This window comes from Peribacillus sp. NPDC097675 (assembly GCF_050277655.1).
Lineage (GTDB): Bacteria > Bacillota > Bacilli > Bacillales > DSM-1321 > Peribacillus.
Genome location: NZ_JBNNSK010000008.1, coordinates 167765 through 223544 on the forward strand (window position 1 = coordinate 167765; position 55780 = coordinate 223544).

Below are 55780 nucleotides of genomic sequence, written 5' to 3' on the forward strand. Positions count from 1 at the left end.
TCTTTGAGTTTTTTGATTTTATAACCAAGGGAAAGTACTGCACATACAGCATAAATCCCCCGATATACAGCAGGTGATTCTTCTGAAATTAGCCAATAGGTACAAAAGGCAATTAATAAAATATAAATTACAAGATCAAGAATTTTAGATTTCATCGTTTATTCTCCAATACTTTCATGGGTTGAATGCTACGACTATTAATACTATGGCACCCAAAAATACAGCCACAGTTAAAAAGGACCATCCTAATAAATTTACCGGATTATGAAGTCCCATAACTTCTTGCCACTTAGCTTTATAAGACCTATCATTTAACTGATATCTTTTAAGCTGGGCGTATAAATAAATATTCAGTACGATTGAAATTATTATTATAATGATTAAAAATGAAGTGAAAGTTATATCCATATTAAATTAACACCCTTCAACTCTTTAAATTTAAGTAAGAATTATCATGATATTATTTTAACTTTAACATAAATAACCAAAATAATGGAATTTTCTTCAATTAATTTTAATAGTCTATAAATCCATTAAACATGGGGGACAAATCTTATGGGAAACAGAGCTCAGGTTACTTATGATAGGGAAGTGGAGATGGGGTATATTTACTTTTGTGAACCATCTTTATACAAGGTTACTTCCACGGAAGAACTTCCGGTAAACGATGATATCATGTTAGATTTTGGAGAAGGGATTCCGATTGTTGGAATAGAGTTGGGAGGGGATACAGCAAGAAAAGTTGAAACGCTTGCTGATAAAGGGCACATCTTCAAAAAGGAAGTTACTGGTGATGGAAAGACATATTATACTTTCAGACTGAGTGATGAAAGACCAAGAAAGTCTATTTTTCATCCTGAAGTTGATTCCATAGTGTTTCATTTTTCGGATACTACCTGTGAAGATTTCATAGGGATTGATATTTTTGATTCGGATTCATACTCCGAGCTGGATTTGACCGATCAGATATAAACTTATTAAAAAAAGACTGCTAGTTTCCACTAGCAGCCTTACATTTAACAGCAACCACCTGCACCACTATTACATACTCCGGTTTCAGGGAGGCTTAGTTCAACACGCTTTGCACTTTCTTCATCACCAGCTAAAAAGGCTACAATCGAGCGAACTTGTTCATAGCCGGTTGCCATTAAGAAGGTTGGCGCCCGACCATAGCTTTTCGCACCTACGACGTAAAAGCCTTGCTCTGGTTGACGTAAAGTGGTTTCACCATGTGCCTCCACGGTTCCACAGCTATGCTCATTTGGATCGATGAGAGAAGCGAGTGCCGTTACACTTTCGGTTGTGGGATCAGTCGCTAATCGAAGCTCTCCATTTATCGTATAATCCGGACGACTGCCTGTATTGACGACTAGGCGGTCAAAACCTTCTAAAACGATATTTTCGCCGCGTTGTGTACCCATGATGGAAATGCTCTCCGTTCCTTTTAAAGAGGAAATGAAGAACGGGGTGACGACGTTAATTTTTCCTTCATCCACAAGCTGACGAATACGCGATCCCAATGCTCCACGTGCCATCAGTTCATCATTTTGTTCTCCACCATACGCCATTTCAACGTTCTCTTTGCGCATAATCCAGGTAATGTCTGTATCAGGAGATTGTTTCTTCAATTCGGCCAGGTTTAGCAATGAATTAATGGCTGAATGCCCACCACCAATAACAGCGACCTTTTTATTTGAATAAAGCGAAGCGTTTACCGCTACATTCGGAATATGATAATCGATTCGTTCGGCCAATGCTTTTTCAGAAGGAAGCCAGACACCGTTTCCTTGGGCGGGATTTGGATGTCCCCATGTACCTGTTGCATCCAGCACTGCTCGGGCTTGGAATGTCTTCAGTTGACCCTGTACTTCCGTATAAATGACAAACGGCTGATCGTTACGAGCCTTTGATTTCATCTTGTCATGATTCTGGCGGGCAAGGGCAATCACAGGATGATTGGTATAAATGAATGGCTTGATTTGTTCCAATTCCGCCAAAGGTTTTAGATATAAGTCGATTAATTCGTTGCCTGTTGGGATTTCTTCGCCATTTGGTTCCTGCCAGTCCGTTTGTTGGAGTAACGTTTTGGCTGCGGCGTCGATGTTATATTGCCAAGGGGAGAATAGTCTCACATGTCCCCATGACCGAACGCTTGCCGCTACTTCATTGCCTGCTTCCAACAAGACAAAGGGCTGTTTTCTTGCAGCCAGTTGAGCAGCGGCGGCTAACCCAACAGGACCTGCCCCGATAATGGCTACCGGTAAAGTTGATTCCGGCGTGCAACACCCTGTTGATGGCTCACAACATGCCTGCTGATTTAAGATTTTAAATGTTTTCATGATAAAAGCACTCCTTAAATAAGAATTTACTTATATAGTGATGAAAAAAAGAGGTAGCACGAGTCTACTTATTTATTTCATCATTCAATTGATATGTTTTGTAAAATGTATCAGCAATTCGTTGGGGTAAAACCTAGTAACACTAAACCCATTTCACCATTTTCTTCTTCCGCATGAATCGTCACACCTTCTACTTGTGCTTTCACTTGTGGATCGATGGCTACCTGAATTCCTTCAATCAAGGCGATCTCGTCTGTTGCTTGTGCGTCATCCAATCCGACCCCAAGATTCACTCCACAACAACCGGCAATCCCGTAAAATCGAAGTGTTTTTACTTCTGAACCTTTAATGGTTTCTGCTAAATAATTTTTTCCTTCAACGGACATTTTCATTAGACCTGCTCCTTTGCAAATTGTTCAATGCGTGCACCAATCGCATCGCGTACTTGTTGGAATACTTGCCATTTTTCCTCATCTGTTCCTGTTGCCTTTGCAGGATCCGGGAAACCCCAGTGTTCCCTCAGCCATTTGGCTACGGCACGAGTTACCCGTGCACAAAAAATATAGCGTGTTCGTCATGATGAATCTCCCTATAACTTGATTGTCTTAAAGTATTTCTTTTGCCAATGTAAAGCCACACTTACAAGCCCAATCAAGACCGGAACTTCGACAAGCGGCCCAATGACGGCAGCGAATGCTGCATCGGAATGAAGGCCGAACACGGCAATCGCCACTGCAATGGCCAGCTCAAAGTTATTACTGGCTGCTGTAAAAGAGAGGGCAGCTGTTACCGGATAACCTGCACCTGCCTTGCGTGAAGCGAAGAAAGATACAACAAACATGATGATGAAGTAGATGAATAACGGAATGGCAATCCGCAGTGCATCTAAAGGCAGTTCTACAATTTGATCGCCTTTCAGTGCAAACATCATCACGATCGTAAACAATAGTGCAAGAAGGGTGAAGGGTGAAATCTTCGATAAAAACTTTTCTTCGTATACTTTCTCTCTCACCGTTTTGAGCCCGATAAAACGTGTTAACATGCCTGCCGCAAATGGAATTCCTAAGTAAATGAGAACACTCTTGGTGATCTCCCAAACGGATATCGCCACATTGAATGTATCCAAACCGAACCAATTTGGCATCACATTTAGAAACAGCCAGGCGAATACCGGATACATGAGAATTTGAAAGATTGAGTTAAACGCCACTAGGCCAGCCACATATTCCCTGTAGCCTTTTGCAAGGTCATTCCACACAATGACCATGGCGATACAACGAGCCAGCCCAATCATGATGAGTCCGGCCATATATTCCGGGTAGTCATGCAGAAAGATAATCGCTAAGAAGAACATTAAAAACGGCCCAAGTAGCCAGTTTTGAAAAAGTGAGAGAGCTAAGACTTTTACGTCTTTAAACACTCGCCACATTTCTTCATATTTCACTTTCGCCAATGGGGGATACAACATAATGATGAGCCCAATGGCAATGGGGATACTTGTCGTACCCAGACTTGCAACATCCAGTAGCTCCTTGAAATTCGGAAGAAGTAAACTAATGGCAATCCCAACCGCCATCGCCACAAAAATCCATACCGTTAAATAACGATCCAAAAAGGAAAGCTGTTTGGTTAAAGGCTGTTTACTCATGACGAAACATCACATTCAGATTCGCACTGACATGTATCTTGCTTCTCTATTTGAGCCAGTACCGTCTGCATAAGGGGCGTTTGGTCCTCCACCAGCCGATAATGTTTCCATGTCCCAACTTTGCGGGCCACAATAATTCCAGCTTCCTCTAATTTCTTTAACTGTTGACTGACGGCAGGCTGCGATAAACCAAGCACATCGACTAAATCACATACACATACCTCTCCGCCTTTCAAACAAGAAAGGAGGGTAAGGCGATTCCTATCGGCTACTGCTTTCAATTGCTTCTCAAGTAAAAGAAAATCCATTTCATCACCTCTGAATATTAATATATAAGAATATACTTATATTATGACTTTTTAGGTCAAATTGCAAACGTAAAAAAAGATACAAATAATGTATCTTCAAATGGTTCTCTCCTTATTATTATTAAATATCATGCAGGAATTTTAACATTTCTTGTAATGGTTTTATCCACTAAAGCAAGAACAAAGCATGGAAAAGGAGATGATGGAATTGGAGCCTACCGGTCACGATATGCTAGACGTAGCTCACATTCTATTTGTTACAGTTAGTCCGTTACACGTAAAGAAGGGCAAGGAATCCTATTGGCGATGAAGCTTCAACAATTTCATTGTCGTCTCTTCTATTTTGTTTTCATTCTTGATTATCTGAATGACTTCCCCTTGTTTCATAAATAGAATAATATTGCCCGTCTCGGCTGCTACATCCATCATATGGGTAGAAAAAACAATGATCGTACCATTTTTTTTAATTTGATTAAGGATTTCAATGAACTGATTTACCCAGTAGGGATCCAATCCATTTGTCGGCTCATCCAGTAGCAAAACATTCGGTTTGGCTAAAATGGATTGCCCGAATAATAATCGCTGCCTCATGCCCTTAGACAAACTTTTTACTAGTTCACGTTTCTTATCAACAAGGCCTATCAAATCGATTACTTCATTGATCCTATCGCTTTTCACCTTTCGTAAAGATCCATAAAAACTAAGGAACTCTTCAACCGTCATCATTTCCTGGGCTTGAAAATCATCAGGCATGAACCCGATTTGTCTTAAATAGTTCTCGCGTTCATAGTTCATTACTCTTCCATTAATAGAAGTTGTCCCACTTGATGGATAAAGAATGCCCGCAATTATTTGCAATAATGTACTTTTGCCTGCCCCATTTCCACCGCATAAGACGACACAAGTTCCCGCACTTACTTCAAAGGAACATGGATATAATGCCGTCTTTTTCTTATAAACCTTCGAGACACCGTCCACTTTTAATCCTGTCATCGCCTTTTCCTCCATTCCAGCATGAGCATCGAAAATAATAACGTCAGTGACAAAAATCCAATGACATATAAAATATAGGAAATAATTCCGAAAGGGGAGTCTAAGAAAGTCATAAGTGAATCATATGCTTGACCAAAAACTGCCCCTGCATCAAGTGACAGAACAAAGGACACCCGAATGATTTCAGCGGGATTGACAAATAAGAAAAATTTCATCATGGGGGCAATCCAACGATAAGGGAGCACACCTAAGATACCAATCAATGCAGTCGGCCAAATCATGATTAGAAAAAACCAGATAATGACGGAAATTGATAATGCCTGCCACCTTGTCGATACGATACACCCTACGGTTATGCCAAGGATGAGAAAGAAAAAAATAAGAGTAATAGAGAAAAAGTAAATAGACAAAAGCCAATCGCCGGAGAAAATGCTCCCGCTCAATAGCCCTATTGCCAAGCTAATTCCATAACTGAACGTGAAAACGATCGCTTGAGCCGAGAATTGACCACCTATTTTCCCCACTATGTACGACAATGTAAATAACGGATAGGTATTCAACAACCGCCATTGTCCATTTTCCATCTCATTGGCGATTGCAAAGGAACCAATGATTAACATGAAAAGTGGAATGATATATAATGCGACATTGACGATAGTGCCAGTCGTATTGGTATAACCAGTTAAGGAGGGGGAGCTGCTTTGTAATAAAAATAAGAGAGACAATACAGCGACCCACAAGCCCAAAAAGGAATAATACGATCGCTGTCGTACTGTCATGCGCAGTTCAGAAAACCAAATATTCCACATCTTCATTCCTCTTTTCGAACATTCTTCGACCATCCGTTTACAAATTACCTCAAAATAGAACGATCAGATCCCGATAAAGTAAAAGGGGCCGCCCAAAAACGGAACGGGCCCCTATTCTCCTGATGAAAATCATCACATATGACTATCTTCATCACCGTCAGAATGGGAATGTTTTTTCATTTTTTGCTTCTTCATCATTTCATGGTTTTGCTCCCAACCATAGTCAGCTAAATCGTTTGCAGACATTAGCTGACTGTCTTCATTTGCAGTGGCAAACTCTTCAGCGGTAGCTTTATCTTTAAACGATACTACATTATAGGCCATTGGTGTTTTAACCGATGGATTGTATACATACGTTGCATCTTTTCCTAAAATCCATTCTTTATCGTTGTAATCACGGACAAATTGAGCATCAATTTGTTTGTTTTCATTAGCATGAATCCAATCATACATACAGCCTATATCATCAAAGACCATGGATTTACCATTTTCTAAAATAATTTGGGTAGCGTGTTGATCATTAACAACAGCCATATTACATGTTTCACAAGTGTCTGTCGCTTCATTAATGGCAACAGGTTTTACCTCATCATTTCCACATGCTGTAATACTCATCATGATTCCTGCCAATGCCAGGTAACTAAATAGTTTTTTCTTCATCGTCTTTTCCTCCCAAATATAAATAAACTACAACTGGCTACAATCATCACTGCACTCATACACCATAAAATCAAACGAGATGATTGTTCTTTTTCTACTTTCATGGTCATGTCCATAAGAGGGGCTGAATCTATTAACAACTGTTCATATGGACTTTTCAACATATTTTGTAACATGATAATTCCTGGTGCTTGAAAGAACAGTTGATATTCGGGAACATCCGCAGTTAAGGTAAGAAAATATGGGTCGGCAGTATAGACAATATCGCTCTCGCCGTCTCCATTTACATCAACTTTGCTAGCGGCGTCCCAATAATTACCGTTCAATTGATTGTTTGAGCTTTCTATTGCCTGGGCATCGTTGACGTTTCCAACGAATGTATTATTTACTGCGTTGTTTCCATTCGATTTTAAAAACTGTACTCCAGTAAAATTGTCCATGATCTTATTGAATTCCAATCGGTTGTTCTCAGCTTTTTCGATAAAAATGCCTACTCGATTGGAAATGAACTCATTTCCGGTCACCTCAGTTTCAGAAGCCAAGTATAGTAACAGTCCTTGAGCATTCACACTATTATTATTAGAAGAAAATTGATTATTATGAACGACTGTGCGTTTTGATTCCATTAACTCTGTGCCTGTTGTATTTAGATTAGATACATTTTCGTCAAGTATATTATCATCCGAGAACATGAGATGCATACCATAACGGGATTTTTTGATGTTATTCCCATATAAGGTATTCTCGTTGCTTTGCTCTAAATAAATTCCGTCAGAAACATTAGTTATCTTAAGGTTCTTAAGCTTATTTCGGTTAGATTTCCATAAATCGATTCCATTCCCTCGATTTATGCCAATAATCTCGCTGCCTTGGATTGTCACGTCATTTGCTTTGTCAAGCCTCATGCCGAAATGTTTAGTCTCAATATGAAGTCTGTCCAGAGTATGATGAGAGCCAGTAACATAAATGGCTGTGTCATCTTTTTCATTCCCACAGTGTTCCACCTTGATGTTTTTTAGAGTAACACCTTTGTTAAGAATGGTAACTACCGGTTCATCCTCACAAGACCGAAGAAGGACTTTACCCGTTCCTTCTAGGATTATTGGCTTGGAGATTACCACTGTTCCCTCATACTCACCCTCCTCTATTTTAATCGTGGCACCGTTTGGAGCTTCATCAATTTTAGATTGTAAAGTGCTTGCTGCTTCAGATACAGCTGGAAAGAAGAATGATAAGAGGAGAAACAAGCTATAATACATTATTTTCACTTCTATAGTCTCCTCACTCTCGAATTGATTCACCACTTTAGTCTGCCTATTACATGCAAAATAAATTATTTTTAAATGGGGGAAGGATCAGCGCAGGGCCCTTCCAACATTCGAACTGTCCTTCCCATTATTATTGACAGAATGAAAATATTAAATAATAACTCTAAAGAGTGATTTTAAAAATTTTATGTAGAAATAAAGTGAAAACTTGAAGTATAAACAAATAAAATGGCTCATTTTAATTATTCCAACTGTTACAATCACGTTTTGAAAATACATTCGACACGAAAGAACAACAGCTCATCAAATCAAGATTGCACCAAAAGTAGGTGAGGGAACCGATGTCATTTCTATGAAAGTTACTGAAGTGCTTTCAAAGGAACAGTCCAAACCCAAATAAAAAACGATTGAGGTAGATTAATTGAAAAAGCCGACCTTTATTGGTCGGCAAACGGAGACCGCAAATTGGCGGTCTTTTTTATGTAGAAGTCCTTAGCATAATCATACATGTATAATCAATTTTTTTATGTCGTAGCAATTCCCATCATTATGTTGTAGAAGGTCATTTCGTGAAATATTTGGAAGGGTAAATACCCAGAAAAAGGATTATTGGTGGGATATAATATCAACCAACTTGATACGGAGAAGTGAATACAGATGGACAACCTTACATTGGAATCTTTCTTTACTTATTTATTGTTGTTGATTTCGCTCATTTGTAGCTACTATGTCATTCGGAAGGTAACAACAGCTCTACGTTACCGTATGATCGTTTTAGTCATAGGAATTGTTTCTTTAACACTCCTAACTTGGGGATTAGTAGATAATAAAATAATGGATTATCAAGATGCGAATATAGGACTCGGTTTGATCTTTTACCTAACATGGACAGTAATAGTGGTTGCGTTTCTGGTCTCAATTATCATCTCTTTCTATATCAGTCGGAAAGGAAAGGGGAAATAAGGTAAAGTACAGCCCATCGCTTTTTGTTAATGAGTCGATACCACCATAAAAAGGCCGCCAATTGGCGGCCTTTTTGAATAGGATACTTGTATAATCATGCATTCAAAGTCTGGTAGAAACTATTATCCAAGGGACTTTCAAAAGAACCGTTGTTCATGTTTTTAACAAGGCCAAAACATTATGAAAATGAATTTCGCTCAACTGTTCGACGACATCTTCGACTACCAGGTTCTCGGAATCTGTAATCCACATACAAATCACACCTACTAATCCTGAGATGATGTATTCCAAGCCGATTTTTATTTTTTGATTGGGATAATGATCGCCGATACCAGAAAGCATAATACTTTTTAATGCTTCTTTTAAATACATCGAAAAATTAGGGTGACCATTTTGACTAAGCATCGCTTTGAAGAAAACAATGTCGGCTTCGATCACTTTGAATGTTTCACTTAGGATTGAAATAAACATATCCCTATTCATTTCTTGGATATCGTTCACTTCCAAGTTCATACAAACATTCAATTTTTCCATGCTTTCCTTACATAATTTGTCCATTAAATCGGGTTTATCCACGTAGTGTAAGTAAAACGTATTTCGATTGATTATGGCTTCTTCAGCAATGTCCTGTATGGTAATTCGTTCGTACCCTTTTGTTTGAATTAATGATAGGAACGCTTCTTTAATAGCCTTCCTTGTTTTACGAATACGAAGGTCTACCTTATCTTTGCCCATGTGAAAACAGCTCCCTTCAATAAAGATAATGGTCAATTATCACCATTGTGACTATTATCTATCAGATTGATGAATATTGACCATTGAGTACATTAATTCTACGTTATAAGATGATAAGAATCAATTGAATTAAAGTATCCACAATAAGGAGAGAAATCAATGAAAACATTAGCGATTATTGGAGCAGGTAAAGGGTTAGGTTTATCATTAGCAAAACGTTTCGGTAAGGAAGGCTTTCAAGTTGCATTGGTAGCTCGTAACGCAGTGAAACTTCAAGAAATGGTTGATGAATTAACAGCTATGGATATTGAATCTTCTTATTTCACAGCTGATATTTACAGTAAAGAGCAAATCGAAACAGCTATTGCCGCAATTAAGGAAAAGTACGGTCAAATTGATGTGGTAGAAGTGAGTCCCGTACCAGGTAACTATCCTCCGACCTCAGTGTTAGAATTAACGATTGAAAATGCAAGAGATGCATTCGAAGGCTATGCAGCAAGCTCAATCAATATCGTAAATGCTGTGTTACCAGATATGATGGCTAGAAAAAATGGCGCATTATTATTCACAACAGGCTTCTCAGCGCTACACCCAATGGCTATGATGGGAAACATCGGTGTGGGGATTGCAGGGCTACGTAACTATGTAGCAAACTTGCACACAGAATTACAAGACAAGGGGATTTTCGTAGGTCACCGTTCATTAGCCTTGTTCATTTCCGAACCAGGTACGGGCAAAGTTAATGACCCAGATGTGATTGCTGATATGTGGTATGAAGCGTATACAGAGAAAACAGTTTGGGAACAAGAATATCCAAAGGGCATTACGGCAGAAGCTCTTTTATCATTCCACGCAGAAAATAACTAATAATGGAACTAAAAGATTCTTTTTTAAGATAATCAAGCATTCAAATTCAAGTGAAAAAATCCTTGTTTAACTATCCGGGTAGGTTAGTTGAACAAGGATTTTCTTGTTCGTAACCGAATATTAATATATATGGGAAAGATTGAAAGGGGAAACCAATATGATAATCAGAAAGGCAACGTTGGCTGATGCTGAAGGTATAGCAAAAGTACACGTTGATAGTTGGAAAACTACATATGCGAACATCATTCCAGTAGAATACTTAAATCAATTAAGTTATGAAGGACGAGAGCAGTTATGGAAAGAGAACATGACTAATAGCGATGTATTCGTAGCAGAAAACGAGGAAGGGAAAATTGTCGGTTTTTCATCTGGTGGTAAAGAAAGATCGAGTAAATACCCTGATTACACTGGTGAATTATATGCTATTTATATTTTAAAAGAGTATCAAGGAAATGGGTTAGGAAAATTGTTAGTTAAACCAATCATTAAAGAACTACAACACAAAAACCTTTTTTCAATGATAGTTTTAGTGCTGGAAGATAATAGTTCTCGTCTTTTTTATGAGTCTCTTGATGGTAAAAAAATAGACACCATTGAGGTTAACATTTCTGGGAAGAAACTCAATGAACTTGTTTATGGGTGGAAAAATATTAGGATAATACTGTAAACTAAAAAAAGAAATTTAGATTTTTGGATAAACAAAAGGAGGCATAAGACAGTGGATAAATTACGTAATATCTCTTCAAAGTAAAATATTGAGGAGGAAAATTAAATGACGATAAACTTTAATAATAGTAAAAACATAAATAGAGAACAATTAGAAAGACTATACAATGATGTACAGTGGTATGCATATACACAAGATTTAGATGTTCTACAAAAAGCACTATTACAGTCCTTAGAAGTTATATCTGCATGGAACGGAGAAGAATTAGTTGGGCTCATTCGTATTGTTGGTGATGGATTAACAATTATTTATATTCAAGATATACTTGTATTAAATGATTATCAAAATCAAGGAATTGCTACTCTACTTATGCAACAAACTCTTGAAAAGTATAGGGATGTTCGTCAAATCGTCCTTTTAACTGAAGAAGCACCAGATGTAAGACATTTTTATGAAAAGAATCGTTTTGAATCTTGTGATAAGGGTTCTTTAGTAGCTTTTGCTAAGTTAAGTTAGAGGAATTCATTAAAAGATTTCCTATATATTTTGCCATCGCATATAAGTCAGATACTTAAACAAACTGGTAATTCAATTCAATAAAATATTGGTTAGTCAGGTTCGATTAATAAAAAAATTCACTCTCATAATAGAGTGAATTTTTTTTATTAATCTATTTCTCATCTGTTGCATTCAGCTGATGTAACAGGCGTAGTATTGTTTCGTTTATTTCATTGAGTTCCTGTTTACTTATACCAGTAGCATCGAATAGGGATTGGGGAACACAAGATGCTTTTTTCTGTAGGGCTTTGCCTGCTTGAGTAATACGGATGTTCACGATACGTTCATCTATCGTGTCACGGTTACGCTCGATAAGACCTGCTGCTTCCATTCGTTTGAGTAGAGGTGTCAGTGTGCCTGTATCTAGATTAAGTACTTTCCCTAGATCTTTAATGGTTCTTTGTGGTTTTTCCCACAATGTAACTAAGACTAGATACTGAGGATAAGTGAGCTGAAGTTCATCTAGGTAAGGGCGATAAAGGCGTAAAATCGCTCTTGAACAGGCATACAAAGAGAAGCATAGGTGATTCTCTAGATTAAGATTTTGCTCATTTTCCATGGTTACACTCCCATTGATCATTGTTTCAATAGCGTAGCATACGCCCCCCCTAAAAAAAAGTATTTTGCAAAATATAGTTGTTGACAATATTTAGGAAAGAAGATAAGATAATCCTATAATAAATGTTTTGCAAAATATAATTTTGCAAAACATAATTTAAGGAAATAAAGTTTAATAAAAAATCGAAAGTGGGAGGAATTGAAAATGAGTAAACTTACAGTAGGAATCGAAAATGGTGCACCAATCGAGCTTCACATGGAGGATGTAGGATCTGGAAAACCGGTCGTATTAATTCATGGGTGGCCACTAAGCGGAAGATCTTGGGAAAAACAAGTGCCTGTATTAGTCGAGGCAGGTTACCGTGTTATCACGTATGATCGTCGTGGATTCGGTCAATCTTCACAGCCATGGAATGGGTATGAATATGACACATTTGCAGCAGACTTAAATAAAGTTTTAGAGCATTTGGATCTTCATGATGTAACATTAGTAGGCTTCTCAATGGGTGGTGGCGAGGTTTCTCGTTACATTGGAACTTACGGAACAGAGCGTGTATCTAGAGCTGTATTGGCAGGGGCTGTACCTCCTTACCTTTACAAAACTGAGGATAATCCAGATGGTGGATTTGATGATGAAACAATCAAAGGATTACAAGAGGGAGTAAAGGCAGATCGAATTGCATTCTTAGATAATTTTACAACTAATTTCTTCGCTTCTGGGGATAGAACAGATCTAGTAAGTGAAGAATTCCGATTATACAATCGTGACATTGCAGCATTTGCTTCAACAAAGGGAACGCATGATTGTATCGCAGCATTCAGTAAAACAGATTTCCGAGCAGATTTAGATAAATTTAACGTACCTACACTAGTTATTCACGGTGATGCAGATGCCATCGTCCCATTAGAAATTAGTGGGCAAAAAGCACATGAACGTATTCCTAATAGTCGTCTTGTAGTAATTAAAGGGGGCCCACATGGATTTAATGTGACGCATGCTGAGGAGTTCAATGCAGAACTTCTTCAATTCTTGAAATCTACTGAATCAGTTTCTTTATAGGTTCATTACGACTGGAACAAAGTCTTAAAAGTGGGGATTAACTTCCCACTTTTAAGACTTATTTGCTTATGTTTAATCGAGATACAGTTTGACCTCTGATTATATAAAATTGAATGTAGAAGTCCCAAACAGTCTATCAGGCTTAGGATAGGAGGGGTGACATTCTTCTGAATAATAGCACATAATATTTTTTATTTTAAAAAATATTCAGAATAATGTTTATTTTTGTAGAATTACGGTAATAAGAGAGTATAGACAACTAAAGGAGGAGATCAAATGAAAAGCGCAAAACAAGTTGTTGTAAGTTCTGCATTGGGATTATCTATGTTAGCGATGCCATTGGCTCTACCGACTTTTGGAGGGTCTACTGGAATAACAGAAGCAGCAGAAGCGGCAGAGGTTGGTGGAGAAATAACTATTGATCCTGTTGCTATTGGACAAGCCATCGCTGATGCTAAGAAAACGGCTGACAATCGAAGCGGCTTTGTCAAGGGTGCAATGGAAAAAACGTTCTTTGAAGCAGGTCAGTCATATAATGTAATGGTGATGAACTTGAGTCAAGGATACAATTCAAACGGCTTACAAGGTATACAATACTTCGATACGGTAGATTACGATGGTGTTACATTCGGAGTCTGGGTATTTGAAAATGGAACATTTGTTAACGAAGGCGATGGAGGATATATTAACTGGGCGTTTAGAGGATGGTTTGATCGTGACGGCAATACGGTCAATTTCCATAGCCCTTAATTAAAAATAGAAATGAAAACAAATGAAAACAATTAGATGTAGGAGTAAAAACCAATAATCAAGAGAATAAGAGATGGTTGGCGTTAGTTCCAAGCAATTGAGTTTGTTGTTGTGCCCCAGCAGACATAGCCTAGGGGCATGAACAGCCGATTGATCGTGAACAGTTCAGTGAAAAAATTTTAAAAAAACACACGTTATCGATTACATTAATTGTAATCGTACGTGTGTTTTTTATTTAAACTAGATAAAGGACGATTATGTTATTCCATTAAAGGCACAGTTCTCGAATTAGTAAGACGCAGTTTTCTTAAGTATAGAAGCAATATCATATTATAGTTGAACTTTCATTAAGATTCTTTTTTTTGAAAAATGAATCATTTTTTTACTAAAACCCTAAATAAAGAATAAAAAATGCAATTGAAAAATATACTTATTTATTAATGAAGAAGAAACTTGGTGAATAACAAAACAAATAAAAAATTAATTCCTTATATAAGGCGGGTGAATACGTGAAAAAAAAGTATGAGCCTAGATATTTTTTTCTAGTAATTGGCCTCTTAATAGCAGTTATATCACCAATATTTTTATTAATTTTTCCTCAAGCAATAGCAGATGCATTTCATTATAAAACAGATATTTGGCAAGTCTATGTACCAGGAGTAAGTTTTGTTGGATACGGCATTGGTTTAACTTTCTTAGTATTCGCTGCTCTGCTTCTCTTTTTTTTAGATATTAAAAAAGTTTCTATAATTCTATCTATTTTTTTTGTTGGACTAAGTTTAACTTTCTTTTATTTAGGTTCTCAATCTTATAAATCCTTATCAGAAGATTCAATATCATATTCTACTCTATTATCTCTGAAAGAGTATTCTTATTCATGGGATGATGTGAAAAAGATTAATTATTATAAAGGAAATGATGATGAATTTTCGAAATATGTATTCTTTTTTAGTGATGGGAATAGTTTGAGTTTAAGTGAAAACGGATATATTAAAAAACTAAAATTTATGATAATTATTAAAACCGAAGATCTGAATATCAAAATGGAGAATTTTGAAAAGGGTTAATTTGTTCATTTAGACTACCGGAGATATCCTAATGCTTAAGCATACATGAATGAGCTTGGAGATACCCAAGCTCATTTATGTAGCACTTGCTTTTGAAGGGGAGGTGTATTCCCATATAGATTACTGCTTATATATGATTTGCCTTTTCAATCCTGGATTTATGAAGGGAGGCGAACTCTTCTTTCAGGATGGAGTACATGTTGAGATCTTGATGTTTCCCTTTTACGAACATCATGTTTCTCATGGTTCCTTCAAAGGACATGCCTATTTTCTCCATTACGCGTGATGACCCTATATTGTCTACAAAACATCTGGCTTGAATCCGAACGACATCCATTCGGTCGAAGCCGAATGCAATCACTTCATTGGCGGCTTCTGTCATGATGCCTTTCCCCCAATAGTCTTGGGAAAGTACATATCCGATTTCAGCTACACGATGCCCTCCGTGGTGAGAGACAAAGTCAATGGTACCGATAATCTTTCCGTTTTCTTTATACTGAATTCCCCACGGAGCGATGTGTTTATTCTCGTATTGGGTGAAAGCAAATTTAATAAACTCTTTAGTATCTTCTAGTGTTTTATGGGTTTCCCACGTGACGTATTTCGTGACTTCTTCAATAGAACTATAAGCATGTATATCCTCAACATCATCCCACGTTACTTTTCTCAAAATTAGTCGTTCCGTTTCTAATGTAGGGAAATTTTCGAATGGTTTTTCCATATAACACCTCTTTCGTTGTTAGTAATTTCCATTATATAAAAACATACAGAAAAAAAGTAGCATTCTTTTATAGAAGAACGCTACTTCATTGCTAGATTTTGTCCAAGATAGGTATTACTTAAAACTTCTTGGGAAACTGCTTGATAATTCCTTTGGTTAAAACATCCGCCAGCTTAATGATATGGTCTTCCCCTTTATCAAATGCGATAATTTCAGCCTCTGTATCCTTTTTAAGTCGGGCACTTACTTGGTCCGTCAACAATTGCAGATGTGTATATAACAGGTCCTTCAATTCTTCCTGGCTCCAGTTCGGATTGGCTTTACTGAGAAAAAGGGCGATATCATCCGCGTTTTTATACCATTCCGCATTGTATTTCTTGTAGGTAGCTTGGTTTCCGCTTTTTGCTGCCTCGACCACTTTTCCAGCAAGTTGAATGTGCTCCCTTAGCAGTTGTGCCAGTTTGTTACCGGCATCTTCCCCATAAAAGGGTTTAATGGCATTTCCGATATCATCTTGGTTTTTTAATAACCGGGTTAATACTTTTTCTTGGTCATCCAGATCTGAGATGGCACTTACAATATAGCTTTTGGTCCAGATGGTATGATCAATCCAGAGTTTCCGAAACGCACTTTGCAGTTGGACAGACGCTTCATCCATACATGGTCTTGGTGGATCGGATTTTCCTTTCGCCTCCGGATGCAGGGGTGAAAAAAGTAAGGTGAATGACATAAACAATAGTGCTGCCTTCAGAATTAGGTTTCTAATAAAAAACATCTCCTTTATTTATAATGAAATACTGAGTTATTATTTGATGCCTTTCCAATTTTTACTCCTAGATCCATTCGGCCTTGAAAAAACTTGTCTGTGGTGGAGAGAAGGAAATGTCCTCTTAATAGAGAAATAAATACAAAGGGGATGATACGATGGCAAACGATATTTCTTCTGAATATATAAGGGTGTTTAAAATGCGGTTTAAGGATATGAAACATACGGCAGATAAGGCGATGGGGCAGCTTAGTGAGGACATGCTATTTTGGTCTCCGAATGGGCAATCCGAATGCATTGCCAGCATCGTGAAGCATATGAGTGAGAATATGGTGTCTCGGTGGACGGACTTTTTACATACGGATGGGGAGAAAAAGTCCAGGAATCGAGATTCAGAAATCGAGCCTGTCATTACTAGCCGTAAAGAGTTAGTCGAGGTTTGGGAAAAGGGATGGAACGTGCTCCTTTATTCACTGCATGCCATAAAGAAGGAACATCTGCTTCGAGAAATATTGATTAGAAAAGAAGCCCAGACCCTGATTGAAGCCCTTGAAAGGCAAATGTATCACTATTCGTATCATATCGGACAAATCGTCTATATAGCCAACCTGCTGAAGGGGGAAGCTTGGAATGGTTTGTTTGAGCATTCTATAACGAGTAAAAGGAGCATTTAAATGAAATTTCAATCGAAGAAAGACTGGTGGACCTATCCTGTTTTCTTAGGGATCGTCATCGCAGTCTTCATCCCGTTGTTCATGGATCAAGATCTTACAAGCCTCTATATAGGCGTACCGGTTGCCGGTTTAATACTGTGGATATGGTTTACGACCTATTATGTAATCGAGAATAATAGCTTGGTTGTCCGGTCGGCGTTCATCCATAAAACCATTCCGGTGTATGAAATCAAATCGATAAAAAGAACCTTTAATCCCCTATCATCTCCAGCACTTTCACTCGACCGGTTAGAGATTATATATGGGACTGGCAAAATGGTGCTTATATCCCCGGATAATCGTGATAAATTCCTTGATGAATTAGAAAAATTAAACCAATCGATTGTCATCGTCAGGAAGAAATAAAGGGCGTAGTGAATAAAAAATGTGTGGGAGGCGAGAAGATGAAATTAGCTTTTTTGTGCCATCCAGTCAAATATTTAAAAGGTTCTGTCCGCTATTATCGTGAGGTATTGGGTTTTGAAGAAGCTTGGCAAGAAGGGGATCATACGGTTGCGTTGAAACTGCCGGGTAGCGATGTACAGTTGATGCTTGAAGATGACGGGGATGGGTTTCCTCCCGGTGGTGTCTTTATCGTGGACAGTGTTGACCGATATTATGAAGAAAACAGCACATTGGAGTTTGTGAAGGACCTTGTGATATCCCACCAGGAAGGTTCGCCATCTTTCAAGACAAATCAGGGAACCCGATTCGCATTATCGATAAAAGCAAGGAATTGAAGGTGTAAGGGGCCCTAGCAAAATCATATTGTTAGACAGAGCTGCTATATTGGAGAGGGAAAAATGACTACTACTTTTGTGAATTGGGGAGAATCAAGAGTTAAGTTGACTTGGAAAAAAAATGATCTGCTTCCCCCATTAAATTTAATCACAAGTGTACACGGATTTTGTTTTCATGAGGATAAAATATTACTGGTGGATTTAAACCATAGAGGATAAGATATTCCAGGAGGACACATTGAACCTGGGGAAACTCCAGAGGTTTGCTTTAAACGGGAAGCACTGGAAGAGGGCTATGTTGATGGAGAATGTAAGTTGTTAGGACACATAATCGTTGACCATAGTGAAAATGCATTTTGGACAGAAAGTAGTCCATATCCTAAAACTGGATTTCAAGTATTCTTCAAAATGAATATAACTAAACTGTTCCCATTCGAAGGTAAATACGAATCTGCTCGACGCATGTTTGTAAATCCTAACGATGTTGGCACGTATTATCATAACTGGCACATTCTTTATCAAGAAATATTGAATGGCGCTATACTAAAGCATTAGGCCTTCTCTGATCAGGAAGGTCTTTTTATTCTTTATAACAAAGCCAATAATAAAATAGAATCATACACTGACAGGCTTATGAACCTAATCATCTGGAAAAAAAGTGGATATTATGATACGTTTATACCTGTGGACTTATAGGTCAATAAAAAAAAGGTAGGTATATTATGTCAGAAACCATTCTTAAGGTCCAATCCTTAAAGAAAAAAATTGGGAAGAGCGTCATTGTAGATGATGTGAGCTTCGAGATTAAAAGCAAGGAAATATTCGGTTTGCTTGGTCCGAATGGAGCGGGGAAAACCACGATCATCCGGATGATTACCGGTCTGATTAATCGTTCGGGCGGCAGTGTGATGATTAATGGATATGACCTTGATAAAGATTTTGAAAGTGCTATGACCCAACTTGGCGCGATTGTCGAAAATCCAGAATTCTATAAATATATGACTGGTAGAAAAAACATCATGCATTATGCGCAAATGTCCAAGCATAAGATTTCCCCTGAGCGGATTGAAGAAGTGATCAAAATTGTAAAATTAGAAGAGGCGATTGATAAAAAGGTTAAAACATATTCTTTGGGCATGCGTCAGCGTCTGGGTGTCGCACAGGCTATCTTACATAAACCAGCTTTATTGATCTTTGATGAACCAACGAATGGATTAGATCCACAAGGGATACGTGAATTCCGTGATCACTTGAAGATGTTGGCGAGTGAAGGTGTGGGCGTTTTAATATCTTCGCATCTCCTCTCAGAAATGCAATTGATGTGTGACACATTTGCCATTATTGAAAAGGGAAAACTCATACATACGGAAGAAAAAAGAACAGAAGAAAAACAAGAGGATATTCATGAAGTGGCCTTTACGGTTAGCGACGGGGAGCGGGCAAAAACGATTCTGCTAGAAAAGTTTCCTAGTCTTCAGGTGATCAAGCATAGTGCGGATGCCATTTCTGTATCGGCGACACGGAAACAGACTGCCAGTATAAATAGTAGTTTCATAAAGAATGAGCTAGATGTATATGAAATCGTGATTACTAGAAAATCACTTGAAGATAAGTTCTTTGAAATAACTGAGCAGGGAATGAGGGAAACGGTATGAGGTCCTTGATAAGAAATGAATGGATGAAAATTTTTCAAAAGAAATCGAGCTATGTGTTTATAGGTTTCCTTTTATTAATGGTAATTGGTTCGGCGTTTATTGAATATAAAATGAATCCAGTCGATAAAGATGCAGACTGGAAGCAAGATGTGCGTGCAGATATAAAAGAGCAGGAAAAACAAATGAAAAGTCCGGAATTTGATGACGATGACAAGGAATTCTTCAAGGAACGAATGGAAGTCAACGAACAACTTCTCAAGGAAAACATAAACCCAGATCTTCAAACCAGCTGGACGTATATGTCGGAATGGACGACATCCATTACTTCCTTCATTACTTTATTTGTCGTCATTGTTTGTAGTTCCTTGGTGTCTTCCGAGTTTTCGGATGGAACAATTAAGCAGTTGTTGATTAGGCCGTATAAACGTTGGAAGATCCTGCTTTCCAAATACATCACTTCCCTATTATTTGCGGCATTATTACTGGTGATTCTACTCGTATTCAGTTATCTAATCGGTCTTTTATTCTTTGGAAGTGGTTCCTATTCAGATAAAATCACGGATCCTACTTCTCTTGGATTCGCTCCTGTTTTAGTTGGCAAATATGTTGTGAATATGATGGTCTATTGGATTCCAGGATTCTTGGTAATCACATCCATCGCTTTCATGTTAAGCACATTGTTCAAAAGCCAAGCACTTGCAGTGGGAATTTCCATCTTCATTTTATTTGCTTCTTCTACTTTGACTGCAATCATTCAATCATTTATAGACAAAAATGAGTGGTTAAAGTTTGTCCTGTTCCCACATCTTGATTTAAGAGGATATATCTCTGAAACGGTGAACATGTTCGAAGGGGCATCCCTAGGTTTTTCCATAGGTGTGCTAGCCGTCTATTACTTACTATTCCTAGCGCTAACCTTCTTCTTCTTTCAAAAAAAGGATATTACGAACTAATAGAAAAAAACCGAAATCCTCTGGGGTTTCGGTTTTTTAGAAACCCGGGGTGATCGAATGCTACAGAAGATATTGTCTTCCATTTTCATGATAGGAATAGCCATTATATTGACCTTTTTTATGGATGAAATCATCCCGATTGTAACGATTTGGGTGATAAATGGTTTATTGATATTCTTCTTGTTTTTAGAAAAAGAAGAGGTTGATGATCGTTTATCCTCAGGAAAAAAGTAAAACCATTCGTTCACCTGAACGGTTTTTACTCATTAATAGACAACAAAAATAGTGATGAAAAAACTTTTATTCATAGGTTCTCCTTTTCAAAAATTGAATTTCATTGAATTTTGAGGTATTTCCTGAAATATGTTGTTATTGCAACTTAATAGATTTTTTAAAGAATAAACATTATTCCTTTTTTAGTTTTATAGTACTAATAAGGATATTTTGTTGAAAACACAGGATTAATATAGAGAAATGTCGAAATAGTAAATATTATTTATGAAAAAGGAGATGCGACTTGTGTCTGATTTGAAGGCTGAAACGACTAAAATCTTAGAGCTTGAAAAACTAAATATTGTTGATGAAAATGGGACCATTAGAATGTCTTTATTTAACAACGAAAACATTCCTCCAGCATTTATGGATGGTATAGACATTCTTCCCGGCCATAGACAAAACGATCCGATAGCAGGATTAATGTTCTACAACAAAGAAGGGGATGAGTGTGGAGGGTTAATATATGGGAACGATATTGATGAGAATGGAAAAGTAACTGCAGGAGCTTCACTCACTTTTGATCAATATAAACAAGATCAAGTTGTACAAATGAAGTATTCAGAAGATGAATATGGATTCTATCTTTTTGATAGACCAAACACACCACTCTCACAGGTTCTAAAAAAAGAACAAGAAATAAAGAACTCTAAATTAGATCCCAACGTGGAAGAAAATGAATTAAACGAGCTATGGAAAGGGAATGTACAAAGAGGCTATATGGGGAAAAGCCCAAATGGTGAAGTAGCAGTGAAATTAATGGATAGTAAAGGAAATGACAGAATACGTATGGTAGTCGACTCTTTCGATATACCAAGAATGGAATTTTTAGATGGTGAAGGGAATGTTATTTATAAACTTCCTCCAGAATGAACTAAAAACAGGCGCTCTGAACGTTTTAGCGTACTCATGGACCCGCCTGGAAGTAATTCACGATATTACATGTCGCGGATTTTTTGCGTTTTGCCCTCTTTAACACGCAGGATGTGGTTTTGTTTGCTTTTTAAGGCGAGGGTCTACCATAATAACCTACTACTCTATGGGAAATTGAAAATAACTCAACAATGGAGGTAAGAAAAGAATAATAATAATATAGAATTTGTGCATCGTTTATAGTAAAATCATACAAAAATGTATAATTAATATAAGGGGTCATTATGGATATAAAATTAAGGAAACGCATCTTAGTTGGAACTATTATTTATACCCTTTTAGTTTTCTATTTTCTCTATCTTGCATTTGGTCGATTAGAACATTTTTCATTATCTAGTAGAAATGGTTACACATTTATTTTCGTTCCAGAAGGAGGTCCACTTTCTTTCCCTAGACTAGATTTTGGTTGGATATACAGTTTCGGAAATATTGCTACGTTTATCCCTTATGGAATCCTGATTCCTCTGTTGTATCGTGTGAGTTTCAGGAAATTCATTTCTTTGTTTGTCTTGTCTATCCTCTTTCTTGAAACAATCCAGGCTTTAACCCATTTGGGTAGTTTTGACTTAGAAGATGTGTTTGTAAATACACTAGGCGCTGCAATTGGATTTATCGCTTATAAAGTTGGATTTTCTTCAAAATTATCTCTTAAAAAGCTTATTGCTTCTGCCCTTTCTATTGTTGTTCTTCTAGTTGGCGTCATCATGATCTCGGAAACGGTTGATTATGTTGTGGCGAAAAGGGAAAGTCCGATTCAAGCCTTACACGATGTGAAGGAATTGAATGGAATCATGCCTATGACTGAAAATCTCCCAAGTTTCACGGTAGGAGGGGAGAACATAACACCCAAACTGAACGTGTATACCAGTGAAGATGGCAAAACCAAATCATACACGTATAACTTGGAAAACAAGAAAGATGTAACGCTCTATGCTTATTTTGGTATTCCAGACTCTGGTGATGCCAAGGGGAAAGTGTCGATAGAGGTAGATGGAAATGTAATAATTCACCCAGATGAAACATGGAGTAAAGAGGCATTTGAAATAAATGAGCCATTGTTTAAGGTGTTCAGTCCTGATCCGAACGAGCTATATATTAATGTAAATGAAATGACGATTACTGTTTCTGGGAACGCGAAACTATGGGACGTTAGGTTCAGTGAACAGAAGCATTGGTGGGAGTAAAGAAAAACAAACAAGCAAACAATGAAGTCATGATATCACTAAAGGCTGTCGAGAAGGTCTCGAGAGCCTTCTTTTATGCTCTAATCACTAAATTTACGATTGGCTCCTCAATTGGAAGGAAGTCTGTCTACTTTCTTTTATTTGTAAATCGTTCATTATTGGGAAGTAATTCTTAAAATTACGATAATCATTCATATCCTAATAAAAAAACACCCTTTATATATGGTAATATATGTATATAAAATGGATTAGGGAGGTTTTTTATATGGATTCTGCGTATATTTGGAGCATGGTCATTGGACTAATCATCGTTATTTCTGGATGTTTGATTTGGTTTAAAAAAATGCTTTTTTTAATCGCTGGTTACAATGAATCCAGCTTTTTCGGTAATAAAGATAAATTAGCAAAAAGAGCAGGAATTATCATTATATTACTAGGCATAGTAACTATACTTTTTCCATATTTTCAAAATTCATTAGGAGATACTGCCGAAGTAATATATCCTTCAATCATTATTATAGGTGTGGTATTACTGATATTTTTTGTGAAACGTAATCGATGATTGAAATTGAATTGGTTGAAGAAGGCTTATTTTTTTCAACGATCTACTCTGAACGGTGTTTTTGAGTGGTTATAAATGGAATGTGACCATAGTACAGTGGTGGCTTTTTAGATAAAGGAATACGTAAAATGGTAATATGGCAAGCTGACCATACCCCTTTAGACATTATCGTTTTAAATAACAAAGGAAAACCAGAAAGACCTAGGTTAACAATCATTTTAGACGATTATAGCTGAGCAGTCGCTGGGTATTACTTCTTATGCGGTATCCCAGAAAAACATTTCTACAAGATTTACCCGTTAATTCCGAAGATTATAATGAGCCATTGAAGTTTAAAAAATATACAAATGAAATGAAAGATTCAATTGGTAATTTGAATAATGGGGAAAATACGTGATTAACGGTCGCCATTAAAAAACGAACTTGGGGGTATTGCGGTGGCAAATTTAAAAAACAAGATGCCTGACTTTGTCGCCTATATGTTCTTGGGTATTGTGCTTGGTATAGCGTCCAAGTATTTAGATAACATTGGCGTTGTAGATAATAATTGGTGGATGAATATCCTTCAATACTTTGGTCAATTATTTTCAAGATTGGGTATTTGGGTATTGATTGCAACATTTATAGCAGCAAATAGTAAAACTCTAATCAGGGCAGGCGTTAATACGTTCATTTTCTTTATAGGAATGCTAGTAAGCTATTATATGTATTCGGCATATTTATTTGGGTTTTTCCCAACAAGATATTTTATATTTTGGGGCTGTGTAGCATTAGCTTCTCCTTTTTTTGCGGCTATTGTATGGTGGTCTAGAAATAGCTGGCGTTCAGCCTTTATCTTACCAGCGTTACCTATGGGATTAATGTTAAGTCTTTCATTAGGAATGGGTATGTTTTATATGTACTTGAACCATATTGAAGAATTAATTATGTTTGTTGTTTTATGCGTAGTTTTTTACAAGAAACCTAAACAAATCGTGATATCTGTTGTCTTTTCATTTGTTCTTGCCTTTATTTTCAAACAAATAAGTCCATTTCACTTTTGAATTTAATCTGACTTGTTGTGGGTCTTAAAAAGTACATTTAGAAATCGGACGCTATATCGAAGTAATAATTAAAGTCCAATTTCTGAATTTTCATGTTGAGAGATTGGCCTTTTTTTTTATGTGTTTTTAGCCCAAAAAAGTACTTTAAATACGTGCAAAATAATTGGACAAAAAAAGAGTAAGAGTAAGGAATTGTGTCGAGATTTCGGGAATCCCTTGAAAACATGGAAAACTCAAAGAGACATTTCTTTGACAATGAGAATCATTATTGATTAAATGGATTGTATAGAAAGAAATGGATGGGAGATAAGCGTGATGTTTGTTCAAATGAAAAAGACCGTGGTTACAGAAGGCCATGCAGATCAAGTTGTACAAAGATTCAGTAGAGAAGGTTTGATTGAAAAGCAAGAAGGATTCGTTGACCTAAGTGTATTGGTCAAAAAGGTGCGCCGTGGCGATGAGGAAGTGGTCATTATGATTCGCTGGGAATCAGAGGCATACTGGAAGCAGTGGGAGAAGAGTGAAGCCCATATTGCTGGACATAAAGCCAATCTTGGCAAGCCAAAGCCCGATTATGTAGTGAGTTCAGAAGGCGGATTATACGAAGTGAAAGCTGTTAAGGCAGCACCGATATCATAAAAAAGAGTCAGTTAGCCTTCCATTGAGGAGGTTTTTTTATGTGCGGATGAAAGGTGTTCCATGTATAATCCTTCCAGGATAAGACAACCTATATCATGGAGGTGATTATCACATGGATCAATCAAACTTGAAAAAAGATGAGAAGCAAAAACGTGAGGATAATTTAGTCGGCGGGCCGGACTATACGACAGAACAGCTTTTGAACGGGATGAATGGCATTTCGGAAATCTACCGGAATGAAAATGAAGAAGAAGAAATATCTGATTAATAATGAAAGATAAGCATAGCTGAAAAGTTATGCTTATCTTTTTTATGTCGTCATTCTAACGACAATGATGAATTTCTCGTCATCCTTTGATTTACTCATCTATTCAGTGCTTTTTGATGGCCTAATTCTTCTCTAATGCAGGACATTTATCCTGTCGTAGAGAATCTTAAAAGTACGGATGTGTTGATAAAGGAGTGAACATGATGAGTTTTTCCACTAATGAAGAAGACAAAATAATTGAGTTTCTCCTAAATAAAAAGGAAGAGTTTGAATATCGAATATTGGAAGAGGCCGTCAATGTCAGGGAGAAGATTGAGGAAATCCTACTGATAGGTAATGTCGATCTTCTGAATAATGCTCATAAGCTGGTTCAGTTCATTGTGGAACAAAATGAGGAAGCCATCATAGCATTTGCTGAACAAGAGGGAGAAGCATGGGCAACTCACTCCTTGACACTTTCATTCAAATTGGAATGGGTTCAAGCGATTCGCAGGACGCTTTGGAAATTCCTGTATGAATACGAACAAATACAAGAAGCATGTAACGATGTGAAAGTGTTTTTCGATTTAGAGAGGAAAGTGAATGAGCAGGTCGACCAATTTCTTAAAGCCTTCTTTATTAGTTATTCGGATTATAAGGACCGGTTGATCCTATCGCAACAGAATTTGGTGGAGAATTTATCTGTTCCCATCATTCCGATTACCCCGTCCATTTGCATCCTGCCTTTAATCGGGGAGATGGATGATTCACGCATGGATATCATCGAGGAAAAAGTATTGATAGAAATAGGTAGACTCCGGATTCAAACCTTGATCTTGGATTTATCGGGAATCATCGATACGGAGATTACGGTCCTTAGAAAGTTAATGAATATTTTAGATGGGACGGCCATGATGGGTTGCAAAGCGGTCATTACTGGCCTACGACCTGAAATCGTCACGAAAATGGTAAGAGCTGGCGTTTGCTTTGAGAATAAAGCAGAAACGAAAGGAACGCTGCAAAAGGCCCTTCAAGATTATCTAAACGTTTGATCGCCTACAATGAAGTCATCCAGGATGACTTTATTTTTTTTATTTCTCTATAGAATACTACAAAAAAGAGACTGTCCATTATGTGGCAGTCTCTTCATTTACTCTTCATTCTCTGTTACTTGATCAGAGAGTACATATACGTATCATGCGGGACCCCATTTTGATACATATATTTTCTAAGGATCCCCTCCTCGGCAAATCCAGATTTTTTTAATAATGCACTGGATGGTTCATTTTCTACGAACACAACCGCACCAATTCTGGAAAGATCGAGATCATCGAAACCGAAGGCCGTTACCCTTTGGACCGCCTCCGTCATATACCCTTTATGCCAGTGATCCGGGTGAATCTCATAGCCAATCTCCGCTCTTTTATTTTTGGGCATATAAGCATGAAAGCCAATCGTTCCAATCAGTCCAGGTGTTCCCTTTCTTTCGATTCCCCAGCGTATGGCCCGTTTTTCCCTATAATTCTGGGCGAAGCTTTCGATAATGCCTCTCGCCTGTTCTAAACTTTCGAATGAATCCTGTCCATAAAACCGTGTAAGCTCATCATTTGAAAAGCAACGGAAGATTTCTTCGCTATCACTTTCGACAATTTCCCTTAAAATTAGCCTGTCTGTCTCGAGTACCGGAAACATTTGTATCATCCTCCAACCATTTTTATATCCATTCGACATTGAATGGGGGATTCCTGCCATGTACATGTTTTCCTCTTCCAAGGACAAACTATGCTTATCCTTTTTGTAAAAGGGGGGAATTAGCATGGGTAAAAAACACCGCAATCGCATCAGTTCACCAAAGAAGAACAACCATATTCCAGAAGAAGCCATCATTGCCGAACATGAGGCACATGGTAAAGAATATTCTGCCGAAAGACGTAAAAGAAGCAACCCGGGTCCGAGTCAGGATTAGAGCAAGAGCCGCTGTGCCAAACAGGCAGAGCGGTTTCATTTGGTTGAATCAATGGATGTGGTGATTGACAGAAATGGACCATTTAACAAGTAAGTATTATTCTATTTAGATTAAAAGTATAAAATATAAATCGCTTATTATTGACAGAACACAGTAAATGGTCCAAAATATAATTATCTTGATATAAAGATATATTATTTCCATATAATTAAATATAGGATAATTGAGGAGAATATATAAATGAATGTATTAGTAGTGAAAGCAAACAACCGTCCAGCAACAGAAGGAATTTCAAGCAAAATGTACGAAACCTTTATGGCTTCCTTAGAAGGTAAAGACGTAAATGTAACAACGTATGATGTGTATGAAGAAGATACGCCATACTTCGGTCAAGAACTATTCAACGCTTTTGGTAAAGTTCAAACTGGCGGAGAATTAACTGATGTTGAATCACGCCTATTGGCTGCCAAACAAAAAGCAATGGACGCAATTACAGCTGCAGATGTAGTGGTATTCGCATTCCCATTATGGAATTTAACGATCCCAGCTAAATTGCATACGTTCATCGATTATGTCTTTGCGGCAGGATTTGCATTTAAATATGATGCAGAAGGAAACATGGTTCAATTAATGACAGACAAGAAAGCAATTTTCCTAAACGCTCGTGGCGGCATTTATTCAACACCGGAAGCTGCTCCGATGGAAATGGCTGTAAATTATATGCGTAATGTATTTGGTGGCATTTTTGGCATGAAAATTGTCGACGAAGTTATCATCGAAGGTCACAATGCAATGCCTGATAAAGCACAAGAAATCATTGCTACAGGTTTAGAAGAAGTAAAAGCTTCTGCACAACGTTTAGTGGAATTAGCTACTAAAGCATAATCCATAAAAAAAGGCATTTGAGCGTTGACTCAAATGTCTTTTTCATTCCTTTTTTTACTTTAAGCCTGGTGGTAGTAACGCTAACAATGACTTCATCACTGTTAGTTGGAATAATTAGATGGATAAAAGCCTGTATAAGACGTGCAGGCATGGGCTAAAGCGCAACGGACATGTATTAAGAAATGTCAGCAATTAAGCTCAACCGTCCATGGTTCTTTTATGAAGAAGCGCCCCCCACCCCATGATTTACTACGCTTTATCAAAATGTTGTCTAAAAACGAAACAAATGATATACTTTTTTTATTGGCATCTGGTATACCAGATGCCAGATTTCTTTTATATTAACCATACTGATAATTTCTTATAATTATCTAACGACTATTTTGATAAAGGGTGAAATTGAATGAGTTTCTTAAAGGCAGAACAGCCCCAATTATTTAAAGAACATGCATATAAAGAAATTAAGAATGGAATCATTCAACAAAAAGTCGAGCCTGGATCCATGTTATATGAACGTTCACTTAGTGAAAGCCTTGGAATTAGCCGCACCCCTTTAAAATTAGCTTTGCAACAGCTAGAACTAGAAGGGTGGATTCAATCTTTACCAAGAAAAGGAATTTTGGTCAAAACCATTAATAGACACGATGTTGATGAAGTCTTTCAGTTGCGAAAGGCTAACGAAGTATTGATCATTGAACTACTGCTTCCTCTTCTCGATAACGAAATGATCTCTAAGATTGAGCAGATGGATCAACAACTATCCCACCTTATGGAAGATCCTATAAAGTTTGTGTACCATGATACTTCCTTTCACTTGTTCCTAGCGGAGTTAAGCCAAAATAATCGGCTCTATCAATTAATCGAAAACCTCATTGACCATTTTAATTGGTATGGAATCGCTGCATTACAGCAAGGATTAAGCTTAGATAAGGTATATAACGAACATACATTAATTATTGAGGGGTTAAAAGCAAGGAATTTACGCCAAACAACGGATGCTGTTTTGAGCCATCTTGATAACACATATAACACCATAATAGAAAATCTTAAGGAGTAAAAAGAAAATCCGAAAAGGTGAGAATCATCAGCCTATATATGATGATATTCATTATTTAAATGAAAGAAGGGAAGTTGCTCCTAAAAAGGACAACACAATCATGAAGAAAATTCTCAATATCCTTTTTCAAATATGCATTTTGTACATGTTTTCTTACATCGGAACCGTTATTCACAACCTATTTCACTTAGTTATTCCGGGGAGTATAGTAGCCCTCCTATTACTTTTCACTTGTTTATGCTTAAAAATAGTGCCAGTAAAGTTTATAGAGAATGGGGCAGGTTTTCTGTTAAGCACACTCATATTATTCTTTATTCCTTCGACAGTTGGCATCATGAACTATCCTTCCTTACTTTCGATCCAAGGTGCATTGCTCGTTGCAGCCGTTCTATTAAGCACGATTATTTCTATTGCAATAGCAGGAACGGTAAGTCAATTTTTTGAGAAAAAAGCACAAGAAAGAAAGGGTGATAAAGAATGCAGCACGTTCTCTTCGCATTCTTCATGATTTTATTAACTGTCGTCGCTTATTCTTTAATGACGCTATTATATAAACGGTATTCTTATTCTTTTTTAATTCCCATTTTAACGGCAACTATTTTGATTATCCTTATCCTTTTATTGTTTCATATTCCATACAAAAGCTATATGGCTGGTGGTCAATGGATTAATTCCCTTTTAGGTCCATCCGTTGCAGCACTTGCTTACCCTTTGTATAAACAGCGTTATTTTTTATTAAATCACTTCTTCACCATATTGGGTGGAGTATTGGTCAGTGCCATTTCTGGAATGGTCACGGTTGGCCTCCTTGCTAAGATACTTGGCATAAATCATACATTAATCCTTTCCATTATTCCTAAATCCCTTACTACGCCCGTTGCCATAGAAGTAGCTAGAGGATTGGAGGGGAATGCTTCCATGACAATTGTAAGCTGTTTGATTGCAGGAATCTTTGGTGTAATAGTAGCTCCTACTATCTTTAAATATTTGCGCGTGCAAAGCCCAATTGGTAGAGGTATCGCCCTCGGTAGTGCCTCACATTCCATGGGAACTTCTAAAGCTGCCGAATACAGTGAACTGACCTTTTCAATGAGTTCTGTTACGATGACATTGTGTGCAATCCTTGGCTCCTTTTTAGGACCGATTGTCGCGTGGCTATTTCACATTTGAGAATCCATTAACGAATAAAGACTAGTTTACTTATACCTGCAAGAATTCGATTGCCATCATTAAGCGCCCTCTCCTCTTGCTCAAGAAGGCATCGGTTTGAGTGCCGTGACGAAGTTATCAACGAAGGTCACAATGCAATGCCTGATAAAGCGCAAGAAATCATTGCTACAGGTTTAGAAGAAAAAAACGTTTAGTGGAATTAGCTGCTAAAGCATAATCCGGAAAAAAAGGCATTTGAATATTGACTCAAATGCCTTTTTTTGTGGTAGCAAACCTTTAAGGGCAATTTATCTATAAGAAGACAAATGGTTGAATTTATTACCAAGTGAAGTGATAATCGTAATTAAAGGGCGATACCATCATGTTGCATTAAGATATTTCAGCGCGTTGATTCTTTCAATGCACTTTTCTATTGCTCTCGTACCAAGTAAATGAAGTAAAGAATGGATGTGAATGATCATGTTGGTGGATTCCCACGAGTTTCATGTTAGAAATTTGTCTTATCATGTAAGATCAGCAATGGAAATGGATGCGAAAAGCTTGTCCGAAGTTAGGGTACAGGTAGATGGTGAAACAGAGAATTTAGATAGGGAAAAAGGGGAAGCCTACCTTGATGAATTGGGTTTTAGACAACTTATCAAAAACGATGCAGAACATAATACTAGCCTATTTTTAGTTGCTGAAATCAATAACAAAATTGTAGGCTTTTCAAGATGTGAAGGTAACAATTTGAACAGAACCTCTCATAAAGTAGAATTCGGAGTTTGTGTATTAAAGAAATATTGGGGATACGGCATAGGACAAAACTTATTAAAAAAATCCCTTCAGTGGGCAGATTCGAATGGTATTAGGAAGGTCGTTTTATATGTCCTGGAAACGAATCATACGGCTATAAAACTGTATGAAAAATATGGTTTTGAAGTGGAAGGCATCTTAAAAAAGGACAAGCTTTTATCTGACGGGAACTTCTATAATACCTTAGTGATGGGAAGGTTCCTTTGATAAGAAGAGGAGTTTTATGGATAGGTTTCCCTTGATCAATATCCATTCTTCAAGATAAAGAGTTTGGAGCCTTGTGAGTTAATAATTTGAATTGTCTAATAAATAACTGTGTGTTACTATTTTTGTAGATGATTTACATAAATTAACATCTATTGTTTTTGTTAATTATCATCTGTTCATTTGTATATATCAGTTACGTTCACTCGTAAGGAAGGATGTTGGGGGATGGGGAAGAAGACAAAGAATAGGTGGCTGATTGCGCTCTCGGCCGTGGGGATTCACCTGTCAATCGGTTCGGTGTATGCATGGAGTGTATTCACAAAGCCACTTGCCAGTGAATTCGGTTGGGATTTGACGGACATCAGCTTAACCTTCAGTATTGCAATTCTGTTTCTTGGGCTGTCGGCTGCTTTTCTTGGCCATTTTGTTGAAAAATATGGACCTAGAAAAGCAGGAATCTTGTCAGCGATTTTTTTTGGTTTAGGCATTTCGGGTGCCGGTGTAGCGATTAGTATGGAGTCTTTGCCACTGCTTTATCTTTCATATGGTGTTTTCGGTGGTATCGGGCTTGGTGTGGGATATATTGCTCCGGTATCCACTTTGGTGAAATGGTTTCCAGATCGAAGGGGTCTAGCGACTGGTCTAGCCATCATGGGTTTTGGATTCGCGGCACTGATCAACTCGCCAATCATTCAAGGATTGATTGGTTCGGTTGGAATCGCTAATACGTTTTTTATACTTGGAAGCGCTTACTTCGTTATTATGATTGCTTCCTCTCTTTACTTAGCACCTCCGGAGAAAGGGTGGCTCCCTGCTGGGTATAAAGAGAAAATCAAAACAGGCAAGGTGAAGGCGCTACAGGACCTTTCACAACTGAGGGCTAACGAAGCGGTAAAGACGAAACGCTTTTATTATCTGTGGCTCATGTTGTTCATTAATATAACTTGTGGGATTGCCATCATTTCAGCGGCATCTCCTCTTGCTCAGGAAAGCATTGGTTTGAGTGCCGTTGCAGCCGCGGCATTAGTAGGAGTGCTTGGTGCCTTTAATGGTCTCGGGCGGATTGGCTGGGCTTCCGTATCGGATTTTATCGGTCGGCCGAATACGTATACGATATTTTTCACCATACAAGTCATTGCCTTCCCACTTTTGATCATTACGGATAACCCCGTAATTTATCAAATTTTACTAGCCATCATCTATACGTGTTATGGGGGAGGATTTGCTTCCATTCCGGCTTATATCGGCGATTTATTTGGCACAAAACAACTAGGTGCCATCCATGGTTATATCTTGACGGCGTGGGCGGCCGCAGGATTAGCGGGTCCCATGTTCGCTTCATGGATTAGAGAAACGACAGGGAGCTATTCCCAAAGCTTAATCGTTTTCACAGGTTTTTTCGCTGTTGCCTTGATTATTTCCTTATTGATTCGTTTGGATATAAACCGATTGAAAAAAATTCAAATGAATAATAACCAGGATATCAGTGTTTGATTTTTATATATAGATGATATACCCACGCACTCGCTGATTTTTTTCATCAGCGTTTTTTTTATGGATTGTTTTTGAAAAATAAAAACGCCTATCCATCAAGATAGACGTTACGTATAACAATTTTCGAGAGGTGAAGAGCTCATGCCAATCGCTTCACTTTCGCACTAACTTTTGTAATATAATCTTTTTCTTCTTTAGCTACAATGGAATGCAGTAAATATTCCTCGTAAATGTCACCGTCAAGTTCGAGCTGTTCTTTTTCTAAATAAGTGAGTAACGTTGCAAACGTCTGCGAAAGTTCATCATAAGGTCCTTGGTGATAAATAATTGCATAGTCTCCTGCTGGTTTAATTTTCGCTGACGGATCGTCTAGGCGACAAAATAGGTAGCTTTCCCTCTCAGTTTCCTCCTTTGAAAAATCTTCTTTTGAATACACAATCCCATAGGCGGCTGTACTTTTAACGCCGAGCTTTTTGAAAAATGTGGTAGATTGTTCGTACAAATCTTCCATTGAGATTGACCAATCCATTTTCTCTTCGCTATACACAACAGGTTCAGCTGCTAACGGCTTTATCAAGACTTCTCCAATTGAAATCTCCTTCATCTCCTTCGTCAGAGCGACCGTTTGCTCAAGGAAAAATTGTATATCCTGCAATTTTAGAACTTCCCTTGCTACTTTTTCTTGCTGTTCCATTGCTAGTTGTTGCAATGATTGGATATTAGGCGCATCAAAATACGTTTTGAGTTCTTTAATAGGCAGCTCAACGGCACGGAGCGATTGAATGGCTACAAATTGATCGAACTGATCAAATGTGTAGTAGCGATAGCCGTTATCAAAGGTGCCAGCTGGTTTAAATAAATCGATTTTATCGTAATACAGGAGCGTATCCTTATTTACTTCGAGTAATTTGGCAAATTCGCCAGTGGAAAATGTTTTTTCTGCTGTTTTTTTCATTACGTTTCACTTCTTTCTTTACTCTAGAGTTACTCCATACCTTACACTGTTTATTGTGAACATAACACGAAAACATACAACAGACAAGTCAGATAAATGTTTTCATTGGATGACTTATTTTATAGAAATGTAGAAGGAAAAAAGGAGCAAGAAGAATGCCACAGCTGTTATTACCAACGATGCTGACACTTTGTAACTTCGCCTGTGGCGTACTAGCGATATACGCCGTTTTTGAACAGAAATTTGGTATTGCGATTGTCTGTATTAGTTTAGGCTTGCTATTTGATTTATTCGATGGGTGGACAGCACGAAGATTAAATGCTGTTTCCTCATTTGGAAAAGAGTTAGATTCACTTTCAGATAGTGTGACATTCGGGGTTGCACCAGCGATCTTAGCATACCAACTCGTTTTAATACAGCTTGGGAAAATTGGTTTAGGGGTTGCTCTGCTTTATAGCATCGGTGCCGTGCTTCGCTTAGCTCGATTTAATGCGATGCAAAGTAATTTACCGACGTTTGTCGGACTACCTGTTCCAGTAGCAGCCATTGGGTTATTTTTAAGTACATCGTTTATGTCACCGTGGGTATTAGCGGTAAGCACGTGTTTTCTTGCTTGGTTAATGGTGAGCCATCTGAAATTTCCTCACTTTAAGAAAATAAATATAGATAAGGAGGAAATTCATGACGCTCGTAAATCAGTTAATTGAAAACTATGGGTATGCAGCAATCTTCATTATGCTTGCTCTAGGACTATTTAGCCTACCGATTCCCGATGAATTGATGGTATTACTTGTCGGTTATTTTACGAAAATCGGCATGTTACATTATAGCTTTTCTCTAATAGTGGTGTTTAGTGGCTCGCTTATGGGTATGTTGGTGAGCTACGTACTTGGTAAAAGGATTGGCCGTCCGTTGCTGGATTGGCTAGGGAAATGGTTTCGGCTATCCCGGAAATGGAATGGTAAGGTGGAGCATTGGCTTGATAAATACGGGGCTCCTGCCATCATTGTGAGCTATTTTGTGCCTGGTATGCGACACGTTGCCGGCTATTTTTGTGGGATGTCGTATATGCCTCTAAAAAAGTACATGCTATATGCAGGGGCAAGTGCTGTCCTATGGAGTCTACTATTTTTAACAATCGGGCGCATTTTTTAATTTAAGATAGAAAGGGTTTTATATAAATGACAAAACAAGAACAAATTACATTAGTACCTGTTTCGCAGGAAGAGCTAACAATAGTTAAAGCAGAATTACAAGAGGCGTTCATGAAAGGGTTACAAGATAGTTTCTTAGAGGAGGAAGATCCAACAGAAATGGGGCCACTCCCGTCTGATGAGGATATTGAGCATTCGCTTACTGCAAAAGAGTCGATCGTGCGCCAACTCGTACAAAACGGCGAAAGAGTAGGTGGGGTAGTGTTAAAAATTAATAAAGAGACGCAGCGTAATGAAGTGGACTTCCTCTATACGAAGGCAAGTGCTCACGGAAAAGGAATCGGCACAAAGGCGTGGGAAGCGATAGAAGCGGCGTTCCCTGAGACGAAGGTTTGGGAGTTGCACACACCATATTTTGAAAAGCGTAATATTCATTTTTACGTCAATAAATGTGGCTTCAAAATTGTTGAGTTTTATCACCAAGGTAATCCCGGCCCGAATATCGGAGTGGAAGAGCCTGAATCAGATGAAGAATATGAATTTTTCCGCTTTGAAAAAGTCATGTTTATAGAAAGTAGTGACGTATAATGCAAGGAAAAGTGTCGCAGCTTTGGACGCTGATGAATCGCAGTCAAATTGCGAAGCGACAGTTAGTCTTTCTACTTTTTATTAGCTTAATAGAGGTCGCAGCAGGACTTGTTGTGCCACTTATGACAATGAAGCTAATAAATCAAATTTCAGGAGCCGGCTTCGCGGTGACTTCGCTTTTACCGGTCATTGGGATTTTGATTACTCAAGCAATTTTCAGTGCCATTGCTTTTTATATGATGCGTCGCTTAGGTGAACAAGTTGTCGCAAATTTACGGACAGAAGTGTGGGAGCATATGCTTCATTTACGCTTGTCGTATTACGATGCCCATGAATCAGGCGAAACGATGAGTCGTATTACACAAGATACAAATGTCGTGAAGGAATTTGTGACAGAGCAGTTCGTGTCGTTTGTGTCAGGACTGTTCGCAATACTTGGTGCGGTTGTCATTTTACTATGGATTGATTGGAAAATGACGCTACTTTTGCTCATTGCCGTACCACTGACAATTTTTGTGACGTATCCGTTAGGTGAAAAAATGTACGGACTCTCGAAAGCAAATCAAGATGAGCTTGCACATTTCGGCGGACGTTTAGGCCGTATTTTATCGAACATTCGCCTTGTGAAAGCTTCTCAAACAGAGCAGCAAGAGTTAACTGGTGGAAGAGATCAAATACAACAATTATATAAGTTTGGACTAAAAGAAGCGAAAATAGTCGCAGTCCTTACACCACTCATGACATTACTAATGATGGTCGTACTCATTGCGATTTTTGGATACGGAGGCACACAGGTTGCTTCAGGTGCCATTACTTCGGGTGAACTCGTGGCCATTATGATTTATTTAGTACAAATAATTATGCCGTTTACGCAAATGGCGACGTTCTTTACCGATTTACAAAAAACACTTGGTGCGACAGAGCGTATTGAAGAAGCACTCAATGAGAAACGTGAAGTACAAGATGGGAAACAGGTACCTGCCACACCACAACCTATCCATTTCCAAAACGTATCGTTCAAATATAATGAAAAGTACGTATTAAATGGCATGACATTTACATTAGAACCGAATGAGACGGCTGCCTTTGTCAGCCAAAGTGGCGGTGGGAAAACGACGATATTTTCACTAATTGAGCGTTTTTATGACGTTACATCGGGTGCAATCTTGTACGGCGACCATAACATTGAGCAATTTAACTTAACGCAATGGCGTGGGCTATTTGGCTATGTCAGTCAAAATGCACCGTTACTAAATGGAACGATTCGTGACAACGTCATCTACGGTACGAATGGAGCAAGCGAACAAGAGGTACTTGCCGCATTACAAGCAGCCTATGCCTATGATTTTGTCATGCAACTGGACAAACGCCTCGATACAGAGGTTGGGGAAGGAGGTATTAAGCTTTCAGGTGGACAAAAACAGCGTATTGCGATTGCTCGTGCGATTTTAAGAAATCCGAAAATCTTATTACTTGATGAGGCGACATCGAACTTAGATAACGAATCAGAGCGCGAAGTGCAGCTTGCCCTTCAAACGTTAACGAAAAATCGGATGACGATCATCATCGCCCATCGATTATCCACGATTACAAGTGCAGATCAAATCCTTGTCTTTGAAGAAGGACGACTGTCAGGTCAAGGCACACATGAAGCCTTACAAAAAAAACATCCGTATTATCAACAGCTTTGGCGTAATGGTCGTTTGACTGAAGAGTAAAACATTATAATGACTAATAAAATGGGAGTGGGATAGAACTAAATTCCACTCCTTAAATTTTGATGATTGCAAATCGATCAGCCTCTAAATAACAATAAACGACCTATTTATTTCACTGGCTAAAAACCTCTTGTTCTAGTCTCTTCTTCTAACTCCCTCTAAGATTTTTCACAGAATATTATCTTGCATCCTTCAATGAAATTTAAGAAAGGTTATCAAAAAACTAGTAAAGGTAGGACAAGGTTGAATTACTCTTTTCAACGAGAATCTACTCATTAGGATTTTACTTATGGGACTTTAAGTTTTCAAACCATCGTTTGGCAGGATAGTTGCATAATTAAGCGAATTATAATTAATAGAAGAAAAAATGGTAAATTAAATTCACTTGGGGGAAATGAAATTTGAAACAAACCATTTATATACTTAGACATGGAGAGACTGAATTAAATTTAAAAGGCCGATATCAGGGAGAACTGGATTCACCACTAACGGCTGATGGCATTGAACAAGTAAAAAATAATGCAAAATTGCTAAAGGTGCTTATAGACAACCCAAGGGAGTGGGAGTTTTTTTCGAGTCCATTAGGAAGAGCGCAGCAAAGCACTGATATAGTATGTGAAGTTTTAGGTTATGACAAAAGCAAGGTTATATTAGAAGATAGATTAAAAGAGGTCACTGTTGGTAAATGGGCTGGATTAACAACAAAAGAAATTGAAATGTCCTGGCCGGAACTTATGGAGAATAGTAATAATTATAATTGGTATTTTAATTCACCTAATGGAGAAAGTTACGATTCGGTTGTAATAAGGATATCTGAATGGCTGTATTCTATCCGGAATAAGGAAAAAGTGATAGTGATGTCTCATGGGCTTACTGGTAGAGTATTAAGAGGCTTTTATCAAGGTTTAACAAAAGATCAAGCATTATCTTTAGATGTATCTCAGAATACATTTTTTAAACTATCTGATAAGAAAGAAGAAAGCTTTTGTTCAGAGTATGATGATTTTTATTAATTAATACTTATTATCCTTATTATATACGAGTAAAAAATAGTCATTTAATTAAGATGAAATAATGTTTGCTAAATCTTCAAGTTTAGCTTTAAATGCATAGCATATCTAATAGACAAAGATAGAAAAATGGAAATTAGGTGGGAGAAAGTGGACATAACAACGGAAAGATTAATAATTCGTAAATTCACATATGATGATTGGCAAGCTGTCCATTCGTATACAGGGGACGCTAATGTAATGAAGTATATCCCAGAGGGTGTTTTTTCGGATGAAGATGCGAAGAAATTTGTAATTGAAAATAGTAATGAAAATGCAAGGTGTTTTCCTGTGTTGTTGAAGAATGACCGAACATTGATCGGTCATATTGCGTTTCACAAATATTTTGGTGAACATACATATGAGATTGGTTGGGTGTTCAATCCTAAATATTATAATAAAGGGTATGCATCTGAAGCAGCACATTCTGTATTGAAATATGGTTTTGAGAAAATGAAATTACATAGGATTATAGCGACTTTTCAGCCTGATAATATTCCCTCATATCGAGTTATGGAGAAAGTAGGTATGAGAAAAGAAGGTTTTTTCAAGAAATGTATTCGGCAAGGGAATGAATGGTGGGATGAGTATTATTATGCACTCTTAGATGAGGAGTGGAAATATAGCTTATTCAACTAACAGGGGCGTTAGAGCCTTAAAAAGCCGTCAATTGGCGGCTTTTTCAATGTATGATTCTTAATATGATCATACATTTAAAACTCAGATAAAAAATACCCTTATTTAACTAACGGGACAGGTTAGCGCAATTAGGAAAATTTATTATGAACATTAAATTAAAAGGCACATAAAAAATCAATCTAAGAAGAATCGATTTTTTATGTGCCTTTATGAATATTAAGAGATATTTTTTGTTTATATCCCAAAGGTTATTGTAATAATCCAATAAAAATCCAATTGGGTACTTAAATGGAATAATTCTTAAAAAAACAGAATAATAACTGAGTTTCATTAAAAGAAATACTTTCTCATTCCATTTGTGAATAGTGGAAGGGACTTGGTCACTAGCTCTTCTGCTGAAATAGGTCTTCCATTATTATTCCACGTGTATGTTGCTCCGTAGATACTCCAACTCAGTATAGTAGATAGGGTCGTTACCAATTGTTTATCCTCTAACACAATGGTATTTTTAGTTTCTTTTAGCACAAGATCAGCTATTAGCTTCTGTAACTCTTCTTTAATTTTGCTTTCTATAATAGTTCCTAAAGAATTATAACCTTTATGGCATAAGTCGCTTAACTCTTTATGGTGATCACACATGGCTAGAAAAATATTTTCAATGACTTCTTCATTGAATCCCTCGTGACCATTTAATCTTTTTTTCAATTTGTCTGTAAAAGTATTAGTGATTGTAGAATGTAATAAGTCAAACTTATCGTCAAAGTGCGCATAAAATGTAGCGCGGTTAATAGTAGCTTTTTCAGCAATATCACGTACCGTTATTTGGTTGAAGTCTTTTTCGCTAGTTAATGAAATAAATGCGTCTACTATCAATTGTCTTGTACGAAGTATTCTCGGATCATTTTTTTCCATATCGTTTTTCTTCTCCTTATGGGGCTACATAATGATGTTTTAAAACGACAATATAACGGAAGTGTTATGTAAACAACTTATTAGCCATTTTGATGGTTGTTAATAGTTCTATTTCAGAATATCATAACTTATACAACTAGTGTTGCCTAGATTACAAGTGTTGTTTTTAAAACCCAAAATGGTTGTGCTTAGTTTAAATCGTAGAAAATAAATAATACATTAATCAATTTAGGGGAGAAAACTTTAAAAATAAGGAGAATCAAAAGATGAAAGTAGAGATTTGGTCAGATTTTGCCTGCCCGTTTTGTTATATTGGCAAACATAACTTTGAAATAGGATTAGAACAGTTTGAACATAAAGAAAAAGTAGAAGTTGTATTTCGTAGTTTTCAATTAGATCCATATGCGAAAAAAAATACAGGTATGGATATCCATCAAGTCTTATCTTCCAAGCATGGTATCCCATATGAAAATGCAAAAGAAATGAATAATAATTTGAAACAGCATGCGAAAAAGGTGGGGTTAGATTATCAATTAGATACAATGATTCCTACGAATTCATATGATGCACTTCGACTTTCGTATTATGCAAAAGAGAATGGGAAGATGAAGGAATATATGGATCGAATTATGAAGGCTTACTTCACGGATTCACTAGATATCGGTGACCCAGCAACACTTGCCCAACTTGTAAGTGAGTTAGGTCTTAATGCCAACGAAACTTTGGATGTTTTAGCAAATGATAAATATAGCGAGAATATTACAGCCGATAAAGCCGAAGGAACAAAAATTGGGATTCAAGGCGTTCCCTTTTTCGTAGTGGATAACAAATATGCCATCTCAGGTGCGCAATCTAACCAAGTATTTTCAGAAATATTACAACAGGTTTGGAATGAAGATTACGTGAATAATAAAGCTGAAGAGCAATCTGAGCCATCACTTGATAATTATTGTTCAGATGGAACATGTAAATTTTAATTTATGTTCAAAATAAAGTTAAGAATAAGATCATTTTGATTTTGCTAAAGATCAAAAGGCGATCACATAAGGCAGTATTCCATAATGACAAAATTTTCTTTAAAAAATGTGGAGCTATGGAGGAATAAAACTATGAAAAATATTGTAATTGTTGGTGCAGGACCTGGATTAGGAATGTCTATTGCTAAAAAGTTCGGACAAAATGGATTTCGTGTGGCGCTTATTGCCCGAAATAAAGAAAAGTTAAACCAACTGGTTAATGAATTAGAAGCATTAGGAGTTGAAGCAGTAGCATATCAAGCAGATATATTAAATAAAGCGGAAATTAGTTTAGCATTTGCAAAGATCAAAGAAAAATACGGATTTATTGATGTGCTTGAATATAGCCCTACTCCGAGTATCGATACAGTAGCAAATACTTTGGAAGTAACGGAAGAAAATGCATTTTACCAATTTCAATTCAATGTTATGGGTGCAATATCGAGTATTCGAGAAGTCCTTCCAGATATGTTGGATAAACAAGAAGGTGCTTTATTATTTACGACGGGTGCTGCCGCAATCAATCCAGTACCAATGATGGGTAATGTCGGAATTGCTGTTTCTGGCCTTCGAAATTATATATTAAATTTGAACAGTGAATTAAAGGACAAGGGTATTTATGCTGGGCATGTTTCGATTGGTATCTGGATGCAGCCGAATTCAGGAGTGCAAGACAAAATCGCTGACATTTGGTATGACATGTATACCAAAAGAGATCGAGTTGAAGAATTAGTTACTGATGATAATGTGTCATAAAAGCAACCTTTCGTTGGAAATATTGTGTATTGTGAATAAATACACTTAAACTATCCGGTGCTTTAGTTGAAGAACTGGTAACGCTGCTTTCTTTTGAAAGTGGCTTTTTTTTTGGTGGTAATAGCAACAACCTATACGAAAACAGCCTAAATAAAAATTATGGAATGATCCACTCTTCTTATCGAAACTTGTAAACATAAATCTTTTCTGCAAGAAAGCATACAATCAAACCGATCGGTAGTGGTACCAACGAGCCAACTGATATGAAGAATCCACTTCCGTTCACGGTATATTCGTGATGGAACATTAACCAAGGAATAGTAAATAGGTGACCAAACAGGTAAAGCATTCCTGTCGTCCCTACAAATGAACCAAAGGTAACGATGAAGCTCTTTAATTTCATATAAAACGCCTCCGAAATAGCAGACCTTTAAACGCGTGGTAATATTATACAATTTGTTTCGCCGATAGTAACAGTCATTTAGAAAGGCTCTGTTCGCAGAGTTGTTTCTCTAGATACCTTATCTTATTTAATTAACAGGGAGGTTAGTTAAATAAGAATTACTTAAGAAATTAAATAAATAATTGAAATACATTTTTTATTGTGATACATTTATTGGAAATGAGAGGTGGACAAAATGTTATCATTTTTGAATGATTTTTCCCTGTCACAATTACATCATCATAACAAGTAGTCTTGCTATTCGATTTTTATAAATCGTATATAGGAAGGCTATTTATCATTGAACCGCATTGATTAAGTTTTAGAACTTTAATCAACGCGGTTTTTCATTTTTAAACAAACAATTGGAGGTAAAAAGATGAAAAAGATGGATTATCAAAATGTAAAGGGAACACAAGATTATTTACCACACGCAGAAGTAGTACGAAGTAATATTAGGAGAACATTAGAAGATGTTTTTATCCAATATGGGTGTAAACCTCTAGAAACGCCAATTTTAAACTATACAGAATTAATGGCTTCTAAGTATGGAGGGGGTGCTGAAATTTTAGAGGAAATGTATACCCTAACAGACAGAGGAGAAAGAGATTTGGCATTGAGATACGACCTAACGATCCCATTTGCAAAGGTAGTTGCAATGAATCCAACAATGAGGATGCCTTTTAAAAGGTATGAGATAGGTAAAGTATTCAGGGACGGTCCAATAAAAACTGGAAGGTTCCGTGAATTTACTCAATGCGACGTTGATATTGTGGGAGTTAAATCTCAAATAGCTGAAGCAGAATTAATGATTATGGCATTGGATGCATTCCACAAACTCAATTTAAAGGTAAATATTCAATATAACAATCGAAAATTATTAACTGGAATGCTTCAAGTGTTTAAAACATCAGATGATAAAATTAATAAAGTAGTATTAATACTTGATAAACTTGAAAAAGTTGGATTAGAAGCGGTTACTTCGGAGCTTAGTGAACAGGGGCTGCCGCCTTCAACAGTAAAATTAATTAAACAGTTTTTGACCGATAAAAATAATACGAGTTATAGCTACTTTGAACCCTTTTCTGCACAAAGCGAACAGGTTAAACAAGGTTTAGAAGAATTAAAAGAACTGGAAACATATTTGGAATTCCTTGGTGTCAATAGCCAATGTATATTTAATCCATTTTTAGCCAGGGGATTGGAAATCTATACGGGTACTATTTATGAGATTTTTTTATCTAATAAAACAATTAAGTCAAGCATTGGTAGTGGGGGAAGATATGACAATGCTATCGGCGGACTTATCGGAACAAATGAGAACTTTTCTACAGTTGGAATATCATTTGGTTTAGATGTTATATATACTGCTTTAAATATAACGAAGGAACAAATCTTAGAAAATCCTATTGTGGACTTTTATATAATCCCAATAAATACTCAAAAAGAATCATTATTAGTGGCAAGACATCTAAGAAATAAAGGCTACAAGGTTGAGTGCGAAATGGGGAACAAAAAGATTGGGAAAGCCTTAGATAAAGCAAACAAGGAGAAATTTCGTAACGTTATCATAATTGGGGAAGATGAAGTGAAAAACAATCAATTTAAAATCAAAGATATGTTCTCTGGCGAAGAAAGAATTGAATCTTTTATTTTTAATAAATGATGAATATGAAAATTTCTTCTTTAACTAAATCATCTAAAAAGCTTCAGTGATCTTCAGCAATCGGGCTCGAATCTTTAATATAATTGCTGTTCTTTATGAACTAAATGGGCATTTTAGTGGAAGAAGGATTCTCATAAAAAGGTGTTGAATTGGTCTTTATCTATCATTAAAAGAAGGAGTTATTTACATTGAAGTATGAACAACTTGAAAGAGCAATTGAATTAAGAAAAGATGATAAAAAGAAAGAATCAAATCAAATACTTTTAAAATTGGTAGAGGATTATCCTGATAATGCGTTTGTTAACTACCAATGTGCTTGGAGTTTTGATGTTTTAGGAGAAGAATCGAAAGCAGTTCCCTATTATGAAGAGGCTATTAAGCAAGGGTTATCTGGAGAAGATTTAGAAGGAGCAATATTAGGGCTAGGGAGTACGTATAGAACATTAGGAGAATATGAAAATTCAAAAAGTATATTCCTAAAAGGTTTGGAGTTATTTCCAAACAATAGAGCGATTCAAGTATTTTATACAATGACCTTATATAATCTAAATGAGAATGGAAAAGCAATGGAGATTTTAATAAACATCTTGTTAGATACCACAACAGACTCTGAAATATTGAGTTATAAAAAAGCAATTAATTTTTATTCCGATAAATTAGATGAAATATGGAAATAGTTTGTGAAAATCACACTTCAACTATCAGGGGCGTTAGTGCAAGGAGACATTTTAAATTGAAGGAATATTCGGTCTGCTAATCTAAGGGGGGCATGATTAAGGCAGAAGAATGTTAAAAATGCTAAATATCGGAGGTAGAAATGCGTAGTGGGACGTATAATAAATCATTTTGACGATGTTTTAAAAAATGTAAAAGCTACAGCTAAACAAGTGGATTGTACGGGTGCAGGTGTCATGATAATACATAAAAATGAAGTCGTGCTAGAGGAATATTGGGGAAAGCAATCCAACCACCGAAATGCTCCTCCTATCAATAAAAATACACAATTTCATGTTGCTTCTGTTCGGAAGTCTTATATAGGATTTGCGATAGCATATGCGGTGCATTATGGCTATATTGCATCGATTGATGATCCTGTTTTGAATTATTTTCCGGTTTATACAAAGAACATTTATGCTGGTGTTACAATTCGACATCTTTTAACTCATACACATGGCTTAAGGCTAATAAATAACCAAGTAGTATATGAATTTGAACCGGGTACTAATTGGGCATATCGAGGAGCAGGAATTGAACTCCTGACGGACATCGTAAAACGAGCTACTGGAAAAGACGTTGCAACAATCATTAATGAACATGTCATTAAGCCTTTGCAATTGCAAGAAACCGGCTGGTACGGAGAAATGCAACAAAACTTCGTTGAAGTCATTCGTTCCGAAGACGATCCAGCATGGTATACAAGTGGAGTAACAGACGGTAGTAAAATGAATATGTATGTTTCTATTCGCGATTTAGCCAAATGGGGGCTACTTCATCTAAATAGAGGTAAATGGCAAGGCGAACAAATGGTAGTACCTGAAATATTCGAATGCCTTACAAGCATACAGAGTCCTGAAAAACTGCATAATAAAGCTCCAATAAACGGCTATCTATGGTTCGTACAGAAAGAAGAATCTAGCAATCGTGACAGAATGGAAATCGGACAAAAGGTCCCGAAATATTCATATCAAATGTTAGGTTATACAGGTGTTACCTTGCTAGTCATTCCTAAGTATGATCTCGTTGCCGTTCGCGCATTTAATAGTTTCGGCTCACCACTTGATTTTGATTATTTAGAAGTTGTTCGAAGTTTTGGAGACACAGTAATGCGCTGTTTACATAAGTCAGAAAATGATAGGGAATTAGGTAAAGAAGCATTGAAATAAATCTCCATATATTTAATAAACTGACAGAGTGCTTTAGCGCCATAAAAAGGCCACCAGTTGGCGGCATTCTGAGTGTATGATTCTTAATATAATCATACATTCAAATTCAAGTAAAAAAATATCCTTATTCAACTATCGGGGCAGGATAGCTTAAGTACATTTCTTCATAAAGTAGAAAAGCTGATCTTCCACATTAGGAAAATCAGCTTTTTTATTACCTATCGTCTAAAAAACATCAAAAAACACAATTAAGATGGTGAGGCTTTACAAGCCGATGGAAGACTATGCTTTTGTTCTTTCCGCCAGATTAGTAATCGACTCAATATCTTGTTCGGTTAATAAATCTAAAAAATACTTGCGTATTGCCACGGAAACTACAGGGCGGGCCTCATCCAATGCTAATTTTCCCACCGAAGTAATGATTACCTGGACTCCTCGCTCAGTTTCTATTGGTTCCCTTAAAACGAGTCCACGCTTTTCCATTCGCGTTAAATGATGGGATAATCGACTCTTGGTCCAATCCAACGAGTCTGCTAATTCTTGTTGGCGTAGTCTACCATAAAGATCCAATCGGTCTAATATACCAAAGTCACCCTCCGATAGCCCAGTTTTCTCGAACATGTCTTTTACTACGCTTCCAAAAATGTTCTTATAAGAACTTTTCCACATATGCCATATTTGCATTTCTTCTTTACTTATCATTTTTTTGTTCATAAATGGAGTATATCACTGTTGACGTGTCAACCACAAGGTGGTAAAGTGTACCTAGGTTGACACGTCAACCTAAAGCGGAATGGGTGATATGTTAAAAGAATTTATCCTTAACGACGAAAGTAGTTTACAGAAAGGAGAGTTTAACATTGCATAATAAACCAGTCGCCTTGGTTACTGCTGCCAGTGATTGGTCTTCAAATCTCAAAGAATCTTGCGGCACACGGATTCACTGTCCTTGTGGGATCACGAAATTTTGAAAAAGAGAAAAAGGCTGCAATTAGCTTTGGGGCAGATGCACGGGCCATCCACCTTGATGTTACCGGCTTCTTCGTAAAGCACCTGCTATACGCATCGTCAACGTATCTAGTGGTTCAGGATCGCTGACACTCAACGCTGACCGAACAATTCGCATCGTGAAATGTTGGGTGCAGTTATAGCCCTTCAAATATTGCTCTTAATGCCATAATGCTTACTTTTGCTATTGAACTTTTAAGGTCAATGCGGAATGCCCGGGCTTTACTGCAACAGACCTCAACAATTTTGAAGGGACAGGAACAGTTCAACAGGTAGCTCGTCATCCGGTGAGCCTTGTTCTTCTTGATGAGAACGGTCCTACAGGCACGTTTTCGAATGTGAGGCATCAACTTCCATGGTGATGTTGGTAGTCTCTCGTTGATTTTAAAAAAGATTATCATTCATTTTTCAATAATTACAGAAGGAGTGAGTTATATAAATGGAATATATAAAACTCGGAAAGTCTGGCTTGGATGTTTCAGAACTATGTCTTGGAAGCATGAGCTTCGGAATACCTGAAAGAGGAAATGCGCCATGGTCACTAAATGAAGAAAAGAGCAGACCAATCATAAAAAAAGCTTTTGAATTAGGCATAAACTTTTTTAGTACTGCAAATATGTACTCTGACGGCACAAGTGAAGAGATTCTTGGACAAGCAGTAAAGGACTTCGCTCGCCGTGACGAAGTTGTAATTGCTACAAAATTATTCGTTCCGATGCGTAAAGGTCCAAATGCAATGGGGCTTTCCCGAAAAGCAATTATGACGGAAGTTGATAATAGCCTAAGACGCTTGGGTACAGACTACATCGATTTGTATCAAATCCATCGATGGGATCCTAACACACCGATTGAAGAGACAATGGAGGCACTACATGATCTAGTTAAGGCAGGAAAGGTAAGATATATCGGGGCATCCTCCATGTCAGCTTGGCAGTTCGCAAAAGCCCAACATGTGGCGGAACGCAACGGTTGGACTCGTTTCATTTCAATGGAAAATAGACTTAATTTGCTTTATCGAGAGGAAGAAAGAGAAATGCTGCCTTTTTGTAAAGATGATGGAGTTGGCGTTACGCCATATTTACCTTTTGCTGCAGGTCGATTAACTCGAGATTGGAATGAGCAGACCTCTCGATCAGAGAATGACCAAGTGGCAAAGGCCCTGTTTACCAAGACAGAAGAAGCCGATCGTAAAGTGGCTGAAAGAGTGGCAGAGGTTGCTGCGAATCGAGGTATTCCACGCGCACAGGTCGCACTTGCATGGTTGTTACAAAAGGAAGAGGTCACAGCACCGATAATTGGGGCGACCAAGATAAGCCATCTCGAAGATGCAGTGTCGGCTTTAACCGTTAAATTGACATCTGAAGAGATTAAGAGTTTAGAAGAACTTTATGTACCACATCCATTGGTGTAAATACACAACTGCGATTAGACTGAACACTCAAAAGGTGTTCGCCCTTTTTTATATTTTCTTTCTTAATCTCTCAGGATAAACATTAGCACTCTTGTGTAATAAAAGAACTATAAAAAGGGCTAATTTGTGAAGGAATACAAACTGTGGCGTTAGTGCCTTAGAAAGCCGTCAATTGGCGGCTTTTTCTGTATGATTCTTACACTAATCATACATTCATATTCCAGATAAAAAATACCCTTGATTAATTGTCGGGGCCGGGTAGAAGGAACTTCCTTTGGTAATATAGAATTCAATAAAAGGATAATAATAAGTGGATTACGCTTATGTGTTTCAATAATATATTAATACTTTAAACTCACATAATTTAGAGGCGAAAGAGAACTTTAAAAAAATAATTTAAAAGGGTTGATTAACAAGGAAGGTAGGAACAGTGATGATATTGTGGTTTCAAAATTTACCGAAGATAAGTCTGGATTTGTCAGAATGGAAACCTTTCATTAGGAATGATTGGTATCGGAAGCATTATATGAAGTTCGTTTACCTATTAATGGTTATTTATTTTCTTGTACCGTATTGGTTCTTCAAGGGGAACTTCAATCATATAACAAAATTCCCTCTTATTTTAATAATTTTATTGGTTTTTTTAATACACGAAGCCCTTCATATTCTTGTAATAAACAATAAAGGTGACATGAGCTTAACATTCAGAGGAATATATTTTTGGCTCAATACAAATGCAATTCTTTCTAAGAAAAGATTTTTGGTCTTTATGAGCCTACCTTTCATAGTATTATCGGTAATCCCAGCTATCACTTCGTCCTTTGTATCTGGTGATAGCAAAGCCCTCATTTTATTTATTAGTTGGTTCAATTTGATAATCTCTTCTTCCGATATTATTAATTCATTATTAATCTTACTTAAACCAAATAAATCTGTGTTTTGCAGAGGCTACTACAGAGTAAAACCGTCATAAAATCTAGCCCATATCCGCTTTTTTTATTCCTAAAGAAAGATTGTGAAGTAATGTACTTAAACTCTAGGATGTTTTAGTTGAAGAACTGGTAACGCTGCTTTCTTTTGAAAGTGGCTTTTTTATTTGGTGGTATTAGCAACAATCTATACGAAAACAGCCTAAATAAAAAATATGGAATGAACCACTCTTCTTATCGAAACTTGTAAACATAAATCTTTTCTACAAAAAAGCATACAATCAAACCGATCGTTAGTGGTACCAACGAGCCAACTGATATGAAGAATCCACTTCCGTTCACGGTATATTCGTGATGGAACATTAACCAAGGAATAGTAAATAGGTGACCAAACAGATAAAGGATTCCTGTCGTCCCTACAAATGAACCAAAGGTAACCATGAAGCTCTTTAATTTCATATAAAACACCTCCGAATTAGCAGACCTTTAAATGTATGGTAATATTATACAATTTGTTTCGCCGATAATAACAGTCTTTTAGAAAATAGTCACTTTAAAAGAAATCAATTTGTACTGAAGGGGGTGATAGGTTCATCTCCTTATTCAAACAATTATTCAGGATCTTTTTTAGTACTTTCTTTTCAGACCCATTCTTTAGACCCTTAGATAACTCATTTGTGGAAACCCTTGGTATCACTGGGTTTCGAGACAATCGAAAATATGGTTTACAGCTATGGGTCACTATCCACATACATAATCCACAACTCACAGGCAACAAGCCAATATTAACAACCAATCATACACAATCCACAGGTGGGCTCCTTTAATTCACAGCCAAGTATTTTTATCCACAGACGCTTTAGAAGACACAAAAAAGAGAGCATATCGGCTCTCTTTGGGCTGACTTATGATAGGGAGAAAAAAGGCAGGGGAAAAAACACTAGCCTAATAAAGGTAGTGTGGGTTCAAGAGGAGCATGCGGAAATAACATCGAGTCGTTCTCGAAGAATTGCGAAATAGGATTGGATGGTCTCCTTTTTCTTTGTGAATGGATAGAGCTGGGTGGACGGTGCCACCGCAGCATTCCCGAATTTTCCGATTAAAGCGTGTAGCTTGTCCAATTGATCATATGTATCATTTCTAAGAGAGATGATATAGTCTAATGCAGACCTTTTTTGGGCGTGACTCTTTTTCGTTGTGGAAATTTCCCCTTCCGCTTCAACTTCCTCGGTCACCATCTTGACGCGGGAAATGAGCCAATCCTCGCACCAGCCATTCAGTATCGTGTGGATGAAGTCAGCTTGCTGGAACTTCAGGCGGATTGGTTCGACATGATGGCTCACTTCCATATAGTTCACTTCACGTCCAAGCGCCTTCTCGGAAATCTCTTTATGAAAATGTTCGCGGTCAAGGAGGGATTTGATTGATTCCGCCCTGTGGGCATACTTCGCCATTTGTTCTAACGTTTCATTATAAACAATCGTGCTTAAATAGGCCGATGCCTGTTTTGGCTCAGTTAGGAGCTGTTTGTTGGCTTGCAGAGCCTTACCGAACTTCTTGAGCGCTTGCGAATAAACGAAGCGTGCGAGGGTCAGCAGTTCCTTTTGCGTTTCGCTGGGAGTATCCGCTTTCTTGGCATCTTTAAGAAACGAGCGGAAAACGTATTTTCCGACCCGTTCTAGTTCCATGCAAACGCCATCGCTAATATGGCCGGTGAAGCCCGAATCGAAAATCGTCCGGCGCAATCCTGCCCGCTCGGCACGGTTTTCCCGAAAATCTTCAAGTGTTCCTTCTTTGAAGGTAAACACAACGGCTTCTTTTTTGGAAAAAGTCTTGCATGTGAAAGAAATGTTTACTAGGTCGAATAAGCCAGCCCTATAGATTGCCTCAATCGATTCCAACAGACGCTGCCTAGTGAAAAGGGGATTGGGTTCCGAGACGATTTCCTGATAATCGAATATCACCTCTTCCGACTTCGAGACCGACATCCGATAAGCGCCCATCAGCAACAGACGTTTGGCCGAAATCGTCAACCCTTTGAATGCATCACGGTAAAAGAAGCAATATTTCTTGCAATAGCGGTCGGTTTTCCTATTAAAGCCCAGGTTACTTGTTGGACCAAGGTTGAACTTATACAACATCTCACCATCTTGTTGTACGGGCACGAATATCTGGGGGAGCTCTCCTTTTGGCGATGTGAAATTCCTGACGATCTGTTTCATGTATTTTTCCGAAGTGCCCACGCCATTTGCCATCATATGAAGCGGACTTTGAATGACCCCATCCCAATCACTATGCAGCAAGGAGTACAAACACGTATCAAATTCTGTGGAAGATACATGTTTCAATAAATAGTGGTACGTTTCTTCATAAATCATACGGTTTCGTCTCCTTTTGTGGCTGCCTTCATCAGTAGGGCAGGGTTTAGTAATTCATCCAAAATGCTTCTTCATCTTCACGCATGACAATATACTGTTCATAACAGATGCTGTACCATTTCGTTTTGTTCATCTTCGATGGGTTGTAATTTTCCGAAACGAGGCAGCCGTCTTTTTCAAGACTGAGAATGGTCCGCTTGATGGTGGCCTCTGACCAGAACGGTAGCGATAGGTATGGACGATCCAATCCCTCCCGTCCCGTTCCACTCCGCATGTCTCAATCAAGGTGTGGAGGTGTGCCAACATCACTGCCTTTGATAAGCCAATCGTTTCGGCCAAATCAGGATTGAACCCCGAGCTATATTCCTGATCTAGTAACGTTTCCAATTCCATTATCATCCCTCCCGTATGTTTGGACTGAACCTTTCGAGGATTCAAGTTGTGTGTATCGAACGGAACAATCTTCACTGTCTATATAAACCTTAAGACGGAAAAAGTAGCATGTCTGAAAAAATAATTTTAGAAAGGAATAGGGTAGAAGGAGAGGGGAATCGATTGTGTTAAAAAAGAGAAGAGATAGGTGAGTGCATTCAGTGGTTTTTATATAAATCATGATCGTGCCATGCCAGCTATTAGGTACCATTACCTTTAAATAGGAGGGGAATGTATTGAGCTTAGTTACTTGGTTTGCCGTCGCCATTGGCACAGCTGTCGCAATAGGTTTATTCGGAAGAGTGAAAAGGAAAAAATAAAACCGTTTCTTCATTTGTCTTGCCTTCTTTGATAGGATTTTTATGTTGTTTACTTTTCGGATCCAGAAGTTTTTGTGACACAAAAAGAAGCAGAAAATCCGTCATGACTTTTTCTTTTTAAAACGATAAAAAGAGAAAAAATCATTAAAATCAAGGATAGAGATGTGCGAAGAATCATGCATATATACCCTAAGGAAAAACTATCCAATAAAAGTGTTTACATCATCAAAAAACAGGAGTAACATAGCTGTAAATTAATCAATCATCTTGATCGCTGAATCCGTATGGAACGGGGAAACCAATTTTGTAGCAGCCAATTTTTGCTACTTGGGGTGAATCCTTCATTTGAAGGTAGGGTTACTTCTTGACCCGAATCCGACAGCTAACTTCGTAAGCGTTAAGGAGAGGATGGTGAAACTTGTGATCATGCAGTAGACCACGGGGGGCATCCCTTTTTGGTCTTTTTTTGTTTGGCTTTTTAGTCATTTTCTTTTTAAAAAAATTAAGATTAATAGAGACGTTAAAAGGAGAAAGGGTTTCGTATGAAATTAAAATATCGTCAGTTCAATCCTTCTCAACTACTTGTACTTGTATTTTTATTTTTTATCATTTTAGGTACAATTCTGTTGAAATTGCCTTTTTCAACAACCACCTTTGTTAGTTGGACGGATGCCCTTTTCACTTCAACATCCGCTATGACTGTGACAGGTCTTGCTGTAGTGGATACGGGTACGGCTTATACCACTTTCGGACAATTAGTGATTCTCATGCTTATACAAGTTGGTGGCCTGGGAATTATGTCTTTTGCCGTGCTTATTTTCATGGTGTTAGGAAAGAAGATAGGGTTTAAAGGAAGGTTAATTATTCAACAGGCTTTAAATCAGACGGCTCTAGGAGGGGTCATCAAATTAGTTAAAAATCTATTTTTATACTCCTTTACTATTGAAATCATTGCCATGTTGATCTTGGCTATAAGGTGGGTTCCGGAGTACGGATGGGGAAAAGGGATGTATTATAGCTTTTTCCACTCCATATCCGCTTTTAATAATGCCGGATTCTCTATATGGTCTGACAACTTGATGGGGTACGTAGGTGATCCAATAGTAAACCTTGCGATATCGTTTCTGTTTATCCTAGGGGGAATAGGTTTTACTGTTTTATACGATATCTGGGATAAACGTAGCTTCAAGAAATTAAGTCTCCACTCAAAACTGATGCTGGTTGGTACTTTTGTTCTGAATGTTTTGGCTATGCTTGTCGTTTTCTCTATGGAATACCATAATCCTAATACGTTCGGGACAATGTCTTCATTAGGTGACAAGCTTTGGGCATCGTACTTCCAAGCAGTAACTACGCGAACGGCTGGATTCAATACCCTCGATATTGGCAATTTACATGAAGCAACGATTACATTCATGTTGCTATTAATGTTCGTCGGGGCTGGGAGCGCCTCAACGGGTGGGGGAATCAAGCTTACAACGTTTTTGGTGATTATTTTGTCAGTCTTAACCTTTTTGAGTGACAAAAGGCAGATCACCATAGGAAATAGGGCAATAAAGGAAACCGTAATTGTCCGGTCCCTTGCTATAACTACAATAAGTATTTTATTTATTTTCTTAAGTACATTCATTTTAAATATTACAGAGCCAGAGCCGTTTCTAAAAATATTATTTGAAGTGATTTCAGCTTTTGGAACAGTGGGTTTGTCTATGGGAATCACTGCAGACCTTTCGGATTTAGGTAAAATCATCATCGTATTTATCATGTTTCTAGGCAAATTAGGTCCTTTAACATTAGCCTTTTCTCTAGCAAAACCTAACCAAGAAATAATCAGATATCCAAGCGAAGATATCTTAACAGGTTAAAGGGAATTTACTTATTGAAAGAAAGGGTATTTCTTCCTTGAAGTCACGAATGTGAGAAATGCCGCGATGGTACACATAAAAAAACTGCACGCTCATTGTTAGAGACACCTAACAATGGAGCGTGCAGTTTTTTATTGAATGTATTCTTTAAATTTCCCCTTGTTGAATCCGTCCGATTAACTCCTCAAGCCAGGATATGGTGTGATCTGTTCTGGAAGAAAAGTATTCACCTAAATAGTCCACAAGCTTATCTTTATCTTGATCTTTTTTCATCTTCATCTGTTTTTCGAAATCCGCAATTAGCTCCCACTTTGCAATTAGCTTCTTTTTGTTGTTTTTCAGGATTTCGACTACCTTATCACGGTCTACATACTTGATGTTTGCTAAACCTACGACCGTCTCACCGATGGAACCTGCATTTTCAAACATCTTATAGATTTTATTCGGTAGTTCTTCGCGACCTTTAGCCGTAATACCGAATACTTGTTTATCTGGTCGATGTTCTTCTTTTATGATTTCCACTATCTCGATTAAGCCTTGTTTGACTAACGAATCAAAATGATAATACAGTTTACTTTCTGTCAGCCCACCTAGTTGATCGAAGGGTATGGGATCAGAAAGTTGCTTTTTTAACTTATAAGGATAATTGTTATCCTCCATCAGTTTGCTCAATATGAAAACTTGAATGGGCATCATTTAGCTCCTTCAAAAAAGAATTATCCTTATTATAGCAAACTAAACGGACATTAAGCAGTCTGTGCAGTTTCCTTTTCAGGTTGTGTTACTTGGTTTTCCACAGGCACCTTTTTGTGAACGAATGCGACGATGAGAATATTGATGAGCATCGCACCTAGACCGACAGCGACCATGGACCAAATGAATGGAGCCGGGCTAATGCTGCCATAAAGGTTGGCAAAATATGCTTGCACTGAGTAGTACATTGGTGAAATGTGGCTCATCCATTCATAAGGTGCGTACATCATATCACGTGAAATCGTAGCACCATTCGCAATCGTTTGTGTTAATAAGATTGGGATGTTTAACACCATACCGCCATCGCCAACCAAGAAGACCATAATGGCTGTGAAGTTGAAACATACCATATAGTTTAGCATTTGTTGACCCAATGTACTGAAGAATAGATCTCCACTTGGTTCATTGACTAAATAGGCGATGCCTAGTGCAACGAGTGATGATACAACGGCAATCAATATAGCGGTCATTTGTACGTACATGAATAAACGTGTCTTGCTCGCTTTTCCACGACTTTGTCTAAATGCTGACACTAATTGCATCGCGCCAATCATGGCTCCAACATATCCAGCCATCGTTAAGAACATTGGCAGCATATTGTTATGCATACCATCCGGCACTTCATTGATGGTAACTAGATTTCCTGCATAAGC

Annotated in this window: 67 protein-coding genes, 2 pseudogenes and 1 riboswitch (2 of these 70 cut by a window edge); of the genes and pseudogenes, 44 read left to right on the forward strand and 25 right to left on the reverse strand. The window is 37.5% G+C overall.

Annotation, left to right across the window (positions count from 1 at the left end):
- A protein-coding gene (locus tag ACQKL5_RS13580) for a hypothetical protein (RefSeq protein ID WP_427609414.1) crosses the window boundary here: on the reverse strand, nt 1–155 show its 5' portion. It extends 13 nt beyond the left edge of the window; only the first 155 of its 168 coding nucleotides appear in the window; its start codon is at nt 153–155; the stop codon falls past the left edge of the window.
- 400 nt (nt 156–555) lie between these two features.
- On the opposite strand from ACQKL5_RS13580, the gene ACQKL5_RS13585 reads away from it, so the two are divergent.
- Nucleotides 556–972: a DUF2283 domain-containing protein gene (locus ACQKL5_RS13585; RefSeq protein WP_427609415.1), complete on the forward strand. Its 417-nt coding sequence runs from the start codon at nt 556–558 to the stop codon at nt 970–972.
- Between the two features lie 44 nt (nt 973–1016).
- Here the strand turns inward: ACQKL5_RS13585 and ACQKL5_RS13590 are convergent, their stop codons facing one another.
- The 10 genes and pseudogenes from ACQKL5_RS13590 to ACQKL5_RS13635 all read right to left on the reverse strand — a co-directional run bounded on the left by ACQKL5_RS13590 (nt 1017) and on the right by ACQKL5_RS13635 (nt 8016).
- Nucleotides 1017–2339, reverse strand: a complete 1323-nt coding sequence (locus ACQKL5_RS13590; protein WP_427609416.1) for an FAD-dependent oxidoreductase — start codon at nt 2337–2339, stop codon at nt 1017–1019.
- 110 nt (nt 2340–2449) lie between these two features.
- A complete protein-coding gene (locus ACQKL5_RS13595; protein ID WP_427609417.1) occupies nt 2450–2731 on the reverse strand; it encodes a Fe-S cluster assembly protein HesB in 282 nt (93 codons plus the stop codon).
- A pseudogene (locus ACQKL5_RS13600) lies at nt 2731–2859 on the reverse strand (arsenate reductase); the annotation flags it as partial. The pseudogene ACQKL5_RS13600 and the gene ACQKL5_RS13595, both read right to left, overlap by 1 nt.
- Complete coding sequence (locus ACQKL5_RS13605; protein WP_427609418.1) at nt 2810–2917, reverse strand: hypothetical protein; 108 nt, start codon at nt 2915–2917, stop codon at nt 2810–2812. The pseudogene ACQKL5_RS13600 and the gene ACQKL5_RS13605, both read right to left, overlap by 50 nt.
- Before the next feature lie 11 nt (nt 2918–2928).
- Entirely contained in the window at nt 2929–3987 is a 1059-nt protein-coding gene (gene arsB, locus ACQKL5_RS13610; RefSeq protein WP_427609419.1) for an ACR3 family arsenite efflux transporter, read from the reverse strand.
- Entirely contained in the window at nt 3984–4295 is a 312-nt protein-coding gene (locus ACQKL5_RS13615; protein WP_427609420.1) for an ArsR/SmtB family transcription factor, read from the reverse strand. Before ACQKL5_RS13615 ends, arsB begins: the two co-directional genes overlap by 4 nt.
- Nucleotides 4296–4592: 297 nt before the next feature.
- Nucleotides 4593–5288 carry an ABC transporter ATP-binding protein gene (locus ACQKL5_RS13620; protein WP_427609421.1) on the reverse strand — a complete coding sequence of 232 codons (696 nt, stop codon included), beginning with the start codon at nt 5286–5288 and terminating at the stop codon, nt 4593–4595.
- Nucleotides 5285–6097: an ABC transporter permease gene (locus ACQKL5_RS13625; RefSeq protein WP_427609422.1), complete on the reverse strand. Its 813-nt coding sequence runs from the start codon at nt 6095–6097 to the stop codon at nt 5285–5287. Before ACQKL5_RS13625 ends, ACQKL5_RS13620 begins: the two co-directional genes overlap by 4 nt.
- 132 nt (nt 6098–6229) lie before the next feature.
- Nucleotides 6230–6757, reverse strand: a complete 528-nt coding sequence (locus ACQKL5_RS13630) for a nitrous oxide reductase accessory protein NosL (RefSeq protein ID WP_427609423.1) — start codon at nt 6755–6757, stop codon at nt 6230–6232.
- On the reverse strand, nt 6754–8016 hold the full coding sequence (locus ACQKL5_RS13635; RefSeq protein ID WP_427609500.1) for a right-handed parallel beta-helix repeat-containing protein: 1263 nt from the start codon (nt 8014–8016) through the stop codon (nt 6754–6756). Before ACQKL5_RS13635 ends, ACQKL5_RS13630 begins: the two co-directional genes overlap by 4 nt.
- Before the next feature lie 666 nt (nt 8017–8682).
- Here ACQKL5_RS13635 and ACQKL5_RS13640 point away from each other — a divergent pair.
- The gene (locus ACQKL5_RS13640) at nt 8683–8988 is read left to right on the forward strand and encodes a potassium transporter Kef (RefSeq protein WP_427609424.1); all 306 of its coding nucleotides are present in this window, start codon (nt 8683–8685) and stop codon (nt 8986–8988) included.
- A 153-nt stretch (nt 8989–9141) separates the two neighbouring features.
- Here the strand turns inward: ACQKL5_RS13640 and ACQKL5_RS13645 are convergent, their stop codons facing one another.
- Nucleotides 9142–9723, reverse strand: coding sequence for a TetR/AcrR family transcriptional regulator (locus ACQKL5_RS13645; protein ID WP_427609425.1), 582 nt, complete (start codon nt 9721–9723; stop codon nt 9142–9144).
- 159 nt (nt 9724–9882) lie between these two features.
- On the opposite strand from ACQKL5_RS13645, the gene ACQKL5_RS13650 reads away from it, so the two are divergent.
- The 3 genes from ACQKL5_RS13650 (at nt 9883) to ACQKL5_RS13660 (ending at nt 11773) form a co-directional block, all read left to right on the forward strand.
- Nucleotides 9883–10590: an SDR family NAD(P)-dependent oxidoreductase gene (locus ACQKL5_RS13650; protein WP_427609426.1), complete on the forward strand. Its 708-nt coding sequence runs from the start codon at nt 9883–9885 to the stop codon at nt 10588–10590.
- A 157-nt stretch (nt 10591–10747) separates the two neighbouring features.
- Nucleotides 10748–11257, forward strand: a complete 510-nt coding sequence (locus ACQKL5_RS13655) for an N-acetyltransferase family protein (RefSeq protein WP_427609427.1) — start codon at nt 10748–10750, stop codon at nt 11255–11257.
- Nucleotides 11258–11362: 105 nt separating this feature from the next.
- On the forward strand, nt 11363–11773 hold the full coding sequence (locus ACQKL5_RS13660; protein ID WP_427609428.1) for a GNAT family N-acetyltransferase: 411 nt from the start codon (nt 11363–11365) through the stop codon (nt 11771–11773).
- Between the two features lie 154 nt (nt 11774–11927).
- On the opposite strand, the gene ACQKL5_RS13665 is transcribed toward ACQKL5_RS13660, so the two are convergent.
- A complete protein-coding gene (locus ACQKL5_RS13665; RefSeq protein WP_427609429.1) occupies nt 11928–12395 on the reverse strand; it encodes a MarR family winged helix-turn-helix transcriptional regulator in 468 nt (155 codons plus the stop codon).
- 183 nt (nt 12396–12578) lie between these two features.
- Here ACQKL5_RS13665 and ACQKL5_RS13670 point away from each other — a divergent pair, with 183 nt between their 5' ends.
- From ACQKL5_RS13670 to ACQKL5_RS13680, 3 genes are all read left to right on the forward strand, one after another.
- The gene (locus tag ACQKL5_RS13670) at nt 12579–13433 is read left to right on the forward strand and encodes an alpha/beta fold hydrolase (RefSeq protein ID WP_427609430.1); all 855 of its coding nucleotides are present in this window, start codon (nt 12579–12581) and stop codon (nt 13431–13433) included.
- 276 nt (nt 13434–13709) lie between these two features.
- Entirely contained in the window at nt 13710–14183 is a 474-nt protein-coding gene (locus ACQKL5_RS13675; protein WP_427609431.1) for a stress protein, read from the forward strand.
- A gap of 509 nt (nt 14184–14692) precedes the next feature.
- Nucleotides 14693–15250 carry a hypothetical protein gene (locus ACQKL5_RS13680; protein ID WP_427609432.1) on the forward strand — a complete coding sequence of 186 codons (558 nt, stop codon included), beginning with the start codon at nt 14693–14695 and terminating at the stop codon, nt 15248–15250.
- Between the two features lie 127 nt (nt 15251–15377).
- On the opposite strand, the gene ACQKL5_RS13685 is transcribed toward ACQKL5_RS13680, so the two are convergent.
- Together ACQKL5_RS13685 and ACQKL5_RS13690 are read right to left on the reverse strand one after the other, a co-directional pair.
- Nucleotides 15378–15971, reverse strand: a complete 594-nt coding sequence (locus ACQKL5_RS13685; protein WP_427609433.1) for a GNAT family N-acetyltransferase — start codon at nt 15969–15971, stop codon at nt 15378–15380.
- A 118-nt stretch (nt 15972–16089) separates the two neighbouring features.
- The gene (locus ACQKL5_RS13690) at nt 16090–16737 is read right to left on the reverse strand and encodes a glycosyltransferase (RefSeq protein WP_427609501.1); all 648 of its coding nucleotides are present in this window, start codon (nt 16735–16737) and stop codon (nt 16090–16092) included.
- A 158-nt stretch (nt 16738–16895) separates the two neighbouring features.
- On the opposite strand from ACQKL5_RS13690, the gene ACQKL5_RS13695 reads away from it, so the two are divergent.
- The 14 genes and pseudogenes from ACQKL5_RS13695 to ACQKL5_RS13760 all read left to right on the forward strand — a co-directional run bounded on the left by ACQKL5_RS13695 (nt 16896) and on the right by ACQKL5_RS13760 (nt 26731).
- On the forward strand, nt 16896–17411 hold the full coding sequence (locus ACQKL5_RS13695) for a DUF1572 family protein (protein ID WP_427609434.1): 516 nt from the start codon (nt 16896–16898) through the stop codon (nt 17409–17411).
- Nucleotides 17412–17816 carry a PH domain-containing protein gene (locus ACQKL5_RS13700; protein ID WP_427609435.1) on the forward strand — a complete coding sequence of 135 codons (405 nt, stop codon included), beginning with the start codon at nt 17412–17414 and terminating at the stop codon, nt 17814–17816.
- A gap of 38 nt (nt 17817–17854) precedes the next feature.
- Nucleotides 17855–18190 (forward strand): VOC family protein, encoded by a 336-nt coding sequence (locus ACQKL5_RS13705; RefSeq protein WP_427609436.1) that lies wholly within the window; start codon nt 17855–17857, stop codon nt 18188–18190.
- A gap of 63 nt (nt 18191–18253) precedes the next feature.
- A pseudogene (locus tag ACQKL5_RS13710) lies at nt 18254–18745 on the forward strand (NUDIX hydrolase).
- A gap of 167 nt (nt 18746–18912) precedes the next feature.
- Nucleotides 18913–19845 carry an ABC transporter ATP-binding protein gene (locus ACQKL5_RS13715; RefSeq protein ID WP_427609437.1) on the forward strand — a complete coding sequence of 311 codons (933 nt, stop codon included), beginning with the start codon at nt 18913–18915 and terminating at the stop codon, nt 19843–19845.
- Entirely contained in the window at nt 19842–20798 is a 957-nt protein-coding gene (locus tag ACQKL5_RS13720) for an ABC transporter permease (RefSeq protein ID WP_427609438.1), read from the forward strand. Before ACQKL5_RS13715 ends, ACQKL5_RS13720 begins: the two co-directional genes overlap by 4 nt.
- A 57-nt stretch (nt 20799–20855) precedes the next feature.
- Entirely contained in the window at nt 20856–21032 is a 177-nt protein-coding gene (locus ACQKL5_RS13725) for a hypothetical protein (RefSeq protein ID WP_427609439.1), read from the forward strand.
- Nucleotides 21033–21317: 285 nt separating this feature from the next.
- Nucleotides 21318–21944: a hypothetical protein gene (locus tag ACQKL5_RS13730; RefSeq protein ID WP_427609440.1), complete on the forward strand. Its 627-nt coding sequence runs from the start codon at nt 21318–21320 to the stop codon at nt 21942–21944.
- Nucleotides 21945–22228: 284 nt separating this feature from the next.
- Nucleotides 22229–23188, forward strand: coding sequence for a VanZ family protein (locus ACQKL5_RS13735; protein ID WP_427609441.1), 960 nt, complete (start codon nt 22229–22231; stop codon nt 23186–23188).
- A 265-nt stretch (nt 23189–23453) separates the two neighbouring features.
- Nucleotides 23454–23750, forward strand: a complete 297-nt coding sequence (locus ACQKL5_RS13740) for a DUF3784 domain-containing protein (protein WP_427609442.1) — start codon at nt 23454–23456, stop codon at nt 23748–23750.
- A gap of 437 nt (nt 23751–24187) precedes the next feature.
- Complete coding sequence (locus ACQKL5_RS13745; protein ID WP_427609443.1) at nt 24188–24793, forward strand: hypothetical protein; 606 nt, start codon at nt 24188–24190, stop codon at nt 24791–24793.
- A 315-nt stretch (nt 24794–25108) separates the two neighbouring features.
- Nucleotides 25109–25432: an antibiotic biosynthesis monooxygenase gene (locus tag ACQKL5_RS13750; RefSeq protein ID WP_427609444.1), complete on the forward strand. Its 324-nt coding sequence runs from the start codon at nt 25109–25111 to the stop codon at nt 25430–25432.
- 112 nt (nt 25433–25544) lie between these two features.
- Nucleotides 25545–25700 (forward strand): hypothetical protein, encoded by a 156-nt coding sequence (locus ACQKL5_RS13755; protein WP_427609445.1) that lies wholly within the window; start codon nt 25545–25547, stop codon nt 25698–25700.
- Nucleotides 25701–25903: 203 nt separating this feature from the next.
- Nucleotides 25904–26731, forward strand: coding sequence for an STAS domain-containing protein (locus ACQKL5_RS13760; protein WP_427609446.1), 828 nt, complete (start codon nt 25904–25906; stop codon nt 26729–26731).
- Nucleotides 26732–26846: 115 nt separating this feature from the next.
- Here ACQKL5_RS13760 and ACQKL5_RS13765 read toward each other — a convergent pair whose 3' ends face one another.
- The gene (locus ACQKL5_RS13765; protein ID WP_427609502.1) at nt 26847–27371 is read right to left on the reverse strand and encodes a GNAT family N-acetyltransferase; all 525 of its coding nucleotides are present in this window, start codon (nt 27369–27371) and stop codon (nt 26847–26849) included.
- 124 nt (nt 27372–27495) lie between these two features.
- On the opposite strand from ACQKL5_RS13765, the gene ACQKL5_RS13770 reads away from it, so the two are divergent.
- The 7 genes from ACQKL5_RS13770 to ACQKL5_RS13800 all read left to right on the forward strand — a co-directional run bounded on the left by ACQKL5_RS13770 (nt 27496) and on the right by ACQKL5_RS13800 (nt 33253).
- The gene (locus ACQKL5_RS13770; RefSeq protein WP_427609447.1) at nt 27496–27645 is read left to right on the forward strand and encodes a hypothetical protein; all 150 of its coding nucleotides are present in this window, start codon (nt 27496–27498) and stop codon (nt 27643–27645) included.
- 240 nt (nt 27646–27885) lie between these two features.
- Nucleotides 27886–28530 (forward strand): FMN-dependent NADH-azoreductase, encoded by a 645-nt coding sequence (locus ACQKL5_RS13775; protein WP_427609448.1) that lies wholly within the window; start codon nt 27886–27888, stop codon nt 28528–28530.
- Between the two features lie 403 nt (nt 28531–28933).
- Entirely contained in the window at nt 28934–29587 is a 654-nt protein-coding gene (locus tag ACQKL5_RS13780; protein ID WP_427609449.1) for a GntR family transcriptional regulator, read from the forward strand.
- Nucleotides 29588–29687: 100 nt separating this feature from the next.
- Nucleotides 29688–30095 (forward strand): CidA/LrgA family protein, encoded by a 408-nt coding sequence (locus tag ACQKL5_RS13785; RefSeq protein ID WP_427609450.1) that lies wholly within the window; start codon nt 29688–29690, stop codon nt 30093–30095.
- Entirely contained in the window at nt 30065–30757 is a 693-nt protein-coding gene (locus tag ACQKL5_RS13790) for an LrgB family protein (protein WP_427609451.1), read from the forward strand. Before ACQKL5_RS13785 ends, ACQKL5_RS13790 begins: the two co-directional genes overlap by 31 nt.
- 459 nt (nt 30758–31216) lie before the next feature.
- Nucleotides 31217–31759: an N-acetyltransferase family protein gene (locus ACQKL5_RS13795; protein ID WP_427609503.1), complete on the forward strand. Its 543-nt coding sequence runs from the start codon at nt 31217–31219 to the stop codon at nt 31757–31759.
- A 225-nt stretch (nt 31760–31984) separates the two neighbouring features.
- Nucleotides 31985–33253, forward strand: coding sequence for an L-lactate MFS transporter (locus tag ACQKL5_RS13800; protein WP_427609452.1), 1269 nt, complete (start codon nt 31985–31987; stop codon nt 33251–33253).
- A 139-nt stretch (nt 33254–33392) separates the two neighbouring features.
- Here ACQKL5_RS13800 and ACQKL5_RS13805 read toward each other — a convergent pair whose 3' ends face one another.
- A complete protein-coding gene (locus tag ACQKL5_RS13805) occupies nt 33393–34208 on the reverse strand; it encodes a MerR family transcriptional regulator (RefSeq protein WP_427609453.1) in 816 nt (271 codons plus the stop codon).
- Between the two features lie 155 nt (nt 34209–34363).
- Between ACQKL5_RS13805 and pssA the strand changes: the two genes are divergently transcribed.
- From pssA to ACQKL5_RS13835, 6 genes are all read left to right on the forward strand, one after another.
- Nucleotides 34364–34915, forward strand: a complete 552-nt coding sequence (gene pssA / locus ACQKL5_RS13810; RefSeq protein ID WP_427609454.1) for a CDP-diacylglycerol--serine O-phosphatidyltransferase — start codon at nt 34364–34366, stop codon at nt 34913–34915.
- The gene (locus tag ACQKL5_RS13815) at nt 34890–35363 is read left to right on the forward strand and encodes a DedA family protein (RefSeq protein WP_427609455.1); all 474 of its coding nucleotides are present in this window, start codon (nt 34890–34892) and stop codon (nt 35361–35363) included. Before pssA ends, ACQKL5_RS13815 begins: the two co-directional genes overlap by 26 nt.
- 26 nt (nt 35364–35389) lie before the next feature.
- Nucleotides 35390–35950, forward strand: coding sequence for a GNAT family N-acetyltransferase (locus ACQKL5_RS13820; protein WP_427609456.1), 561 nt, complete (start codon nt 35390–35392; stop codon nt 35948–35950).
- A complete protein-coding gene (locus ACQKL5_RS13825; RefSeq protein WP_427609457.1) occupies nt 35950–37668 on the forward strand; it encodes an ABC transporter ATP-binding protein in 1719 nt (572 codons plus the stop codon). Before ACQKL5_RS13820 ends, ACQKL5_RS13825 begins: the two co-directional genes overlap by 1 nt.
- A 401-nt stretch (nt 37669–38069) precedes the next feature.
- A complete protein-coding gene (locus tag ACQKL5_RS13830) occupies nt 38070–38681 on the forward strand; it encodes a histidine phosphatase family protein (protein ID WP_427609458.1) in 612 nt (203 codons plus the stop codon).
- A 147-nt stretch (nt 38682–38828) separates the two neighbouring features.
- Nucleotides 38829–39356 (forward strand): GNAT family N-acetyltransferase, encoded by a 528-nt coding sequence (locus ACQKL5_RS13835; protein ID WP_427609459.1) that lies wholly within the window; start codon nt 38829–38831, stop codon nt 39354–39356.
- A gap of 330 nt (nt 39357–39686) precedes the next feature.
- On the opposite strand, the gene ACQKL5_RS13840 is transcribed toward ACQKL5_RS13835, so the two are convergent.
- Complete coding sequence (locus ACQKL5_RS13840) at nt 39687–40268, reverse strand: TetR/AcrR family transcriptional regulator (protein WP_427609460.1); 582 nt, start codon at nt 40266–40268, stop codon at nt 39687–39689.
- A 266-nt stretch (nt 40269–40534) separates the two neighbouring features.
- Here ACQKL5_RS13840 and ACQKL5_RS13845 point away from each other — a divergent pair, with 266 nt between their 5' ends.
- Together ACQKL5_RS13845 and ACQKL5_RS13850 are read left to right on the forward strand one after the other, a co-directional pair.
- Nucleotides 40535–41245 carry a DsbA family oxidoreductase gene (locus tag ACQKL5_RS13845; protein WP_427609461.1) on the forward strand — a complete coding sequence of 237 codons (711 nt, stop codon included), beginning with the start codon at nt 40535–40537 and terminating at the stop codon, nt 41243–41245.
- A gap of 132 nt (nt 41246–41377) precedes the next feature.
- Nucleotides 41378–42040, forward strand: coding sequence for an SDR family NAD(P)-dependent oxidoreductase (locus ACQKL5_RS13850; protein ID WP_427609462.1), 663 nt, complete (start codon nt 41378–41380; stop codon nt 42038–42040).
- 178 nt (nt 42041–42218) lie between these two features.
- On the opposite strand, the gene ACQKL5_RS13855 is transcribed toward ACQKL5_RS13850, so the two are convergent.
- Entirely contained in the window at nt 42219–42443 is a 225-nt protein-coding gene (locus tag ACQKL5_RS13855) for a hypothetical protein (protein WP_427609463.1), read from the reverse strand.
- Nucleotides 42444–42861: 418 nt separating this feature from the next.
- Between ACQKL5_RS13855 and ACQKL5_RS13860 the strand changes: the two genes are divergently transcribed.
- From ACQKL5_RS13860 to ACQKL5_RS13870, 3 genes are all read left to right on the forward strand, one after another.
- Nucleotides 42862–44148 carry a histidine--tRNA ligase gene (locus ACQKL5_RS13860; RefSeq protein ID WP_427609464.1) on the forward strand — a complete coding sequence of 429 codons (1287 nt, stop codon included), beginning with the start codon at nt 42862–42864 and terminating at the stop codon, nt 44146–44148.
- A 188-nt stretch (nt 44149–44336) separates the two neighbouring features.
- Nucleotides 44337–44825, forward strand: a complete 489-nt coding sequence (locus ACQKL5_RS13865; protein ID WP_427609465.1) for a tetratricopeptide repeat protein — start codon at nt 44337–44339, stop codon at nt 44823–44825.
- 147 nt (nt 44826–44972) lie between these two features.
- A complete protein-coding gene (locus tag ACQKL5_RS13870; protein ID WP_427609466.1) occupies nt 44973–46031 on the forward strand; it encodes a serine hydrolase domain-containing protein in 1059 nt (352 codons plus the stop codon).
- 282 nt (nt 46032–46313) lie between these two features.
- Here the strand turns inward: ACQKL5_RS13870 and ACQKL5_RS13875 are convergent, their stop codons facing one another.
- Complete coding sequence (locus ACQKL5_RS13875) at nt 46314–46700, reverse strand: MarR family winged helix-turn-helix transcriptional regulator (protein WP_427609467.1); 387 nt, start codon at nt 46698–46700, stop codon at nt 46314–46316.
- Nucleotides 46701–46928: 228 nt separating this feature from the next.
- On the opposite strand from ACQKL5_RS13875, the gene ACQKL5_RS13880 reads away from it, so the two are divergent.
- The 3 genes from ACQKL5_RS13880 (at nt 46929) to ACQKL5_RS13890 (ending at nt 49423) form a co-directional block, all read left to right on the forward strand.
- Nucleotides 46929–47129, forward strand: a complete 201-nt coding sequence (locus tag ACQKL5_RS13880) for a hypothetical protein (protein ID WP_427609468.1) — start codon at nt 46929–46931, stop codon at nt 47127–47129.
- A gap of 349 nt (nt 47130–47478) precedes the next feature.
- The gene (locus ACQKL5_RS13885; protein WP_427609469.1) at nt 47479–48450 is read left to right on the forward strand and encodes an aldo/keto reductase; all 972 of its coding nucleotides are present in this window, start codon (nt 47479–47481) and stop codon (nt 48448–48450) included.
- A gap of 433 nt (nt 48451–48883) precedes the next feature.
- Nucleotides 48884–49423, forward strand: coding sequence for a DUF3267 domain-containing protein (locus ACQKL5_RS13890; RefSeq protein WP_427609504.1), 540 nt, complete (start codon nt 48884–48886; stop codon nt 49421–49423).
- Nucleotides 49424–49613: 190 nt separating this feature from the next.
- On the opposite strand, the gene ACQKL5_RS13895 is transcribed toward ACQKL5_RS13890, so the two are convergent.
- The 3 genes from ACQKL5_RS13895 to ACQKL5_RS13905 form a co-directional block, all read right to left on the reverse strand.
- The gene (locus tag ACQKL5_RS13895; protein WP_427609470.1) at nt 49614–49838 is read right to left on the reverse strand and encodes a hypothetical protein; all 225 of its coding nucleotides are present in this window, start codon (nt 49836–49838) and stop codon (nt 49614–49616) included.
- Between the two features lie 506 nt (nt 49839–50344).
- A complete protein-coding gene (locus tag ACQKL5_RS13900) occupies nt 50345–51757 on the reverse strand; it encodes a hypothetical protein (protein ID WP_427609471.1) in 1413 nt (470 codons plus the stop codon).
- A 129-nt stretch (nt 51758–51886) separates the two neighbouring features.
- Nucleotides 51887–52150: a hypothetical protein gene (locus ACQKL5_RS13905; RefSeq protein ID WP_427609472.1), complete on the reverse strand. Its 264-nt coding sequence runs from the start codon at nt 52148–52150 to the stop codon at nt 51887–51889.
- A 621-nt stretch (nt 52151–52771) separates the two neighbouring features.
- Nucleotides 52772–52921: riboswitch (cyclic di-AMP (ydaO/yuaA leader) on the forward strand.
- 130 nt (nt 52922–53051) lie between these two features.
- Here ACQKL5_RS13905 and ACQKL5_RS13910 point away from each other — a divergent pair.
- Nucleotides 53052–54374: a TrkH family potassium uptake protein gene (locus ACQKL5_RS13910; protein ID WP_427609473.1), complete on the forward strand. Its 1323-nt coding sequence runs from the start codon at nt 53052–53054 to the stop codon at nt 54372–54374.
- Between the two features lie 147 nt (nt 54375–54521).
- Here the strand turns inward: ACQKL5_RS13910 and ACQKL5_RS13915 are convergent, their stop codons facing one another.
- Together ACQKL5_RS13915 and ACQKL5_RS13920 are read right to left on the reverse strand one after the other, a co-directional pair.
- Entirely contained in the window at nt 54522–55067 is a 546-nt protein-coding gene (locus ACQKL5_RS13915; RefSeq protein ID WP_427609474.1) for a PadR family transcriptional regulator, read from the reverse strand.
- A 53-nt stretch (nt 55068–55120) separates the two neighbouring features.
- Nucleotides 55121–55780, reverse strand: partial view of a YhgE/Pip domain-containing protein gene (locus ACQKL5_RS13920; protein WP_427609475.1) — the 3' portion only. 525 nt of this gene lie beyond the right edge of the window; 660 of the gene's 1185 nt are visible here — the last part of the coding sequence; its start codon lies off the right edge, out of view; it ends in the stop codon at nt 55121–55123.

Excerpts from the sequence above, each read along its gene's own strand:
- ACQKL5_RS13585 (WP_427609415.1), top strand. The coding sequence starts at position 556 with ATGGGAAACAGAGCTCAGGTTACTTATGATAGGGAAGTGGAGATGGGG.
- ACQKL5_RS13590 (WP_427609416.1), bottom strand. The coding sequence starts at position 2,339 with ATGAAAACATTTAAAATCTTAAATCAGCAGGCATGTTGTGAGCCATCA.
- ACQKL5_RS13595 (WP_427609417.1), bottom strand. The coding sequence starts at position 2,731 with ATGAAAATGTCCGTTGAAGGAAAAAATTATTTAGCAGAAACCATTAAA.
- ACQKL5_RS13605 (WP_427609418.1), bottom strand. The coding sequence starts at position 2,917 with ATGACGAACACGCTATATTTTTTGTGCACGGGTAACTCGTGCCGTAGC.
- arsB (WP_427609419.1), bottom strand. The coding sequence starts at position 3,987 with ATGAGTAAACAGCCTTTAACCAAACAGCTTTCCTTTTTGGATCGTTAT.
- ACQKL5_RS13615 (WP_427609420.1), bottom strand. The coding sequence starts at position 4,295 with ATGGATTTTCTTTTACTTGAGAAGCAATTGAAAGCAGTAGCCGATAGG.
- ACQKL5_RS13620 (WP_427609421.1), bottom strand. The coding sequence starts at position 5,288 with ATGACAGGATTAAAAGTGGACGGTGTCTCGAAGGTTTATAAGAAAAAG.
- ACQKL5_RS13625 (WP_427609422.1), bottom strand. The coding sequence starts at position 6,097 with ATGTGGAATATTTGGTTTTCTGAACTGCGCATGACAGTACGACAGCGA.
- ACQKL5_RS13630 (WP_427609423.1), bottom strand. The coding sequence starts at position 6,757 with ATGAAGAAAAAACTATTTAGTTACCTGGCATTGGCAGGAATCATGATG.
- ACQKL5_RS13635 (WP_427609500.1), bottom strand. The coding sequence starts at position 8,016 with ATGTATTATAGCTTGTTTCTCCTCTTATCATTCTTCTTTCCAGCTGTA.
- ACQKL5_RS13640 (WP_427609424.1), top strand. The coding sequence starts at position 8,683 with ATGGACAACCTTACATTGGAATCTTTCTTTACTTATTTATTGTTGTTG.
- ACQKL5_RS13645 (WP_427609425.1), bottom strand. The coding sequence starts at position 9,723 with ATGGGCAAAGATAAGGTAGACCTTCGTATTCGTAAAACAAGGAAGGCT.
- ACQKL5_RS13650 (WP_427609426.1), top strand. The coding sequence starts at position 9,883 with ATGAAAACATTAGCGATTATTGGAGCAGGTAAAGGGTTAGGTTTATCA.
- ACQKL5_RS13655 (WP_427609427.1), top strand. The coding sequence starts at position 10,748 with ATGATAATCAGAAAGGCAACGTTGGCTGATGCTGAAGGTATAGCAAAA.
- ACQKL5_RS13660 (WP_427609428.1), top strand. The coding sequence starts at position 11,363 with ATGACGATAAACTTTAATAATAGTAAAAACATAAATAGAGAACAATTA.
- ACQKL5_RS13665 (WP_427609429.1), bottom strand. The coding sequence starts at position 12,395 with ATGATCAATGGGAGTGTAACCATGGAAAATGAGCAAAATCTTAATCTA.
- ACQKL5_RS13670 (WP_427609430.1), top strand. The coding sequence starts at position 12,579 with ATGAGTAAACTTACAGTAGGAATCGAAAATGGTGCACCAATCGAGCTT.
- ACQKL5_RS13675 (WP_427609431.1), top strand. The coding sequence starts at position 13,710 with ATGAAAAGCGCAAAACAAGTTGTTGTAAGTTCTGCATTGGGATTATCT.
- ACQKL5_RS13685 (WP_427609433.1), bottom strand. The coding sequence starts at position 15,971 with ATGGAAAAACCATTCGAAAATTTCCCTACATTAGAAACGGAACGACTA.
- ACQKL5_RS13695 (WP_427609434.1), top strand. The coding sequence starts at position 16,896 with ATGGCAAACGATATTTCTTCTGAATATATAAGGGTGTTTAAAATGCGG.
- ACQKL5_RS13700 (WP_427609435.1), top strand. The coding sequence starts at position 17,412 with ATGAAATTTCAATCGAAGAAAGACTGGTGGACCTATCCTGTTTTCTTA.
- ACQKL5_RS13705 (WP_427609436.1), top strand. The coding sequence starts at position 17,855 with ATGAAATTAGCTTTTTTGTGCCATCCAGTCAAATATTTAAAAGGTTCT.
- ACQKL5_RS13715 (WP_427609437.1), top strand. The coding sequence starts at position 18,913 with ATGTCAGAAACCATTCTTAAGGTCCAATCCTTAAAGAAAAAAATTGGG.
- ACQKL5_RS13720 (WP_427609438.1), top strand. The coding sequence starts at position 19,842 with ATGAGGTCCTTGATAAGAAATGAATGGATGAAAATTTTTCAAAAGAAA.
- ACQKL5_RS13725 (WP_427609439.1), top strand. The coding sequence starts at position 20,856 with ATGCTACAGAAGATATTGTCTTCCATTTTCATGATAGGAATAGCCATT.
- ACQKL5_RS13735 (WP_427609441.1), top strand. The coding sequence starts at position 22,229 with ATGGATATAAAATTAAGGAAACGCATCTTAGTTGGAACTATTATTTAT.
- ACQKL5_RS13740 (WP_427609442.1), top strand. The coding sequence starts at position 23,454 with ATGGATTCTGCGTATATTTGGAGCATGGTCATTGGACTAATCATCGTT.
- ACQKL5_RS13750 (WP_427609444.1), top strand. The coding sequence starts at position 25,109 with ATGTTTGTTCAAATGAAAAAGACCGTGGTTACAGAAGGCCATGCAGAT.
- ACQKL5_RS13755 (WP_427609445.1), top strand. The coding sequence starts at position 25,545 with ATGGATCAATCAAACTTGAAAAAAGATGAGAAGCAAAAACGTGAGGAT.
- ACQKL5_RS13760 (WP_427609446.1), top strand. The coding sequence starts at position 25,904 with ATGAGTTTTTCCACTAATGAAGAAGACAAAATAATTGAGTTTCTCCTA.
- ACQKL5_RS13765 (WP_427609502.1), bottom strand. The coding sequence starts at position 27,371 with ATGTTTCCGGTACTCGAGACAGACAGGCTAATTTTAAGGGAAATTGTC.
- ACQKL5_RS13770 (WP_427609447.1), top strand. The coding sequence starts at position 27,496 with ATGGGTAAAAAACACCGCAATCGCATCAGTTCACCAAAGAAGAACAAC.
- ACQKL5_RS13775 (WP_427609448.1), top strand. The coding sequence starts at position 27,886 with ATGAATGTATTAGTAGTGAAAGCAAACAACCGTCCAGCAACAGAAGGA.
- ACQKL5_RS13780 (WP_427609449.1), top strand. The coding sequence starts at position 28,934 with ATGAGTTTCTTAAAGGCAGAACAGCCCCAATTATTTAAAGAACATGCA.
- ACQKL5_RS13785 (WP_427609450.1), top strand. The coding sequence starts at position 29,688 with ATGAAGAAAATTCTCAATATCCTTTTTCAAATATGCATTTTGTACATG.
- ACQKL5_RS13790 (WP_427609451.1), top strand. The coding sequence starts at position 30,065 with ATGCAGCACGTTCTCTTCGCATTCTTCATGATTTTATTAACTGTCGTC.
- ACQKL5_RS13795 (WP_427609503.1), top strand. The coding sequence starts at position 31,217 with ATGTTGGTGGATTCCCACGAGTTTCATGTTAGAAATTTGTCTTATCAT.
- ACQKL5_RS13800 (WP_427609452.1), top strand. The coding sequence starts at position 31,985 with ATGGGGAAGAAGACAAAGAATAGGTGGCTGATTGCGCTCTCGGCCGTG.
- ACQKL5_RS13805 (WP_427609453.1), bottom strand. The coding sequence starts at position 34,208 with ATGAAAAAAACAGCAGAAAAAACATTTTCCACTGGCGAATTTGCCAAA.
- pssA (WP_427609454.1), top strand. The coding sequence starts at position 34,364 with ATGCCACAGCTGTTATTACCAACGATGCTGACACTTTGTAACTTCGCC.
- ACQKL5_RS13815 (WP_427609455.1), top strand. The coding sequence starts at position 34,890 with ATGACGCTCGTAAATCAGTTAATTGAAAACTATGGGTATGCAGCAATC.
- ACQKL5_RS13820 (WP_427609456.1), top strand. The coding sequence starts at position 35,390 with ATGACAAAACAAGAACAAATTACATTAGTACCTGTTTCGCAGGAAGAG.
- ACQKL5_RS13825 (WP_427609457.1), top strand. The coding sequence starts at position 35,950 with ATGCAAGGAAAAGTGTCGCAGCTTTGGACGCTGATGAATCGCAGTCAA.
- ACQKL5_RS13840 (WP_427609460.1), bottom strand. The coding sequence starts at position 40,268 with ATGGAAAAAAATGATCCGAGAATACTTCGTACAAGACAATTGATAGTA.
- ACQKL5_RS13845 (WP_427609461.1), top strand. The coding sequence starts at position 40,535 with ATGAAAGTAGAGATTTGGTCAGATTTTGCCTGCCCGTTTTGTTATATT.
- ACQKL5_RS13850 (WP_427609462.1), top strand. The coding sequence starts at position 41,378 with ATGAAAAATATTGTAATTGTTGGTGCAGGACCTGGATTAGGAATGTCT.
- ACQKL5_RS13855 (WP_427609463.1), bottom strand. The coding sequence starts at position 42,443 with ATGAAATTAAAGAGCTTCATCGTTACCTTTGGTTCATTTGTAGGGACG.
- ACQKL5_RS13860 (WP_427609464.1), top strand. The coding sequence starts at position 42,862 with ATGAAAAAGATGGATTATCAAAATGTAAAGGGAACACAAGATTATTTA.
- ACQKL5_RS13875 (WP_427609467.1), bottom strand. The coding sequence starts at position 46,700 with ATGTGGAAAAGTTCTTATAAGAACATTTTTGGAAGCGTAGTAAAAGAC.
- ACQKL5_RS13885 (WP_427609469.1), top strand. The coding sequence starts at position 47,479 with ATGGAATATATAAAACTCGGAAAGTCTGGCTTGGATGTTTCAGAACTA.
- ACQKL5_RS13890 (WP_427609504.1), top strand. The coding sequence starts at position 48,884 with ATGATATTGTGGTTTCAAAATTTACCGAAGATAAGTCTGGATTTGTCA.
- ACQKL5_RS13895 (WP_427609470.1), bottom strand. The coding sequence starts at position 49,838 with ATGAAATTAAAGAGCTTCATGGTTACCTTTGGTTCATTTGTAGGGACG.
- ACQKL5_RS13900 (WP_427609471.1), bottom strand. The coding sequence starts at position 51,757 with ATGATTTATGAAGAAACGTACCACTATTTATTGAAACATGTATCTTCC.
- ACQKL5_RS13905 (WP_427609472.1), bottom strand. The coding sequence starts at position 52,150 with ATGGAATTGGAAACGTTACTAGATCAGGAATATAGCTCGGGGTTCAAT.
- ACQKL5_RS13910 (WP_427609473.1), top strand. The coding sequence starts at position 53,052 with ATGAAATTAAAATATCGTCAGTTCAATCCTTCTCAACTACTTGTACTT.
- ACQKL5_RS13915 (WP_427609474.1), bottom strand. The coding sequence starts at position 55,067 with ATGCCCATTCAAGTTTTCATATTGAGCAAACTGATGGAGGATAACAAT.